47 protein-coding genes (2 of these 47 cut by a window edge) are annotated in these 57,671 nt (G+C 43.5%); 14 read left to right on the forward strand and 33 right to left on the reverse strand.

The annotated features are described in order from the left end of the window. On the forward strand, positions 1-398 hold the 3' portion of the coding sequence (lptB, locus tag AC5JPO_RS01395) for an LPS export ABC transporter ATP-binding protein (protein ID WP_443527162.1). Its footprint begins 382 nt before the window's first position; the window shows 398 of its 780 coding nt (coding positions 383-780); its start codon lies beyond the left edge, outside the window; the stop codon is at positions 396-398. A 267-nt stretch (positions 399-665) separates the two neighbouring features. After that, the gene (gene radA, locus AC5JPO_RS01400) at positions 666-2,102 is read left to right on the forward strand and encodes a DNA repair protein RadA (protein ID WP_493843047.1); all 1,437 of its coding nucleotides are present in this window, start codon (positions 666-668) and stop codon (positions 2,100-2,102) included. 143 nt (positions 2,103-2,245) lie between these two features. On the opposite strand, the gene AC5JPO_RS01405 is transcribed toward radA, so the two are convergent. Together AC5JPO_RS01405 and rodA are read right to left on the reverse strand one after the other, a co-directional pair. Further along, a complete protein-coding gene (locus AC5JPO_RS01405) occupies positions 2,246-2,860 on the reverse strand; it encodes a septal ring lytic transglycosylase RlpA family protein (protein WP_319051564.1) in 615 nt (204 codons plus the stop codon). Positions 2,861-3,753: 893 nt separating this feature from the next. After that, positions 3,754-4,896, reverse strand: coding sequence for a rod shape-determining protein RodA (gene rodA / locus AC5JPO_RS01410; RefSeq protein WP_493843048.1), 1,143 nt, complete (start codon positions 4,894-4,896; stop codon positions 3,754-3,756). A 265-nt stretch (positions 4,897-5,161) separates the two neighbouring features. Here rodA and AC5JPO_RS01415 point away from each other — a divergent pair, with 265 nt between their 5' ends. Next, positions 5,162-6,145 (forward strand): D-Ala-D-Ala carboxypeptidase family metallohydrolase, encoded by a 984-nt coding sequence (locus AC5JPO_RS01415; protein WP_493853097.1) that lies wholly within the window; start codon positions 5,162-5,164, stop codon positions 6,143-6,145. A 239-nt stretch (positions 6,146-6,384) separates the two neighbouring features. Continuing rightward, on the forward strand, positions 6,385-6,972 hold the full coding sequence (locus tag AC5JPO_RS01420; RefSeq protein ID WP_319051567.1) for a hypothetical protein: 588 nt from the start codon (positions 6,385-6,387) through the stop codon (positions 6,970-6,972). 122 nt (positions 6,973-7,094) lie between these two features. On the opposite strand, the gene AC5JPO_RS01425 is transcribed toward AC5JPO_RS01420, so the two are convergent. The 3 genes from AC5JPO_RS01425 to AC5JPO_RS01435 form a co-directional block, all read right to left on the reverse strand. Next, positions 7,095-8,633 (reverse strand): M16 family metallopeptidase, encoded by a 1,539-nt coding sequence (locus AC5JPO_RS01425; protein WP_319051568.1) that lies wholly within the window; start codon positions 8,631-8,633, stop codon positions 7,095-7,097. Between the two features lie 67 nt (positions 8,634-8,700). Then, entirely contained in the window at positions 8,701-10,191 is a 1,491-nt protein-coding gene (locus AC5JPO_RS01430; protein ID WP_319051569.1) for a M16 family metallopeptidase, read from the reverse strand. Positions 10,192-10,288: 97 nt separating this feature from the next. Next, the gene (locus AC5JPO_RS01435) at positions 10,289-10,441 is read right to left on the reverse strand and encodes a hypothetical protein (protein ID WP_319051570.1); all 153 of its coding nucleotides are present in this window, start codon (positions 10,439-10,441) and stop codon (positions 10,289-10,291) included. 760 nt (positions 10,442-11,201) lie between these two features. On the opposite strand from AC5JPO_RS01435, the gene ftsY reads away from it, so the two are divergent. Then, positions 11,202-12,113 (forward strand): signal recognition particle-docking protein FtsY, encoded by a 912-nt coding sequence (gene ftsY / locus AC5JPO_RS01440; RefSeq protein WP_319051979.1) that lies wholly within the window; start codon positions 11,202-11,204, stop codon positions 12,111-12,113. A 52-nt stretch (positions 12,114-12,165) separates the two neighbouring features. Continuing rightward, entirely contained in the window at positions 12,166-12,738 is a 573-nt protein-coding gene (locus AC5JPO_RS01445; protein ID WP_493843053.1) for a methylated-DNA--[protein]-cysteine S-methyltransferase, read from the forward strand. 75 nt (positions 12,739-12,813) lie between these two features. Here AC5JPO_RS01445 and AC5JPO_RS01450 read toward each other — a convergent pair whose 3' ends face one another. Continuing rightward, the gene (locus AC5JPO_RS01450) at positions 12,814-13,563 is read right to left on the reverse strand and encodes a YebC/PmpR family DNA-binding transcriptional regulator (RefSeq protein ID WP_493843054.1); all 750 of its coding nucleotides are present in this window, start codon (positions 13,561-13,563) and stop codon (positions 12,814-12,816) included. Between the two features lie 317 nt (positions 13,564-13,880). Between AC5JPO_RS01450 and AC5JPO_RS01455 the strand changes: the two genes are divergently transcribed. Beyond that, entirely contained in the window at positions 13,881-14,711 is an 831-nt protein-coding gene (locus tag AC5JPO_RS01455) for an ion transporter (RefSeq protein ID WP_319051928.1), read from the forward strand. 53 nt (positions 14,712-14,764) lie between these two features. Here AC5JPO_RS01455 and AC5JPO_RS01460 read toward each other — a convergent pair whose 3' ends face one another. Both AC5JPO_RS01460 and aroQ read right to left on the reverse strand, forming a co-directional pair. Continuing rightward, positions 14,765-16,066, reverse strand: coding sequence for an ABC1 kinase family protein (locus AC5JPO_RS01460; RefSeq protein WP_493843055.1), 1,302 nt, complete (start codon positions 16,064-16,066; stop codon positions 14,765-14,767). A 139-nt stretch (positions 16,067-16,205) separates the two neighbouring features. Next, entirely contained in the window at positions 16,206-16,742 is a 537-nt protein-coding gene (gene aroQ / locus AC5JPO_RS01465) for a type II 3-dehydroquinate dehydratase (RefSeq protein ID WP_493843056.1), read from the reverse strand. Positions 16,743-17,158: 416 nt separating this feature from the next. Here aroQ and AC5JPO_RS01470 point away from each other — a divergent pair, with 416 nt between their 5' ends. Beyond that, positions 17,159-17,374, forward strand: coding sequence for a cold-shock protein (locus AC5JPO_RS01470; RefSeq protein ID WP_319051931.1), 216 nt, complete (start codon positions 17,159-17,161; stop codon positions 17,372-17,374). Between the two features lie 277 nt (positions 17,375-17,651). Beyond that, on the forward strand, positions 17,652-18,806 hold the full coding sequence (locus AC5JPO_RS01475; protein WP_443527150.1) for a DEAD/DEAH box helicase: 1,155 nt from the start codon (positions 17,652-17,654) through the stop codon (positions 18,804-18,806). Between the two features lie 203 nt (positions 18,807-19,009). On the opposite strand, the gene AC5JPO_RS01480 is transcribed toward AC5JPO_RS01475, so the two are convergent. From AC5JPO_RS01480 to ilvA, 7 genes are all read right to left on the reverse strand, one after another. Continuing rightward, complete coding sequence (locus AC5JPO_RS01480; RefSeq protein WP_493843057.1) at positions 19,010-19,888, reverse strand: sulfite exporter TauE/SafE family protein; 879 nt, start codon at positions 19,886-19,888, stop codon at positions 19,010-19,012. 86 nt (positions 19,889-19,974) lie between these two features. Continuing rightward, positions 19,975-20,247, reverse strand: a complete 273-nt coding sequence (gene ccoS / locus AC5JPO_RS01485; protein WP_319051934.1) for a cbb3-type cytochrome oxidase assembly protein CcoS — start codon at positions 20,245-20,247, stop codon at positions 19,975-19,977. 125 nt (positions 20,248-20,372) lie between these two features. Further along, entirely contained in the window at positions 20,373-21,161 is a 789-nt protein-coding gene (locus AC5JPO_RS01490) for a YdcF family protein (RefSeq protein ID WP_493851923.1), read from the reverse strand. Further along, complete coding sequence (murB, locus tag AC5JPO_RS01495; RefSeq protein ID WP_493844420.1) at positions 21,151-22,191, reverse strand: UDP-N-acetylmuramate dehydrogenase; 1,041 nt, start codon at positions 22,189-22,191, stop codon at positions 21,151-21,153. The genes AC5JPO_RS01490 and murB overlap by 11 nt, the downstream gene beginning before the upstream one ends. Before the next feature lie 201 nt (positions 22,192-22,392). Then, positions 22,393-22,890, reverse strand: a complete 498-nt coding sequence (locus AC5JPO_RS01500) for a low molecular weight protein-tyrosine-phosphatase (protein WP_493843059.1) — start codon at positions 22,888-22,890, stop codon at positions 22,393-22,395. Between the two features lie 205 nt (positions 22,891-23,095). Continuing rightward, a complete protein-coding gene (locus AC5JPO_RS01505) occupies positions 23,096-23,524 on the reverse strand; it encodes an RNA-binding S4 domain-containing protein (protein ID WP_493843060.1) in 429 nt (142 codons plus the stop codon). A gap of 229 nt (positions 23,525-23,753) precedes the next feature. Next, positions 23,754-25,307, reverse strand: a complete 1,554-nt coding sequence (gene ilvA, locus AC5JPO_RS01510; RefSeq protein WP_493843061.1) for a threonine ammonia-lyase, biosynthetic — start codon at positions 25,305-25,307, stop codon at positions 23,754-23,756. Between the two features lie 285 nt (positions 25,308-25,592). Between ilvA and rpiA the strand changes: the two genes are divergently transcribed. After that, the gene (gene rpiA / locus AC5JPO_RS01515; protein ID WP_493843062.1) at positions 25,593-26,252 is read left to right on the forward strand and encodes a ribose-5-phosphate isomerase RpiA; all 660 of its coding nucleotides are present in this window, start codon (positions 25,593-25,595) and stop codon (positions 26,250-26,252) included. Between the two features lie 137 nt (positions 26,253-26,389). On the opposite strand, the gene argF is transcribed toward rpiA, so the two are convergent. The 3 genes from argF to dnaB all read right to left on the reverse strand — a co-directional run bounded on the left by argF (position 26,390) and on the right by dnaB (position 30,214). Then, the gene (argF, locus tag AC5JPO_RS01520; protein ID WP_493843063.1) at positions 26,390-27,313 is read right to left on the reverse strand and encodes an ornithine carbamoyltransferase; all 924 of its coding nucleotides are present in this window, start codon (positions 27,311-27,313) and stop codon (positions 26,390-26,392) included. Positions 27,314-27,526: 213 nt separating this feature from the next. Continuing rightward, positions 27,527-28,633 (reverse strand): alanine racemase, encoded by a 1,107-nt coding sequence (gene alr / locus AC5JPO_RS01525; protein ID WP_493851922.1) that lies wholly within the window; start codon positions 28,631-28,633, stop codon positions 27,527-27,529. A gap of 177 nt (positions 28,634-28,810) precedes the next feature. Beyond that, the gene (gene dnaB, locus AC5JPO_RS01530) at positions 28,811-30,214 is read right to left on the reverse strand and encodes a replicative DNA helicase (protein WP_319051943.1); all 1,404 of its coding nucleotides are present in this window, start codon (positions 30,212-30,214) and stop codon (positions 28,811-28,813) included. A gap of 297 nt (positions 30,215-30,511) precedes the next feature. Between dnaB and pdxA the strand changes: the two genes are divergently transcribed. Beyond that, complete coding sequence (gene pdxA / locus AC5JPO_RS01535; RefSeq protein ID WP_493843065.1) at positions 30,512-31,594, forward strand: 4-hydroxythreonine-4-phosphate dehydrogenase PdxA; 1,083 nt, start codon at positions 30,512-30,514, stop codon at positions 31,592-31,594. A 589-nt stretch (positions 31,595-32,183) separates the two neighbouring features. On the opposite strand, the gene AC5JPO_RS01540 is transcribed toward pdxA, so the two are convergent. Then, complete coding sequence (locus AC5JPO_RS01540; RefSeq protein WP_493843066.1) at positions 32,184-32,672, reverse strand: hypothetical protein; 489 nt, start codon at positions 32,670-32,672, stop codon at positions 32,184-32,186. Positions 32,673-33,311: 639 nt separating this feature from the next. Here AC5JPO_RS01540 and rsmA point away from each other — a divergent pair. Together rsmA and AC5JPO_RS01550 are read left to right on the forward strand one after the other, a co-directional pair. Beyond that, complete coding sequence (gene rsmA, locus AC5JPO_RS01545) at positions 33,312-34,175, forward strand: 16S rRNA (adenine(1518)-N(6)/adenine(1519)-N(6))-dimethyltransferase RsmA (protein WP_319051945.1); 864 nt, start codon at positions 33,312-33,314, stop codon at positions 34,173-34,175. A 76-nt stretch (positions 34,176-34,251) separates the two neighbouring features. Continuing rightward, positions 34,252-35,079 carry a symmetrical bis(5'-nucleosyl)-tetraphosphatase gene (locus AC5JPO_RS01550; protein WP_493843067.1) on the forward strand — a complete coding sequence of 276 codons (828 nt, stop codon included), beginning with the start codon at positions 34,252-34,254 and terminating at the stop codon, positions 35,077-35,079. A gap of 115 nt (positions 35,080-35,194) precedes the next feature. Here the strand turns inward: AC5JPO_RS01550 and AC5JPO_RS01555 are convergent, their stop codons facing one another. From AC5JPO_RS01555 to AC5JPO_RS01600, 10 genes are all read right to left on the reverse strand, one after another. Continuing rightward, positions 35,195-35,638 (reverse strand): hypothetical protein, encoded by a 444-nt coding sequence (locus AC5JPO_RS01555; protein ID WP_493851920.1) that lies wholly within the window; start codon positions 35,636-35,638, stop codon positions 35,195-35,197. Between the two features lie 293 nt (positions 35,639-35,931). Beyond that, positions 35,932-36,711, reverse strand: coding sequence for a transglutaminase-like domain-containing protein (locus tag AC5JPO_RS01560; protein ID WP_493843069.1), 780 nt, complete (start codon positions 36,709-36,711; stop codon positions 35,932-35,934). Between the two features lie 498 nt (positions 36,712-37,209). After that, on the reverse strand, positions 37,210-39,651 hold the full coding sequence (locus AC5JPO_RS01565) for a site-specific recombinase (RefSeq protein WP_493843070.1): 2,442 nt from the start codon (positions 39,649-39,651) through the stop codon (positions 37,210-37,212). Positions 39,652-39,910: 259 nt separating this feature from the next. Then, complete coding sequence (locus AC5JPO_RS01570) at positions 39,911-41,695, reverse strand: acyl-CoA dehydrogenase C-terminal domain-containing protein (protein ID WP_493843071.1); 1,785 nt, start codon at positions 41,693-41,695, stop codon at positions 39,911-39,913. Positions 41,696-42,070: 375 nt separating this feature from the next. Continuing rightward, positions 42,071-43,864, reverse strand: a complete 1,794-nt coding sequence (locus AC5JPO_RS01575) for an acyl-CoA dehydrogenase C-terminal domain-containing protein (RefSeq protein WP_493851910.1) — start codon at positions 43,862-43,864, stop codon at positions 42,071-42,073. 461 nt (positions 43,865-44,325) lie between these two features. After that, complete coding sequence (locus tag AC5JPO_RS01580) at positions 44,326-46,038, reverse strand: putative bifunctional diguanylate cyclase/phosphodiesterase (RefSeq protein WP_493843073.1); 1,713 nt, start codon at positions 46,036-46,038, stop codon at positions 44,326-44,328. Positions 46,039-46,193: 155 nt separating this feature from the next. Continuing rightward, entirely contained in the window at positions 46,194-47,063 is an 870-nt protein-coding gene (locus AC5JPO_RS01585; RefSeq protein ID WP_493843074.1) for a 16S rRNA (uracil(1498)-N(3))-methyltransferase, read from the reverse strand. A gap of 302 nt (positions 47,064-47,365) precedes the next feature. After that, positions 47,366-48,247 carry a methylenetetrahydrofolate reductase gene (locus tag AC5JPO_RS01590; protein WP_493843075.1) on the reverse strand — a complete coding sequence of 294 codons (882 nt, stop codon included), beginning with the start codon at positions 48,245-48,247 and terminating at the stop codon, positions 47,366-47,368. Beyond that, positions 48,231-49,655 (reverse strand): adenosylhomocysteinase, encoded by a 1,425-nt coding sequence (gene ahcY / locus AC5JPO_RS01595; protein ID WP_493843076.1) that lies wholly within the window; start codon positions 49,653-49,655, stop codon positions 48,231-48,233. Before ahcY ends, AC5JPO_RS01590 begins: the two co-directional genes overlap by 17 nt. 346 nt (positions 49,656-50,001) lie before the next feature. After that, the gene (locus tag AC5JPO_RS01600) at positions 50,002-51,921 is read right to left on the reverse strand and encodes a TonB-dependent receptor plug domain-containing protein (RefSeq protein ID WP_493851909.1); all 1,920 of its coding nucleotides are present in this window, start codon (positions 51,919-51,921) and stop codon (positions 50,002-50,004) included. 378 nt (positions 51,922-52,299) lie between these two features. On the opposite strand from AC5JPO_RS01600, the gene AC5JPO_RS01605 reads away from it, so the two are divergent. Next, positions 52,300-54,252 carry a mechanosensitive ion channel family protein gene (locus AC5JPO_RS01605; protein ID WP_493843078.1) on the forward strand — a complete coding sequence of 651 codons (1,953 nt, stop codon included), beginning with the start codon at positions 52,300-52,302 and terminating at the stop codon, positions 54,250-54,252. Between the two features lie 70 nt (positions 54,253-54,322). Here AC5JPO_RS01605 and AC5JPO_RS01610 read toward each other — a convergent pair whose 3' ends face one another. The 4 genes from AC5JPO_RS01610 to trpD all read right to left on the reverse strand — a co-directional run. Beyond that, positions 54,323-54,955 carry a DNA-3-methyladenine glycosylase family protein gene (locus AC5JPO_RS01610; RefSeq protein WP_493843079.1) on the reverse strand — a complete coding sequence of 211 codons (633 nt, stop codon included), beginning with the start codon at positions 54,953-54,955 and terminating at the stop codon, positions 54,323-54,325. Between the two features lie 205 nt (positions 54,956-55,160). Continuing rightward, positions 55,161-55,892 carry a Smr/MutS family protein gene (locus tag AC5JPO_RS01615; protein ID WP_319051959.1) on the reverse strand — a complete coding sequence of 244 codons (732 nt, stop codon included), beginning with the start codon at positions 55,890-55,892 and terminating at the stop codon, positions 55,161-55,163. Positions 55,893-55,995: 103 nt separating this feature from the next. After that, positions 55,996-56,877 (reverse strand): indole-3-glycerol phosphate synthase TrpC, encoded by an 882-nt coding sequence (trpC, locus tag AC5JPO_RS01620; RefSeq protein WP_493843080.1) that lies wholly within the window; start codon positions 56,875-56,877, stop codon positions 55,996-55,998. Positions 56,878-56,948: 71 nt separating this feature from the next. Beyond that, positions 56,949-57,671, reverse strand: partial view of an anthranilate phosphoribosyltransferase gene (trpD, locus tag AC5JPO_RS01625; RefSeq protein ID WP_493851908.1) — the 3' portion only. It continues 399 nt past the right edge of the window; only the last 723 of its 1,122 coding nucleotides appear in the window; its start codon lies off the right edge, out of view; its stop codon occupies positions 56,949-56,951.

The following is a 57,671-nucleotide window of genomic DNA, read 5'->3' on the forward strand; positions in this document are numbered from 1 at the left end:
GTAAAGCTGAGCAGCAGCAGGAGCTTGAAAAACTGATTGGTGAGTTCCATTTAGAACATGTACGTACATCGCTGGGGATGAGCGTATCAGGCGGTGAGCGTCGCCGCTGTGAGATTGCTCGTGCACTGGCAGCTGATCCTAAGTTTATCTTATTGGATGAGCCGTTTGCAGGTGTAGATCCTATTTCTGTCGGTGACATCAAAGACGTTATCTTAACACTGAAAAACCGTGGTATCGGTGTTTTGATCACTGACCATAATGTTCGTGATACATTAGCCATCTGTGAAAAAGCTTATATCGTTTCAGAGGGTGCGATCATCGCTGAAGGAACGTCGTCTGAAGTATTGGATAATGATTTGGTAAAATCCGTCTATTTGGGTAAGGACTTTCAAGTATAGTCTAAGAACCTAATATTTTTTTCTCATACCTATATCTCTACAGACTGCTGGATCTAGTATTGTGAATTGACCCATAAGACCAGCAGTAAGCACATTTCCTATAGCTATAATAGCAACCATAATACTTATACGTTGAATATTAACCCATCTATAACACACAGCCTATAACGTTAATGGCTGAGTATTCTATCTCTTTAACGCTTACAAAAACATATCGATACTTCATTCATTATTCTCGACTAACCACCTGAATAAGGCTCATTATTTATGGCAAAAAATAAAAGCAGTTATGTCTGTCAAGAGTGCGGTGCGCATTTTGGCAAATGGGCAGGGCAGTGTACAGATTGCGGCGAATGGAATAGCTTGGTTGAAGCACCAAATGTCAGCATGCCGCATCATAATAAGAGTAGTGCAAAGTCTACACCGAATCGCCCCACACCTCGTAATACGGGTGCAGCAGCTGGTAACTACTCAGGTACTCATAGTGCGGTCATGCCACTTAATGCAGTAAGCGTCACGTTAGATACCCGCTTGCCAACAGGCATCAGTGAGTTTGATCGAGTGCTGGGCGGCGGGTTAGTAGCTGGTTCTGTCGTGCTAATCGGTGGCGATCCTGGTATTGGTAAGTCAACTATATTGTTGCAAACAGCGACCAATATGGCACGTGCTGAATCACTAGCAGGGAGTGCGCTATACGTCACAGGTGAGGAGTCACTTGCTCAGGTGGCCATGCGTGCTAAGCGCCTAGACCTACCTGCTGATAGGCTTCGTGTATTGGCAGAGACCAATGTGGAAACTATTTGTGCCGCCTTGACCCAAGAGCAGCCAGCCATCGCTATCATTGACTCTATTCAGACCATATATACCGATGCCATCAATTCAGCACCAGGTGGTGTCAGCCAGATTAGAGAGTCTGCTGCTATCTTGACACGCTATGCAAAACAAACAGGCACTGCGCTATTTTTAGTCGGTCACGTGACCAAAGAAGGTACATTAGCAGGTCCACGTGTGCTTGAACATATGGTTGATACGGTACTGTACTTTGAAGGTCAGTCTGACTCACGCTTTCGAATGATTCGCGCGGTCAAAAACCGCTTTGGCGCTGTAAATGAGCTAGGGATTTTTGGTATGACTGATATGGGGTTAAAAGAAGTTGCCAATCCATCAGCCATATTTTTGAGTCGTTATGATAAGCCTGTTGCCGGATCTGTGGTCATGGTTAGCCGTGAAGGTACAAGGCCTTTACTGGTAGAAGTACAGGCATTGGTTGATGACTCTCAAGGCTCACCGAGACGGATGGCATTGGGACTAGACTTTCAGCGTTTGTCGATGCTGCTCGCGGTTATGCATCGTCATGGCGGTATTCATACCAGTGGGCAAGATGTCTATGTCAATGTTGTAGGCGGTGTCAAAGTTATAGAGACGGGGTCTGACTTAGCGGTGTTGTTGGCATGCGCCTCAAGTATTAAAGAAAAACCGTTACCCTCGTCATTAGCAGTGTTCGGTGAAGTCGGTCTCTCTGGTGAAATTCGCCCAGTACCTAATGGGCAGGAACGTCTGAAAGAAGCGATGAAACATGGATTTAAGCATGCGATCATTCCAAAGGCCAATGCACCTGCTAAAGGTGCGCCACAGTTTAAAGGAATTAATGTAATCGCAGTTGAACGTCTTGATGATGCTATCGAAAGCGCGTTTGAATTATAGTTAATGTTAAGACGTATGATTGACTTTGTACAAAATAACATCCCACCATAAAAAAGCGCCTAACTCATCATGAGCTAGGCGCTTTTATCTATCTGATTTGTATGGCTCTGATTCAGCTAAGTGGCTAAATGCTTGGCTCGAAACTAAGGACCTGAAACACGCTCAATCGCGACATTGCCCACACCTTTACTCGTAATACCGAGTTTTTTGGCAGCGCCGTAAGATAAGTCTAATACACGGTTGCCATGGAATGGACCACGATCATTAACTTTTACGACAACGCTTTTGCCATTGGTTTTGTTAGTAACTTTGACATAGCAGTTCAATGGTAGTGAACGATGTGCTGCTGTTAGGGCATTCATATCGAAGGTTTCACCACTGGCTGTTTTGCGACCATGAAACTTACGACCATACCAAGAAGCTAGACCTGTTTGCTTAAACTTGCTCACTGAATTAGAGGCGACAGCTGTCAGACGTTCTAATACGTCTTCATCATTGGTGACCTGTGTCGTATCGCTAGCCAATAGAGAGCTGCTAAGCGCTAATGAGGTGGGCTGACGTGCTGATTTGACCAAACTTGATGCACCATCATGTTGACGGCTAAGCTCACCAAGTACACGATCGATATGGGAGGCGTTATCTTGCGTAATCATTGCAAGGGAGGTTTTGGCTTCCACAGCATTTACATTTGTAGCAACTGCAGATCCAGCAAATAAAACTGCTGACATAGTAAGTAAACCAGATAAACGCTTATTCATAAATACCTCTATAGCTTATACATCAAAACCTAGCTCTAAATTTTTTAGATGGAGAATGATAATGTTAGAGTGAGCTAACTGTAATTTATTCTCTGAAGTCTTTATTAACGTGTCAGTCTATTGACGATTAATGATAAGACCTTTATAGGTTTTCATATATGGTAATGTTCATTTTATGATCATAAGTAACGGTAAAAGCTCTTAATGTTACTTAGGTCATGCTCAAATGATAGTTAGTGATATTTATTAGATAATTATATCTAGCTTTAGAAGTAAATATCACTATACGTCGTATCTACAAAATGTCCGATATGAAAACTTTCCGATAGCGCTAAATTAATGAGTGGTTTAAATATGATTACGTGATGCTTTGTTGTTAAACCGTTAATTAAGTAGTGTATTTGAAAGCCTCAAATCGACAAGATGACAACTATACGGCCGGGCTACAACTCAAATATAATTAAATGCAAAGTTTGTTAGTAGCTATGTACTGGTTATGTATCGAAGTACAGTAAATGAGGTTAACGCAATTTTTTATAAAAAACAAGGAATAAAATATTTTAGCCTTAGTTTATAATCAAATAATGTTGGAAAAATACCTGCTTGCTAACCTATCTTATAAGTAATTAAATAACAACAGCTTATATAGCATACGGAGTCGAATATAGAGTATTCTGAGCACAAATTATGTCCTATTTATTAAAAGTAACAAAATATTAACGACCGTGAAGCTATCAATATACTAGGGCTTTTTGTAGTAGAACACAAAGATGGAATGTACAGAATATAAATGGTTATATGGTAAGCCTGTATGGATATTTCAAGGGTTGAGTGCTGGTTTATACCATATAAGATATTGATTTATAAAGTATTAAATTGATAGCTACCACTGGTTAGCCAGACTTGTGCGTATGAATGGACATGAGCAAACCAAATCCTGCCATCAAAGTCACAATAGCAGTACCACCATAACTAATAAAAGGTAGAGGGACACCAACGACAGGCAAAATACCGCCAACCATACCGACATTAACGAATATGTATACGAAAAAAGACATGGCGATAGCACCTGCTAATAGCCTGCTGTAGACGTCAGGGTGAGTTAGCGCAATATAAAGGGCGCGTGTTAGTAGGCAAGAGTAAATAAACATGAGTAGCATGACGCCCATCAGACCGAACTCTTCAGAGAAGGCAGCGATAATAAAGTCAGTATGTCCCTCTGGTAAAAAATGCAAATGTGACTGTGTGCCTTCCAAGTAGCCTTTTCCCGTAAGACCACCTGAACCAATAGCGGTCTTTGACTGAATGATATTCCATCCGGCGCCTTGTACGTCAGCCTCAGGATTGAGTAGGGTCAATACTCGCGTACGCTGATAATCATGCAATAAAAAATTCCATGCAAACGCAATAAAGGGTATCGCCAAAACAACCGCAGCAGAAATAAGGCGCCAAGATAGCCCCGCTAAGAACAGCACAAAGATACCGCTTGCTGCTACCAATAGTGATGTGCCAAGGTCCGGTTCTTTTGCAATCAATAGTACAGGAACGATAATGAGCGCCAAGGTAATGGCAATACTGGATGCTGAGGGTGGCAGATCACGTTTTGATAAAAACCAAGCACACATCATAGGCATACCAAGTTTCATGAATTCTGAGGGTTGCACACTGCCAAATCCAGGTATTCTAATCCATCGCTGGGCACCCATACGCACCTCACCGATGACATCTACTAGCACCAATAGTATAAGTCCTAGTACATAAAATACAGGCGTGAAGGTGCGATAGAGACTGGGCGGTATCTGAGCCATAATAAACATGACTATGAAAGCCACACCGTAACTCACCATCTGGCGTATGACCATACCCACATCCTGACTGGCCGCGCTATACAAAATCGTCAAGCCAATACAACAAACCGTTAGCAATAACAAGGTCAGCCACGGATCGATATGAATACGCTGCCACAGCGTCGGTGCATGACCCTGACCTAGGTGATGGCTTTGACGTGAAAAACGGTATTGAGGATTAGAAGACATAGGCAGAGTTTGACTAGCAATTAGGTAAGAGGGAGACGTCGTCTAAAATGTCTGATAAGACTGTGGTTTATCTATTTTATTAAAAACTATAGAAAAAACAGTGAGTCGATTTTTAACATCTAGGCAATAAAGTCACATAATTATAAAGATTATGAGGATAAGTGTTAATTACGAATAGCATGCCTCAGATTAGAGGCGATAGTTTAGCCTGCTTGCTGAAAATTTGATAGTATCGATAAAACGTTTTTAGCGGTAGATTCCTGCAATGATAAAATCAAACAACCATAACCGTAGGCAGTTTAGCCAGTCTATTATGGCACTAATTGTCTTTGCAAGCAGTGTCAGTGTACATGCCGCTATTATAAGTGATAATAGTGAGCGCCGTATCGTAGTGCGTCAGAGTAATAGTGACAGTAGTAATGCCTATATCACGCCCTCTAATAATGTTGCCAACCAGCGTCCCGGCGTGACTATGTTGAATGGGACTAAGTCGAATGGGGGAAACTCATCAGGTGGCGATAGTATGCAAAGCTTGATTGCACAAAAGCAGCGTGATTTCAATATTGATGCCAGCATATCTATCGAAGAAAGCAAACGCGTCAGTATCAACCGCCGCCAGCCCATCTACAATACAACCTACAGTAATAATAGCTACAGCACAGCAAGCAATACTTATAATAGCGCTTATAACGACTTTACCAGCATGGATTTCAATGCATGGCTCAATAGTAACAGTTACCGTGCTAGGCAGGTGGCAGAGTACCAAAGCTATCTGAGCTCGCGCTTAGGGGCGCGAAATGTACCGCCATTGTCTCAGTTACTGACCACAGCGCGTAGCTGGCAGAAATGCGGTTATGAGCCCTATCAATTGCCACCGCAAGAGCTGTGGTCGAATATCGTACCGACACTACATCTATATAGCGAATTAAAAAACCAAGGGATATTGCCACCGAGCACTGAGATACGTTCGGTATACCGCAGTCCTGGTCTCAATGACTGTGCAGGCGGTGCAGATGGTAGTAAACATATGAATGCTAGTGCGATAGATGTTTGGGTGCCAGAGTATGAAGATAATCTATGGCGTCTTAGTACTATGCAAGATGGATTATGTCAATTTTGGCAATATCAAGGTCAAGCCTATAACTTCGGTCTAGGGTTGTATTCTACAGGTGCCATCCATCTCGACACAGATGGTTATCGTAAATGGGGCTTCAACCATGCAAGTAGCAGCTCTTCTTGCCGTTACTAGCAAATAATTAGCAGATAAAAACCTAGATTTACATGGTAAAAGTAGATAGAGACGTTATAATATAGCGCTGATAAGTTCTAGGATAAAAGTAGATATAGAACGATAAGCTAGACGCATAAGTTCACTGAAAATTTGTTTGGTATTTATGGTTTATGCTTTAATGATAGTACTTTTCTTACCTATCTTTGTATCCTTGTCGCTCTTCAAGGAAGAAGATTACGTTATCACAAGCAGGGTTTATGACAAAGCAGCGCGCGACACTTAAACAGTACAGTCAGTCAAATAATAAGAACCAAAGCTTTTTTCGTTCAAGATATATGTATGGCGCGTTAGTAGGTACGGCATTTTTATCCGCATTACTTGTTAGTGCCTGCAGCCCACAAACGCATTCTGACAGCCGCTCATCGGTCACAGATAAGAATACAATCAGCCGTAATAATATTGAAAAAAACTCTAAAAATATTGAAGACGGTATTAAAAACTCTTATGCACGTTTGGCATCAAAACGCTCTGATGTCTGTCCAAAGCTAATAGAAGAAGAGCATGGTAGTCAGGTCATTGAGCGTCTTGAAGAAGTGATGGTGAACGACTATTGCGACTATTTTCTATACCCGCGAGATGGTCAAAGTATTTCAGTAGCAACTAACAATCGTCAAATCGAAGCATTACTGATAGTTCCATCGGTACATAATTTCGCTAACGGAGGTTACCAAGTAACCTCTTATGACAAGCACATCATTCGATTGAGCTACAACGGTGCAACCCATAAGCCAAAAGACCTCAGTTATGATGTTGCAATGACCATTTCTGACAAAGCATATTTATAGTAACGTCTACCATGAGCTTTGTAGCACAGTGTTTTAAGTCTTAAAACGTAAGTTATGAGCGGTGTGTTTTGTGTTTCTCATCACTTACGTTATTAATTTGTCTTTATGTATTTTCAGAACAGCTACTTGTTCACTGGTTTATCTTTCCAAGGGTCATCTTGTCCCACAGTTACAATCAAAAAATCATCAGGCTTTAGCGTATCACGCATGGTTTTATTCACTTCTACAAGCGTGACCTGATCAATACGATTGGTATAATCAGCCAAGTAATTGTTCGGCAATTGATAAAAATTCATCATTCCTAACAAGCCGTTAATACCTGCGTTGCTTGCAAAGCCCATTGGAAAACTATTTTTTAAGTTGTCTGTTGTCAAGCGCATCTCATCCTGAGTGACACCTTTTTCTAGTGTCTTATTAATAACTCCTAAGCTTGCATCGATCGCTGCGCGCGCCTTATCGTTGCGCGTCGAAAACCCAATCTGATAAGGGCCTCGTGCTAGCATCGGACTCATTGAACCTGAAATACCATAGGTATAACCCAAGTTTTGTCTAACCTCAGTCATTAATCGCGCATTAAAATCACTACCTGCCATGATCTCATTACCAACTGCAAAATTGGTTTGCTGCTGCTGCGCCACAGCATCGGTTGCACGTTTACTACCCAGTTGACCCATTAGGACAGTGGTTTGGGTACTTGGGAATGGGATGTGTATATGCTGTGCTGTAGTAAGGGGTGTGGGTTCAGGTAATTCTGCTGCGGCCTGTCCTGTAGGCAGCTTCGTAGTGATCTCTTCAGCCAGACGTTTCGCTTGGACTAATGTCAAATTGCCCGTCATAGCGATAGAAGCATTTGCTGTCACTAAATACCGATTTTTGAAGTCTAATAACTGCTGCTTTTGGATGGTAGGCACGCTCTCGAGTGTACCGACCGAGGGGTGCGCATAAGGATGGTTGCCATACAATGCATTATTAAAAGCAATGCTTGCAAGGCTGTTAGGGTCTTGTTTTTGCTGCTGTAAACCAACCAGTAGTCGTGCCTTGTTGCGTGCTAGAACATCATCATTAAACGTAGGTTCACTCACCATCTGCGTCATTAAGTCAACAGCCGGTAGAAGGTGCTCGTCATCAGATAAGCTACGTAGTGAAACAATAAACATGTCTTTGTACGCGCTACTGCTCAAATTGATGCCTAAAGTTTCAACGGCTCGCGTGAATGCGTTTTCATCTAAACTCGTGGTACCTTGCTCAAGCATTGTCGCTGTCATGTTGGCGATGCCAAAACCATCTTTGTTGATGCTACCGTCACGCGCACTACCAGCGTTAAAGCGCAGGTCTATATCGACGATTGGCAAGGCGGTGGTTTTTACGAATTTTACAGGGACGCCAGCCTTAGTTTTAAATTGTTGGATTGTTGGCACGGTGACTTTTAGAGGTTCGGCGTTATCAATACTAGTCAGCTTAGACAGTGCCGCAATAGGCGCACTGGCATCGACGGCAGCAGGTGCGCGGTAATCTTCAGCACCTGTTGTCTCAGCTTGAGCGGTAGTAGTCAATATACCCAAAGCAAGTACGAGGCTGGTGCTAAGATATGACCATTTTTTCAATGAGCTAGCACTTGATATTTTCTGTCTTACTTGAGAGTCATACTTATTCTGAATCATGATGTTCTTCTTATTAAGAATACGTTTTTGTCGTCATTTTTATTAGACGCTTGATGATAGGCAGCCATTACTTTGCTTGGTTTTGCTTTTCTTTGGGTGGCACGATATGCATCACCGTAAGGTTGTTCTTAACCAAGTATTTTTTACTGGCAGCCTGAATGTCATCTACACTGATACTATCGAGTTTGGTTGGTAGCTTGGCAAGCAATCTATCATCTAAACCAATAGACTGTAGCGAGCCTATCATACGTGCCTGTCCCTCCATGCTATCTTGCGCATAAACCAAGCCTGTGACCGTATTGGTCTTAGCACGGCTGATTTCGTCGGCAGCAATGGGATCTGTTTTGAGCTTTTCTATTTCTGACGTTATGGCTTGCTGCGCTTGCTCTAAGCTGACACCTTCACGCGGTGTTGCCTGAATTAAGAATAGTCCATCGCCGCGATCAAGTAAGTCATAAGAAGTACCAACGGTAGTTAGCAGACCTTGCTCACGTATCAGTCGGCTCTCTAAGCGTGCAGATAGACCACCGTCGAGTACGTCTTGAGCAAGGGAGAGGGCATAGGCCTGTTTTTCGTCATTTGCGCCTGCCGTCACCAAACTAGGCACGTTGTAACCCATTAAGAGAACAGGCACTTGGACGGCCTGCTCAGACTCTACTTTTTGATACCCTCGAAAGCCCTTTTGAGTGACAGCATTGCGTTTAGGTACGTCGCTTGGTGCAAGCGTGCCAAAATAGCGTTTGACTTGCGCGAGCACATCTTGTGGTTGTACGTCACCAACGATGACCAAAGTGGCATTGTTGGGTGCATACCATGTCTTGTACCAGTCTGTTAAATCAGAGAGTTTGATTGACTCAAGCTCACTCATCGGTCCAATGACAGACTCACCCTTCGGACTGTCAGGTAGTGCTAGCAGGCGAAATGACTCGTAAGCTTTGGCAAGTGGATTGTCATCAGTACGTTGACGGCGCTCCTCCATAACGACTTGATGCTCTTTGGCAAACTCTTTATCATCGAAAGTCAGATTTTTCATGCGATCTGCTTCAAGCTCTAAAGCCAAAGGCATGCGGTTAGCAGGAAACAGCTCGTAGTACCCCGTATAGTCATAGCTGGTAAAGGCATTGTTGACACCGCCAAATTTGGCAATCAACCGTTCATAATTGTCACTTGATACATCAGTGGTTCCTTTGAACATCATATGCTCAAGCACGTGTGAGATACCTCCCTTATCAGTTGGCTCATCTGCCGAGCCTACTCGATACCAGATTTGTGTCATGGCGACTGGTGCACGGTGGTCTTCTTTTATAACTACTTTTAGACCGTTTTCTAACTGATACTCATGTCGACCTGACATGTCCATTGCCAGTGCAGATGGTGCTGACTCTCTACTTGCGTCTGAAGTAGGTTGCCCTGTACCGATTGCTGCGACTGAGTTAGTAGCAGTAGTTGTAGAGCTAGCAGATATCGTACTGGTCTGACAGGCGGTCAGTGACGCTGCTATCGCCAAGGCACAAGCAATACGTAATGGGCTGATCGGTAGTGGTAAAGGCAATGGCATGGTATGGTCTACTTATATAAAATGATGACTAAAGAGAATGACGACAGTTATAGTAATAATGGATCGTAGTGCTAAGGAGTCATAGTGATAATGGACGTCATAAAGAGGTTTGAGTGCCTACCATGACACTAGCTGTGGGTCTGAACTCTTGCGTGGTGCTGCAGCCTGCCACAGACAATACCGTTGTCGTTAACAAAATAGCCGCACTGATATTGATGATGCTTTTGTAGTGCTTAGATAGTAGAGACATGAGCATTTCCTAATAAAGAGTCGTTGATAGTCTTGGTAGAGTAGGCGAAGTCTATCAAGTTACAAGTCAGAATTTTGTGTCCAAACCTTAAGCAAAACTTTCTAAAATTTTTGAGTGACTTTTAGAGCAGATATATTTTAACGATAGTCTATTATGGTAAGGGCTGAGCACGACTTTAATTATGCTAAAATAGGCTGAAACTCATTGTCACGTCGCTCATAAGCGTATAAAGACATATAAATTTATCTACAATGAACAAATAACTGATAATGATAACTTTTAGGGCAAAATTATGAATAACCCAAACAATAACAACCGCGTAGTCATTAACTTAGATGATGGTCTTGATGACTTAGATGACGATGATATTACCTTACCCAGTCTACCGGTGCAATCGGTGCCCATCGTTGATGATTCTGAGCGCGCAGCTGTACTCGAGGACAGTACGACAATCCAAGACATCTCAAATAACGATGCAGAAGAAAATATTGCTTTGGCCACGCCAATCATTATGACTGAAGAGCATAACGTACCTAAAGGAGATTCTGAAAGCTTTTCGAGTGTCACAGAGACAGATGTTGCAAACAACTCTGATACCGTGTCAACCGTACCCACCATGCCATTGCAAGAGCAGTTGGGAGACACGCCAAGCGTGAGTCCAACTAACAGCAGCAGTATACAAACTGATAGTCCAAAAGAGCCAGTAGAAGAACCAGTAGAGCCGCAAGAGAATAAGAAAAAAGGCAGCTGGTTTAACCGTATGAAAACGGGACTCAGTAAGTCGCGTAAAAACTTGGCCGAAGGCATGGTCAGTATTCTTATCGGTGGTAAAGAGATCGATGATGAGCTGTTAGAAGAGGTCGAAGATCAGTTGCTAGTTGCTGATATTGGGGTCAACGCGACCAACCGTATCATTAAGAGCCTCACCGAGCAGACTGCTCGCGGTGATCTGATCTATGCACACTCGTTATATAAAGCCCTGCAAAGCGAACTGGTTGATATTTTGACGCCTAAAGTTGAGCCGTTGGTCATTGATACCAGCAAAAAACCATTTGTTATTTTAGTGGTTGGCGTTAATGGTGTGGGCAAGACAACAACCATTGGTAAACTTGCCAAGCGCTTACAGGGTGAAGGTAAGTCAGTCATGCTAGCAGCAGGTGATACGTTCCGTGCAGCAGCCACCGAGCAGCTGCAAATTTGGGGTGAGCGTAATGATATCCCAGTCGTAGCGCAAGGGCATGGCTCTGATAGTGCTTCTGTCATCTTTGATGCCATGCAATCTGCCAAAGCCAAAAATATCGATGTCCTTATAGCCGATACAGCTGGTCGTCTACAGAATAAGACACATTTGATGGCAGAATTAGAGAAGGTCGTACGCGTGATGCGTAAGGCTGATCCCAGCGCACCGCATGAAGGTATGATCGTACTCGATGCTGGTACAGGTCAGAACGCCATCAATCAAGTTGAGTTATTCAACAAGGTTGTACCTCTGACGGGTATCACCATTACCAAACTGGACGGCACTGCTAAAGGGGGCGTGGTATTCAATATCGCTGAGACGACAGATGTGCCTATCCGCTACATTGGTGTGGGTGAGTCTATTGATGATTTGCGCGCCTTTAGTCCAAAACAATTTGTCGCCGCTTTGTTTGAGACCGACGATAAAGAATAAGAGAGCCAGTTAATTGGTAAATTATTTTTAAAAGAATAGGGAAGTAGACGCCATGATCGTTACTACTGCAACTGTTGGGTTACATCGATTCACACTGATTGCTCGTGTCAATGAGAATGGTAAGCCTGTGCTCGTTGAAGCCAACTGGCTGCTGGCAGGTAACTCATGGCATAGCTCAAAATCTGTCCCTAAAATCAAAAAGTATTACGGTATGTCAGATGACGATTTCACCTTTATAGATAGTAATAGCCTAAGCATGAGTGAACCTGCTCAAGCGTTGTTAATAGAAACGATATCCCAACTCAAAGATTACGCTGCTGGTAAGCGTAAGACACTGGATTTACCTTTGGATTTTTCTATGGGTACTGAGTTTCAGCAAAGAGTATGGCAGGCACTGCAGGGTATTGAGTATGGCAAAACCATTAGCTATGCCACACTCGCCCAGCGTGTCAACAGTCCAAAGGGATTCCGTGCGGTCGCGCAGGCTAACGGTAAGAATCCTTTTAGTATCATCGTTCCTTGTCATCGTGTCATTGCGAGCGATGGCAAGCTTGGTGGCTATACAGGCGGGCTGGATAAAAAGGAATATTTGCTAGCGCTTGAAAATGCATGGTATAAAAAGTAGTTTTATTTATTTTTTCCATAGAAAAAAGGGCCAAACACATCAGTATTTGGCCCTTTTTTTAGACTGCTAATCAGATTATGCCTCAAGCTGCGCCATGACATCAGCAGAGAAATTCACGTTAGTATAAACTTCTTGCACATCATCGGCATCTTCTAACATATCAATCATTTTTATGATCTTTTCAGCATCATCGACATTATCGATCTCAGCCGTGGTAGATGGCGACATAGTCACCTCAGCATTATCAGAAACAAGACCAGCCGCATTTAGAGCATCTTGGACTTTACCGAAACTTTCCCATTCAGTAATGACAAGCAAACTCTCGCCATCGTTTTCGATATCAACGGCGCCAGCATCTAGTGCTACTAACATCACCTCATCCTCTAAGCTTACATCATTGAAAGTGATCTCACCGCGTTTGGTAAACAGGTAAGCCACTGAGCCTGATGTACCAAGATTGCCATCACATTTGGTAAAAGCGTGACGGACTTCACTTACCGTACGATTGAGGTTGTCAGTCATGGTCTCGACAAGTACCGCCACACCGCCAACACCGTAGCCTTCGTAGCTGACTTCTTCCATATTTTCGTTATCGCCGCCGCCTGTACCACGGTCGACAGCACGGTTGATCGTGTCACGAGTCATGTTGACCGATAGGGCTTTTTCGATAACGGCACGCAAGCGTGGGTTTTTATCAGGATCAGGATCACCTTGTTTGGCTGCTGAGACGATTTCACGGATAACTTTGGTAAATATCTTGCCTCTTACTGCATCCTGACGGGCTTTGCGGTGTTTAATATTTGCCCATTTTGAATGGCCTGCCATATAACATCCTTAGATTCTACGTATTATTTTTTGTGGGTAAAAAGAATTATAGTTGCACTCTTTAGTATGTGATTGTCTGATTCCATACTATCATTACTTTGTCTGCTTGAGGTAGTAGCGCTACTAGCACGTTAACGATTTGTATGTTGTTAAAGGTGCTTTTTTGCTACACTGTGGCAACTTATAGATTGTACTCACTATGATAAGTGAGCGATATTATAAACCAGTTTTAGCCGTCTTGACCAACTTGCCCTTATCCATCACATTTTAAATCATTGAGTGCTATCAAGCCATTGATTTTATAAAGTACTGATTCTATGAAGCAACCCACTGCCGAAGCTCTGACACACTTGCGTAACCGCATACACATCATCATCGAAGGGACAGATACCCGCTCGGGTAAGCTTTTTGATATTGTTTTGCTGATTGCGATTTTGGCCAGTGTTGCTGTTGTCATGCTTGATAGTGTGCTGTATATGCGCTTGCAATATGGCACCTTGTTTTTTTATGCGGAGTGGTTTTTTACTATTCTGTTTACCATTGAGTATGTGCTAAGACTGTTCTCAGCACCCAACCGCTTACGCTATGCGTTTAGTTTCTTTGGTATAGTGGATTTACTGTCTGTATTGCCGAGTTATTTGAGTTTGATGTTTGTGGGCGTACAGTATCTACTGGTGATACGAGTATTGCGTATTTTACGTATATTCCGTGTACTCAAGCTCAAAGCATACATGCAACAGGCTGGTTTTTTGGCCTCTGCACTAAGGACCAGTCAACAGAAAATTACGGTATTTTTCTTATCACTTGTACTGCTTGTGACTATCTTTGGTTCCATTATTTACGTGGTAGAAGGGCCTGAGAATGGGTTCACCAGTATCCCACTGTCTATCTACTGGGCAGTCGTCACGATGACGACAGTTGGGTATGGTGATATGTCGCCCAAGACACCGCTAGGGCAGGCAATCGCAACCATGGTCATGATCACAGGTTATTCGATTATTGCGGTACCGACAGGTATCTTTACCTCTGAGCTTGCTCGTAATATGCGTCCACAGCTCAATCCAGTGACTTGCCCCAACTGCGGTAAATTTGGACATGCCGTAGGCGCAGACTTTTGCGATCGCTGTGGTCATGCGTTACATATTTAGTGAGCAATTTTGTAGCCAGTAACCAGTGTGGTAGCGCCCGTTAAGCTGATTCATTAGGCTTCAATGTATTCGTCAACGAGTGGTGATAGGTCGATTTCGACATCTAGATTGACCAAGTTCCAATACTGTCCTGATATGGTACGATCCAACATCATCGTTGTGGCGGAAGGCTGAAACTGTCCAAAGTATTTCAATGACGTGCGCATTTGGGCAATAGCATCATGATGTATCTGACTGCTGCCAAAATCAAAGGCACCTTCTTGATAAGGGCTAATGGATAAAGGTTTTAGGCCAATCGATAGCCATTTTTCATAGAACTCACCGGGGATGTTTTTGTCATCTTCACGGCGAATATCTAGAGCGACAAGGTCTTGCTCGAGTGCGGTCACATCGCCTTTGATAGCATGTCTTGCGAAACGACGGAACAGTTGGACTTCGCTATCGCTATAGCTACGAATACCGCCAAAATCATAGGCAACTACGCTACCGTCATGACGAAAGGCGAAGTTACCTGGATGTGGGTCACAATGCATGCGGTACAAGCCAAATAGCTGTCCTGCGGTAAAGTGAAACAAACGCTCGGCTATTTTTTGTTTTATATCATTGTCCCACGTTGCGGCAACCGTCAGTGTTTCTCCCATCTCTTCTGTCAAAGTCAAAATCCGTCTGGAAGAATGGCTACTGATAACCTTAGGAATGATAAGTCCTTCATCGTCTGCATGAAAAGCACCAAACACACGTAAGTTATGTGCTTCCTTAACGTAGTCAAGCTCATCGTGTAGGCTTTGGCGAATCTCATTAAAAAGCTGCTCTTGTAATTGCTTGCTCATATTGAGTACGCCGGCAATTTTTAGCGCCATGCGAACTTGTTTGAGATCACTATCACAGTTTTCATCAACATCAGGATACTGGACTTTGACCACCACTCTTTGACCAGAGCTCAAAACGGCCTTATGCACTTGTCCGATAGATGCTGCGGCAAATGGCGTCTCGTCAAACTCACTGAATAACTCTGGCATAGGCGCGTTGAGTTCACGTTCGACTTGCGCACGTATCTGCGCATAGGGCATTGGCGGGGCATCTTTTTGGAGCTTTTCTAGAGCAGTGGCAACCTCAGGTGGAAACACATCTTTGTATTGTGAGGCAATCTGTCCTACTTTCATCACCGCACCTTTCATCTCACCTAAAGTTTCGGCAATCTGAACACCCACATCTTGCATCAAGTCTGAACGAGCTTGCAGTCGCTTTTCTTCATCGCTTGAGAGGTGCTTAAATGAGTTTTTAGCGGCTTTACCGGCGATGCTTGCTGTCATACCAGCGAGTTTCATAAAGCGCTTTCCGGACGTTTTTGCCATTCATATCACCATATAGTGGGTTGTGTGCTCAGCTGTAATTCTATTATTTTCATCAGACAATTACTGTTTGACTACTGTGTGAAAGATAAGAAGAGATTGACAGTATACATAAAGAGATCGATAAACAACGAGCAGCACATTAAGTGTTTATCTGATCTGCATAAATAGTGCGTAGCCAATAGTCGAGTGCCATCTCATAGCCCATATGACCCAAACCACAAATCACACCCACAGCAACATCACTCAGATAAGAATGATGCCTAAAAGGCTCACGCGCATGCACGTTTGACAAATGCACTTCTATAAATGGTTTTTGTGTGGCCAATAGCGCATCACGTATGGCTACAGAAGTGTGGGTAAATGCAGCAGGATTGATAATCACTGCATCGACTTGGTCAGTTTTGTCTGTGAGTAAGCCATGATGTTGGATCTGATCCACCAGATCGCCTTCATGATTTGACTGTATGCACACCAGCGTAACACCATATTTGGCTGCCCGCTCAACCAGGCGTTGCTCGATATCTGCTAATGTCATATAACCATAAATCTCAGGTTCACGCTTGCCCAGTAAGTTTAAATTGACACCATTAACCAATAGCAGTCTACGGGTAAGTGTCTGGTTAGTATCTTGGTAAGCCGTTTTTTGAGATTTAAGAGATGAAGAGGAGGACGTCATAATACTCTCTGTCGCTATTGAAAAATGTGAATGATCTATTGCAATGGGAAAGTTTCTACGTAATAAGCTTGTATAAGCTGATTGACGCTATCCATTTATCATAACAGCTTGCTGAACGGGTTATAAAAAAATTATATAAAAAATTAAATTAGGTATTAAAAAGCGTGTTAAAAGTCTTTATGTTGCTAAAAACCCGTGCTATGATATTTTTTATGCAATAAACATTGCAAGTTTGTTACAGTCGTGAGTACAAAGGATAGGTTGTTCAAAAAAACTGTTTTTTGTACAAGCAATACAAAGATGACTGTAGTGAGAGCAGTACTCTTAAGTTTTTGATTTCATAATCTTAGACCCCGTTTATATGCAATGTTGCAAAGGAATTTGGGGCTAAGCGGACTTTTTTAGGAAGTAATATTATGTCAGCTCGTGAGCAAGGTATCGTTAAGTGGTTTAATGACTCAAAAGGCTTTGGTTTCATTCAACGTGACAGCGGAGAAGATATTTTTGTCCATTTCCGCGCGATTCAGGGTGATGGTTATCGTTCTTTGAAGGATGGCGAAAAAGTTGAGTTCAGTGTGGTAGAAGGTGATAAAGGCCTTCAAGCTGAAGAAGTCAGAAAGTTAGAAGAGTAATCTATTCAGACATTTAAACGGTTTAGTTATAAGGTCTGTACGAACTACTGATATACTACTGAGTCAAGCCCATCTTGTCTTACCATGTTGAGTTAACGGCAGCATATTTGGTAGGTCAGGTGTCGGGCTTGGCTTTTTTTGTGCCTATATGTCTGACAGTTATTTATAGAGACAACGTGGCTATCATTACTGGTCACGCTTGTAGCAGCATAGAGATTTATCGTGAGCTGACTTGTGATTGGTGAGATACAATCAATAAATTTAAAAGGATATTTTTTTGAGTAATTTTACAACGTTCACTGATTTGCCGCTTTCAACCGCGACTTTGCGTGCAGTAAGTGATTTGGGTTTTACGGAACTAACCCCTATCCAAGCAAAAATCCTACCGCATACACTAGCAAATCAAGACGCTATCGGACAGGCGCAGACGGGTACAGGTAAGACAGCAACATTTCTGCTGACCATTATGGAGGCGTTACTCAAGCGTCCCTTTACTACCGATGAAGAGCGCTATTTGGGTGAGCCACGTGCAGTGGTTATGGCGCCGACACGTGAGCTTGCTCAGCAAATATTTGATGACTGTATAGCATTGACCAAGTACACGTCACTGCATAGTGTTTGTATTATGGGCGGTACGAACTACGAAACTCAGCAGCATGAGCTTGAGCGTCAATACGTTGATATTTTGGTAGCAACGCCAGGTCGTCTGATTGATCTTGCCAATAAAGGCATGGTCTATCTTGACCGAGTAGAGGTGTTGGTACTAGATGAAGCAGACCGTATGCTAGATATGGGTTTTATTCCTGATATCAAACGCCTAGTAGGCCGTATGCCGGCTAATACTGATCGTCAAAGCTTACTGTTTTCTGCCACTTTTAACCAAGATGTCATGAACTTAGCCTATCGCTGGTTACATGAGCCACAGTTCGTTGAAATCGAACCAGAGCACAAGACCAGCGAGTTGGTTGATCAGCATTTTTACTTATTGACAGAAGATCAGAAGTTAGAAGCCCTAAAGCGTATTATCAGCGATAAAACTGTTGAAAAAGTCATTGTGTTTGCCAATCGTAAAGACCAAGTTAAGCGTCTTTATCACAAACTGCGTCAAGACCATAAGATTGTTATGTTGTCAGGTGATGTGATTCAGCAAAAACGTGAGAAATATTTGCAGCGTTTTAAGGATGGTCATGCTTCCATTCTAGTAGCAACGGATGTTGCAGGGCGCGGTATACATGTTGATGATGTCAGTCACGTGGTCAACTATACCTTACCTGATCAGCCAGATGATTACGTGCATCGTATTGGTCGTACTGGCCGTGCTGGACAAACTGGTATTAGTATCAGCTTTGTTAGCGAAGATGATGCGTTTAACATACCAGCACTAGAGAAGCATTTAGAGACTAAATTTTCGCTTGAACAGTGGCAAGAATAGTTGCTATGAGTTGAAAACTACTTAGATCATTAAAAATAAGTAGCGTTAGAAATAAACCTAATGAAAAATAAGCCTAATGCAAAATAAAAGCCCTCGATATCACGCAGATATCGAGGGCTTTTTATGCGATTGCTTTTACATAACGACTAATAGCTATTTATGCAAATAATGCAATCAAATATCATTCTGATACAGATGTAAAATCAATGGGCATGATGCATAGACGCAGTGTCATCATCCGTATTATGCCCCATGTCTGGATCGTGCTCCATATCCATATCATGCATACTATGATCCATATTGGACATATCGTGATCCATTTGACTCATGTCATGGATGTCTGTCTCAGACATCATAGTAGAGTGGCTACCATGATCCATTTGTGCATGACCACCTCCGTGTCCGCCATGCATACTTGTCATAGCGATAGGGACGACAGCCACCGCCAACCCTGAGAGCACCATTATCGCGCCGTTTAGCTGTCTTAGACGAAAACGACCAATCTTGTCACGTAACCAGCCGACGGTTTCATGCGTTGCCACCAGCATCGGTATGGTCCCTAAGCCGAACACGAACATTAATGCCGCTCCGCTTAGTGGATTGTGAGCGACCACAGCAATCAGTAGAGCACCATACACTAAGCCACAAGGCAAAAATCCCCATAGCAGACCAGCAGTGAGTGCTCGCGGAAATGTATTGAGTGGAAATACCTTTTGACGAAGCGGGCTTAAGTACTGCCAAAAACGCATACCAAAACGTTCAAGCTTGGTCAAAAATGGTGCGCCTAGCATGGTCGCACCGACAAAAACGAGTATCATGCCCAGTAAGATACGCGGCATGCTATTGCCTTTCATTAGCGGCTCTAACAAGGTAATACCAATAAAGCCTGCGACCAAACCCAGCAAAGCGTAACTGGTCAGACGCCCAAGATGATAGGTGGCAACCAAAGCGCGGCGTTTGGTGGGGCTAACGTCTTTCATAGACAGACCGAATGCTGTCACAAGGCCGCCACACATACCCAAACAATGCGGCGAGCCAAAAAACCCCATCAGCAACGCTGCAACAAGTAAAGCTATAGTCATGGACACCTCTCCTAAAAGTTATACATGCTGTGTCTACAGGCACGGTTATGGTCTAACGAAAGATCATCATAATGTATGAATGAAGTTTAGTTTTTTGGGCTTGTATCTCTATTAGAATGAACCCCGTCTGTGTCAACATTGTCATCTAACGCTATTGGCTCCTCAGATGTTTGAGGCTGCGTTGAGTGATCATGAGCATGCATGGTTTGCCTGCGCTCTTGACGGTCATCTAATATGATACGCTGTGATGCATTGTCCAAATCTTCAAACTGATTTGATTTTACCGCATAACGCACTGCCCAAATAGCAACCACAAACAGCATAAGACTTAGCGGAATTAATAAAAATATACTGAGCATGGCGAATCTCTTAAATAGCAGTGTCTTTTATTATTATACACCCATCTCAGAGGTATGGGATGATCCGTAGTGATTGGTGCAAGCTCTTAGACAGTAGCAAGCCAGCAATATGACCGTGTCGAGACTTATTCATCAGGCTTCATTTCATCAGACTCTTTTGTCGGACGACCTCTTGGCGTCATCAACTGCTGCGAAGTCACATCATCGGCGAGGCGACAGTCCATCTGTGGCCGTATCACATCACGCAGGTAGGCGGCGACTTCATAGACTGCGCGCCGTGAGTGAGTAAGGTTTTGTGCAGGTTTCATCCAGTCGCGCTTAACTGGCAATGGCGCGCTTAGCGGTGTGCTGTTGATGCCATTCAAAGCGAATTGCCTGCGGGCACGTGCCATATGATAGCTATCGGTAATAAGATAAACGTGATGTAGCGGAATCCGTTTGGCCGTAAAGCGTGCATTTTCACAAGTATTCATACTGGCGTTTTCACTTATTAGCCCATCGATACCATGCTCAATCAGCCACTGTCCGAGCCAAGGCGCTTCAGCACCACTGAGTACTATAGGTAAAGGAAGATCGTGATAAGCGCCTGCAGCAGTGCGTGCACGATTCAGGCTATAGCGATTGAGAATGATTTGATTGTTATTGTCATTGGTTAGGCCACCACCTAGCACCACGTAAGCAGTAGGCGGGGAGCTTGTAGCGATAGGCGGTATCTTGGGTAGGGGTAGCAGTGCAAAGACGTAAACAACCGCTTGCGAAAATAGGGGGGTGAACAAACTAATCAATACTAAAATAATAGACGTCGAGCCTAGTATAAAAGTAATATTAATGATGCGAAACAGCTTGAGCATTCGTTCAGCTGAACGTAAATAGTTTCGCCACAAGCGTTTAGACCATGATTGTTTAAACCACATGCTCAGCGTGTCCAATCGAGCCATCAGCATTTACCCAAACTGGCTCACGTGATAGCTGAATAGCAAACTTTTCATATACAAGCTTAGCGATGTAGTGCTGGGCGGTTGCCACATCTGCTTGCGTTGCCTGGTAAGGGGCATGATTGGTCAGTACAAGTGCTTGCTGCTTATGCGTAAAAATAGGCGTGATACCGCCACCTTTTAGACCTGCTTGCTCGATGAGCCAACCTGCAGCAACTTTGACCATAGCATCGGGCATTGGGTAACCAACGATAGCAGGATAGGTTGCTTGCAGTGCTATAAATTGAGATTGATCAATGATAGGGTTTTGAAAAAAACTACCACAATTTGGCAGCTGTTTGGGGTCTGGCAGTTTCTGCTGACGAATCTCTATAATCGCTTGCATCACATCAATAGGAGTAGGATGCTTGCGATCTTGCTGCTCAGCATAGCGCTGCGCCACGGTTTGGACATCGCCATAGCTGGCTAGAGTATTGGTTGGGTCGGTATGTAGTCTAAACCCCACACGGCTAATTAGCCACGTATTTGGCGCACGCTTAAAAATACTGTCACGGTAGCCAAAATCGCAGTCGGTAGTCGATAGATTGTGCCACGTTTTGCTGGGTAAATGATACGCACGTACATACTGTAAGCGGTCTTCTAGCTGCACCCCATAAGCACCGATATTCTGTACTGGTGCTGCACCAGTCAGACCTGGTATCAGTGCAAGGTTTTCTAGCCCATACCAGCCTTGATTGACTGTATATACAACTAGATCATGCCAGTTTTCACCAGCCATTACCTCAATATCTACATAATGCTTGGTTTGAGCAGTCACATGAATACCGCGCATATTTGGCTGCAAGACCACCGCATTTAACGATGCTGGTAATAAGACATTACTACCGCCAGACAACACAAATAGTGAAAGATCATCTGCCGTAGCCTCGGTACTAGATGCCATAAAGTCATCAAGCTGCGCCTCATCTGTCAACGTCACTGCAAAATCAGCCGCGCATGCCAGTGCCATTGTATTGCTATGGGACAAATCAACTGAACGATTGGACAGTACGCTCACTGCGCAATCAGTTGTGGTTGTGGTTTGAGCGTCGAGATCAAGGCGTAGAGCTTGGGTCATAACATAGCCTATATGGCAAATAAATAACAAATGACAAACTGTTCATTATAAAGGATAGCGCATGCAAAAGTCGTAGAAATACAGACTTTATGACTAGCAGGCTTTCCAACTCTCGATCCAAGCTTGTGCGCTTGATTCGATGCGCTCGATTACTTCTTCGAAGTCATCACTTTCCCCTTTATAAGGATCTGGCACATCGCTGCCACAATAGGTAGGATCTTCTTCGCTGAATAGTGCTAATTTGCCCAAGTCGTCCGTTGTCTCTGTGATACCGTCTTTAATAGCTTGCAAGTCAGCCAAATTCTGTGAGTCCATTGCCAAAATTAACTCAAAATCTCGAAAGTCAGTGGCACTAACTTGGCGAGCCACTAATTTATTGATTTTATAGCCATGAGATTTGGCATGGCGCTGTGAACGTGCATCGGGCGTATCACCGACATGTGAGTCACTGGTGCCTGCTGAGTCTATTTTTATCGATAACCCAGCAATGGCCGCTTGCTGACGAAAAACTTCCTCAGCGGTGGGTGAACGACAAATATTTCCCAAACAAACCAGTAGTATGGAAGAGGGAGTACAGGCTTTCATCAGCATAATATGACCTTCTATAACAAAAAAACATGCTATAAGAGTCTAGCATTATTAATGCGACTTTTATTAGCATGTCATTGATTAAATCAGCTACTAGCGTAACGCTTAATACCTTGAATGGCAAGGGTAGAGACTAGACAATAGCGTCATTAAAGAATGGCTGTATGTCTATGTTTATGGAAGCAGCTAATATGGGTGTGACCGTATATCAATCCTGATTATTTTTAAAGCGTTGTAAATCACGGCGTTCTTTTTTATTGGGTTTGTTATCAGGGCGAGCGAGGTTGGCAAGTTTACGCTGCTCAGCATAATAGGCGCGCCGCGTCTCGCTCTCCTTGGTCTCCGAATAGAGTACCTCAGCTGCGCTAGCGTTACCGCGCTGTGCAGATAGCGCCTCGACGACGACGGTCTTTTCGGTCATAGCGGTCGCTGAACCTTGGCGAATGGTTAGCTCATCGCCCACCGAAATCTCCTTGCTGGTTTTTACGCGACTACCACCGTAGTGTACGCGTCCGCTTTCAATCGCTTGCTTGGCGAGCGTGCGGGTACGATAAAATCTTGCGGCCCACAGCCATTTATCTAGACGAATTTTGACCAGAGCTTGACTATTAGTATCGGTGTTTTTCTTCATAATCATCCTTTTGCATTTGTTTTTATATTAAATAATATTAGGGCAACTTTGATATTTGCAAATGGGCATTTATGACTTTGGTTTTATAAAATTGATTTTTATGGTTATGGTTATAACTATGATTACGATACTCAGGATTAAATATCACAATGCAAAAAGCGACCAATCATATGAAAGGTCGCTTTTTGTAAATCATTTGAGGAAAGTAATCTTAGAGGGTCACTTCATGAACGCATTATCTCAAGAATAGTTGATAGCCAATGTTGTCATTGACCGTCGTACAGTCGTAACCAATATCCAAGAGAGCATCTTGTAGCTGGCGTGAGTTACCCTCGGATGCTTGCAGTCCGACCAATACACGACCTTCAGCAGCACCATGATTGCGATAATGGAAAAGCGTGATATTGAAGTCATCACCCAGTTTTTCTAAGAAAGTAAGCAGTGCACCCGGTCGTTCTGGAAATATTACTTGTAGTAATTGTTCGTTTTCGACCTTGGCATGACCACCAATCAAGTGACGAATATGTGACTTGGCAATATCATCATCGGTCAGATCATGAGCGATATAACCATCGTCTGCCAGCTGGCCACTGATGGTTTGACGCTCTTTTTCGCCCTCTTTTAGCGCAATACCAACAAATATAGAGGCAGGTTCCATAGAGTCTGGTGATTTTTTGCTGTCAGCACGGTAGTTAAACTCAGTGATATTGCGACCATGTAGGCTGCGGCAGAAGTTTAAGAAAGCACCCGTTGTTTCAGGAATAGTGACCCCAAAGATAGCTTCCTTTTTCTCACCAATCTCAGTACGTTCAGCGATATAACGTAGACGGTCAAAATTCATATTGGCGCCGCAGATGATACCGACGCAGTTTTTGTCTTGGATGTTATTGGCTTCGATATATTTTTTCATACCAGCGACTGACAGTGCGCCAGCAGGTTCAACGATGCTGCGATTTTCTTCAAAGATGTCTTTGACAGCGGCGCAGACTTCATCATTGGTACAAGTGATGACTTCAGGTTCAACGATGGGACCTGAGTTATCGCTCTTTTGCGTACGCACAACGTCAAAAGGCAACTCACCAATCTGTGCGACTGCCACACCATCAACGAACAGTCCGACTTGCTCAAGTTTGACGCGCTCACCTGTTTCCAGTGCTGCTTTTAGGCACGCTGACTGTTCAGCCTCTACTGCGATGACTTTGACGTGTGGCGCCACTTCTCCCAAAAATGCGGCAACACCTGAGATCAGACCGCCGCCACCGACGGCAACAAATACATAATCCATATTGCGCCACTGCTGGGTCAGCTCAAGACCGATAGTGCCTTGTCCTGCGATTACCAACTCATCATCATAAGGCGGTATAAAGGTGAGTCCTTCACGCTCAGCGCGATCAATCGCATAACGGTTTGCCTGATCGAAGCTATCACCATGCAGGTCCACATTGCCGCCCAGTGCTCTGACGGCATCTACTTTGATATCAGGGGTAGTGGTTGGCATAACAATGATATTGTTTAGCGACAGTTTACGTGCAGAGTAAGCCACGCCTTGTGCATGGTTGCCTGCTGAAGCACAGATGACGCCGCGCGCTTTTTGCTCGTCGCTTAATTGACTAATACGGTTGTAAGCACCGCGTAATTTGAATGATTTAACGGGCTGCAAATCTTCACGTTTGAAACGAATGTCGTTGGTAAAACGTTGGGTCAGCTTGGGCGCCGTTTCAAGTGGTGTTTGAATAGCAACGTCATAGACGGTGGCTTGTAGTATGGCTCGTACCCAGTGTGACAGCATAGTAATCCCTAAACAGAATGAATATAAAAATGAAATAGATTAGCCTATGCTGATTTTGAGTATCTTGCAAGACTCAATTGCAGTTTTCTTAGGGTTTCATGCCCGAATAGGTATGACGTAGAGCTGTGTGATCAACACCTGTAAGCTATGATCAAACCACATGACTAAAATGCACGACAATACATTAGAATTAGGATTGCGCTAACATCCGTTAATAGCATCGGTTATAATAGCCGCGCATTTTACTTCTTTTAAGACCATACGTTTATTTTCCAAGGATTTATGATGAGTGATCAGCAAGCACAAAAGCAAGCCGCGGCCCGCGCTGCCCTAAGCTATATCGAAGACGATATGATACTTGGGGTAGGGACAGGGAGTACGGTCAACTGTTTGATTGAGTTATTGCCGCAACTAAAGCTTGCTGGCGCGGTTGCCAGCTCACAGGTAACAGAAGATAAGCTGCGTGCGCTTGGTATCGAAATCGTCGATTTAAATTTTTCTGGTACGTTAGACATTTATATCGATGGCGCTGATGAGGTTAATGAACATTTGCAACTTATCAAAGGCGGCGGCGGTGCGCTGACTCGCGAAAAGATCGTCGCGGCAGCTTCTAACAAGTTTGTGTGTATGGTCGATGAGAGCAAAAGCGTTGAGATCTTGGGTCGCGCGTTTCCAGTACCGATTGAAGTACTGCCACAAGCTCGCTCTTATGTCGCACGTCAATTAGCCAAATTGGGCGGTGAGCCTGTATACCGTGAAGACTTTGTCACCGATTATGGTAACGTTATCTTAGACACGTATGACTTGGATGTCAGTAATCCAATCGCGCTAGAAAAAGAGCTGAATAATATCGTAGGTGTGGTTTGTAATGGTATCTTTGCGGCCAATCAAGCGGATGTGCTATTAAAAGCTGGGGCAAATGGCGTGACGACACTTACACGCTAATACAGTCTTAAGAATATAATCTCAAGCTTTTATTCAAATAGAAAAGCCGTCCAAATCTGGACGGCTTTTTTATTTTTGAACGTATTAATAACTTATCTTATTATTTACCTTACTAGCTTTTTACAGGCTGGCCTAGGCTAGGCAGTTAGTTTGATTTTGTCTTTTAACAAGAATTCCATCAATGCTTTTTGCGCGTGTAGACGGTTTTCGGCCTCATCCCAGACGACAGAGCGCGGATCGTTTAGCATGTCATGTGAAATCTCTTCGCCGCGATGGGCGGGCAAGCAATGCATAAACACCACTTCAGGGTCGGCTTTGTCCAGTAGAGACGGCGTCACTTGATAAGGGGCGAAACGACGTGCACGGGTGTTTTGTTCTGACTCTTGCCCCATACTTGCCCATACATCGGTGACAATGAGGTTAGAGTCTTTTGCCGCATCTTGGACGTTTTCTACCAAGCTCACACAGTGTGAGAAACGCTCCATAAGCTTTGGATCAGGCTCAAATCCATAAGGCGCTGCCACGCGCAGCTCAAAACCAAACTGATTAGCCGCTTGCATGAATGATGAGCACATATTGTTGCCATCACCGACCCAAGTGACGATTTTGTTTTCGATACTGCCGCGATGTTCATAATACGTCTGCATATCAGCGAGCAATTGACAAGGATGGTAGTCATCGGTCAATGCATTGATAATAGGTACGCTTGAATATTCAGCAAAGGTTTCTACTTTTTCGTGACCAAAGGTACGAATCATAATGATATCAACCATGCTAGAAATCACGCGAGCGGAGTCTTCTAGTGGCTCGCCGCGACCGAGCTGAGTATCATTGGGTGACAAAAATATAGCGTTACCGCCAAATTGCCCCATACCCGTTTCAAAAGAAATACGGGTGCGGGTAGAAGATTTTTCAAAGATCATACCAAGCGTACGACCAACAAAAGGCTGATATATCTCGCCTGCATGTTGCATCTTACGCAATTCGCTTGCACGTTTGATCAGGTTTTCTAGTTCTTGTTTGGTTAAATCAGATAAAGTTAAAAAATGGCGCAAACTCATAGTAATCCTAGCAGTCGATCGCAGTCAGTGAAACGTCATCAGGGTTCAATAGTATCGCATCAGGGCGTATACTGGGTTGACAACAAACTTTTAGTATAGCGTATTTACTTTCAATGTAAACGTGCAATTTTACCAAGATTAAATAGCCTGCAAGCTAGACTAAAAATGATTCGGTAAGCCAAAAAATTATCAAACTCAAACATGTTCTGATCATTATGCCTGTATACGATTCGGGCGTATGCTCAGGCGGCATAGCAGCTCATAGCTAATCGTACCAGCATGTCCCGCGACCTCATCGACACGTGGCGTATCGCCCCAGAGGGTAACGATACTGTCCAGAGCCAGACTTTCTGGTGCTTTGCTGACGTCTACGACAATCATATCCATTGCTACACGCCCAACTACAGGACAGCGGTAGCTCTGATTGCTATTAGCATCGATGACTGTGACATAAGCGCCGTCATTGACCACACGTGGATAGCCGTCCCCGTAACCGACGCTAACGAGTGCCGTTCGGGTATCTTGCTGTGCTTGCCAGCGGCTGCCATAGCCGATAGCGTCATTGGCATAGACCGTCTGTAGTGCCATGATTTGCGCACTGAAATCCATTGCTGGCTGTAAATCTAAAGTCTGCGCACTCTTATCTGTCACAGGCGAGCTACCATATAGGATAATACCGGGACGGACCCAGTCATAGTGGTGCTCTGAGAAGTTAACGATGCCAGCAGAATTGCACAATGAGCCTTGGATTTCTGGACTAATGGTGTCTTTTAGAGTCGCCAGCATACTTGAGAAACGCTCGATTTGCATGGCATTTAATGGATGGTCATGGTCATCAGCATTGGCAAAATGCGTGGCCAGTATCAGCTGACATCCCGCCTCATGTAGACGCTTTGCTGCAGACAGTACGCCCTCGGCATTAAAACCTAGGCGATTCATACCCGTATTGTATTTGAGCCAAACCACGTTGGTTGCACTATTGGCTGGCGGGACATTTCGTAGTGCCCATTCTAACTGTGGTCCATGATGAATCACGCAGCTAATATCATGCTCAATCGCTTGCTGCCATTCATCAGCGCTAAAGGCACCTTCTACGAGACCGATTGTTTTGTTCCAGCCTAGCTGTCTGACTTCTAGTGCTTCAGTCAAAGTTGCAACCCCAACGCCATCCGCTTGCTGTAGTGCTGGTAAAACAGCCGCCACACCATGACCATACGCGTTGGATTTGACCATGGCCAATACTTTGGACTGCGGTGCTCGCTTTTTTACTTCGTTAAGGTTATGAGTGATGGCTTTTGGTTTTATCGTGATGGTGCGCATAATCGCCTTCTTTATGAGTAGAATTATGAAGTGATAAAGCCAGTGCTGCATCAATTGGGCTGATGCGGCACTGGCCATGTTGTTGAACACTAAATATTAAACACTATTTGTTAGACTGCAACTGAGCTTTAATCTTCACAAGGCTTAGTATTATCAATCCGATATTTGTAAGACTGGTTACTCGTCATTCTCAAAGCTAACGCCTTGATAGTACTCTGGCGTTAGATTAATAAAGCGCGTAAATTGCCCTTCAAAGCCCAAGCGAATAGTACCAATAGGGCCGTTACGCTGTTTACCAATGATGATTTCAGCCACACCTTTGTGGTCTGAATTTTCATTATAAACCTCATCACGGTAGATGAACATAATCAAATCGGCATCCTGCTCAATCGCCCCAGATTCACGTAGATCCGACATAATAGGGCGTTTATTCGGACGATTCTCTAGACTACGGTTGAGCTGCGATAGCGCAATCACTGGGCACTCAAGCTCACGTGCCAATGCTTTTAGACTACGAGAAATCTCAGAAATCTCGCCCACACGGTTGCCATCTAGACTAGGAACTTTCATGAGCTGGAGATAATCGACCACGATAGCACCCAAACGACCATCATGATTTTTGGCGATACGTCGGCAACGTGAGCGCATCTCAGATGGTGGTAGGGCGGTACTGTCATCGATGTATAAGTGCTTTGATTGCAAATGCTGAATGGCGTTCATCATTTTTGCCCATTCATCTTCATTCATTTGCCCAGAACGCAAGTGCGTCTGGTTGATCGCGCCCCATGAAGACAGCAGACGCATGACGATAGATTCTGCTGGCATTTCCATCGAAAACACCACAACGGGCAAGTCTTCATTAAACAAAATCCCTTCGGCTAAGTTCATCGCAAAAGTAGTTTTACCCATCGAAGGACGCGCAGCGACAATAATCAAATCGCCCGCTTGCAAACCTTGCGTTTTGTTATTCAGCTCGGCAAATGGCGTCTGCAAACCAATCATGCCGTCAGGGTTGGATTTTAATTCCTGAATCTTGTCAATGACATTAGTAAGTACAGACGTAATGCCGACAGGGCCACGTTGTTCAGCGCGCTTATTATGCTGCTCATTGATACTAAATATTTTACCTTCGACATTGTCCAAAATATCACTGACGCTCTGGTCTTTTGGATTATAGGCAAGGGTCAGCATGTCATTGCCCGTAGTAATCAGCTGACGCAGGGTTGATAGTTCACGCACACGCTGAGCGTAGGCAGTCAGGTTAAATAAGGTCGCCGGACTTTGGCTCAAGATATCTGCCAGATAGCTATCCCCACCTGCGCCTTTAAGCAGCTTTTGCGCCTCAAGCCAGTCGTGTACCATGACGGTATCGTAAGGCTCATTCACGGCTGCCAAATGAGCAACCGCATCAAAGATATATTGATGGCGTCCCGCATAAAAGTCATCTTTGGTGACGATATCGGCAATCTTGTCATATGCCTCTTCAATACTCATCAAAGACGCGAGCAATGCCTTTTCAATATCGATATTGTGCGGCGGTGTCTGATTCAGTAAGTCGTCGGTTTTATCGTTTTCTGCCATGAGTACCTAATGAGTCAAAATGGGTATAAGAAAAGTGTCGGTGATAGTGCAAAACAGATATGGCACACCTCTACGATAGACGTACCAAAACATAGTTTGAGATTTGCCTGCAAATGCTACAATCAGAAGCGAAAGTTTAACACATAATGTGATTTTTTAGGCTGGATAAGCAACTAAATCTACCGTGGTTGTTATGCATAAAATAAGAGATCGCATCCAGTGTCTAAACGTAAAAACTCAAAATATTGACGATAAATATAATAAAATCAAAAATTTAGATAAAATAAGGCGATTGCTATGACAAAAGAGAAACGTCCATTATTAATCACGACAGGTGAGCCTGCAGGTATTGGAATGGATGTCGTATTGAGTTTGGCGGCAGAAGGCAAGCTACAAGATTTTAATCGCCCTATTTGGGTGACCGCCGATGCAAGCGCGATGCAAGTACGAGCAGATGAGCTTATTGCTGCTGGCGTACTGATAAAAGCACCTACTTGGCAAACCATTGATGTCAATGCAAATGATGTTGATATGAACGCGCTCAAGCAAATACCACAGCTGAATATAGATGCTGATAGTGCTTTTATCATTCTTAATATTCCTTGTGCCGCATCAGTTGTGGGCGGACAAATCAATATTGCCAATTCAGCAATGGTGGCTAGGCAGTTAGATATTGCTCATCAGCTAGCAGTAAATGAAACAGTCGCCGCTATCATCACAGGTCCCTTGCAAAAATCAGCGCTCATAGATGCAGATATCAAGCTATTGGATGGCACTATGTTTAGCGGTCATACCGAGTTTTTTATGCAGCAAAGTGGTTGTGACAAAGTGGTCATGATGCTTGCCAATCAAGCCATGAAAGTGGCGCTTGTCACGACCCATCTGGCACTAAAAGATATACCCGCTGCCATCACGGCAGATAATGTGCGCCAAACGGTACAAATCGTCATCGATGATATGAGAGAGAAATTCGGTCTTGCGCAGCCTCGTATATTGGTATGCGGTCTTAATCCACATGCAGGCGAGGGTGGACATTTGGGAAGTGAAGAGATTGATATTATCAATCCAGTCTTGCAAGCGTTCATTGATGCGGGGGTGAATATTTCAGAGGCAATGCCCGCGGATACGCTATTCACGTCTAGGCATCTCGCCAATTGCGATGCGGTCATCGCTATGTATCATGACCAAGGACTACCTGTACTCAAATCGCACGGTTTTGGCGATACGGTCAATCTAACCTTGGGCTTGCCTTATATCCGCACCTCTGTCGATCATGGTACGGCGCTAGATTTGGCAGGACGGGGCGGGGCGAGTGCGACAAGTTTATACCAAGCATTAAATATGGCTAATGAGATGGCGGATAAGTCGCTTACTAGCTGATACCTTCTTTATGATGCATTGCCTTATAGGTATTGTTCACGTCGTACTTGATGATTTTGGTGCGAACAATGCCTATTTATGAATAATCAGATACAACCTAATATAAGTGGTTCCATTATGGCGGTTTATTTTGAGTGATCTATTAATGGGTTTACAAGGATAAATAGCTGGTTTCCTTTGGGATATACCCGATATCAGCAAGAGAGCATATCGTCACGGTTAGCTATCGAATAGGTGGACATTATGCTTTCTCTGCTAAGATAACCTTCGATGCTAAACCTGATAAAAACTATCAATTAAATTTCGTCACTGACGTTGGTACAGCATTTTCTAGCAAAATAGCTATATAGACTTTTGGGTAATGGATAAAGCAACGCACCAGCCTTTATCGGATGTAGTGAGATCACAACCACTTGCTGTGCCACGGACTATTTCTTATCCGATTATCATTAGTGATTGATCGAATCTATATAAATAACTCTGGCATATGACCAGAGTTATTGGAGATATGTTTGCGCTTTTAAACATATAGTTGCAGCCAACTTATTCTTTAAGAGTCCTAAACTCGATCTAACCTACTTGCTATAGATTATCTATTATATTTCAATGGAAAATAATCGCCAACTTTATCAGGGTAATTTATTTCCAAAAATAACTTAAATGTATTATCAATATCTTCCATCAAGGCTTTGCTTTCCATAGGTTTATAGGTATTCGTGATTAACTCGGTTTGAATCCATAATTCACCCCCTTGCCACATATGTTCCCTAATGTGAGGATCATAATCGATACCTATGTAGAGTTTAATAAACTCAATGACAATATCATCTTTAAAAAAGCTCGTACAAAGCTTAAAGTCCAATTGTTTTGATAAAAAATCAAAGCAATCTATTTCCTTATTTCTTACTTGCTTTATATTATCAATAAAAAGCTCATAAGTTTCTAACTCATCTGAGAGCAGCTTTCTTGAATAAGCCCACTCAATTAAGTAAAAAAAGTAAATTGCATAATATTCTACTTCAATACCAGAAATATCTGAGTGTATTTCAAAATCGTCAAGTTCCATAATTTTGCTCATGAGCTTATCCTAAGGTAAATAGTTAACTATCAATTTTGTTTTTAGTTTTGGAGATAATATAGGGGTAGGACTCCCAATTCTAGTACCAGACTTGTCGGTTCTGTTCGTAAATTTCCAAACAGACCAATATATTGTTTGAGAGCCTGGTTTAATTTTCTGACCAGTGCTATGGATAGTTGCACCATTCTCATTTAAATAGTAATCATTTATCGTCTGGTTAGATGCTTGTGTGATCCTGGAGGCTTCACTAACCACATCCCCTACCTTTTTTAGATGTTTTCGCTTGGGCTATCTTGACGAAAGAAATTAACCACCTAAAATTTGACCTATGCTGTCAAATCCGTACTAACAGAATGGGGTTAGTTTAATCATGCAGCTTGACAGCTTGACAGCTTGACAGCTTGACAGCTTGACAGCTTGACAGCTTGACGGTAATACCCCATTGTCCTCATAACAGGTCTTATGTTAGATAGTTCGAGAACAAAAAGATGCCATGTTAGTTGTGCTACATTTTAGATGGCTTATAGATAAAATATCTCAAAAACACGCCCTAATTATGAGCTGTGGTATAATTCGCCATTATAATACCAGCACATTGCTGCCATAGCCCATTTCTCTTTTATACACTAAGACTCTTTTATGTCCAACTCTACATTTGATGCGCAATCTATCTCTAACAGCTTAAAGGCTGCCAAACACCAACCGCGTAAGCGCTTTGGTCAAAACTTCTTGCATGATACCAGCGTGATTCGCGAAATCGTTGAAAGCATTCGTCTAGAGCGTGATGACAATTTGATCGAAATTGGACCAGGTATGGGCGCACTGACTGAGCCTTTGCTAGCAGAAGTGGATGCGATGACAGTGGTAGAGCTGGATCGCGACTTGGCAGACAGCTTGCGTATTCGGATTGGGGCTAACAGTCACCCAAACTTTGAGATCATCAAAGACAATGCCATGCATGTGGATTACCGTGAGCTGTACAGCGAGGTGCGCGGCAAGCTGCGCGTAGTAGGTAACTTGCCCTATAACATCTCGACACCTATCTTATTTCACTTACTCAGCTACGCCGATGTGATTCAAGACATGCATTTTATGCTACAAAAAGAAGTGGTCGAGCGTATCACAGCAGACGTGGGTAGCAAAACCTATGGTCGTTTGTCTGTCATCATGCAGTATCATTGTGATACCGATTATTTGTTAACAGTACCGCGTGGTGCCTTTAACCCACCGCCAAAAGTCACCAGTGCAGTATTTCGACTAACGCCGCATATTAACAAACCCGTAGTAGCAGAGGACGAAGAGCATTTTGCTATTGTGGTACGTGAGACCTTTAACCATCGCCGCAAAACCCTACGGGCTATATTTAAAAAATCAACCTTGCTGCCAACACTGAGTGAAGGCGATTTTGACGCTTGTGGTATTGATCCGCAGGCGCGTCCTGAGACCTTGAGCGTTACAGATTTTGTGAACCTAAGCAATCAGGCACGCAACTTAGAGGTTTAAGTGGTAGAGGGTTGAGTCTTAAAGATTTGAGTTAATAGACTGCTAATTATCATCACATAAAGATCATAGAGGTATTATGAGTTTTCGCCATCAGTATGTCATCGGTGATTTGCAAGGTTGCTATGCGGCTTATCTACAGTTGCTTGAGACGCTAGATTTTGATCCTGACCAAGATAAGCTTTGGTTTGCGGGTGATCTGGTGGCGCGAGGCGAGGACTCATTAAATACATTACGCGATGTCAAAGCGTTATGTGAGCAAGGCGCCGCAGCCACTGTGTTAGGCAATCACGATCTCAATTTGATTGCTGTTTGGCGCGGTGCGGCGAAGCTCAAAAGCAAGGACAAAACAGCACCGATCTTTGCCGCTGATGACTGTGATGAATTGCTTGAATGGTTACGTCGGCAGCCGCTGTTGGCTTATCCAGATAAGCATACTGTGCTCGTACATGCCGGTATTCCGCCGCATTGGACTATCGAGGCAGCGGCAGGATATGCCAAACAGCTAGAAGCACAACTACAAGGTAGCCTAAAGCAACTTGATCGACTACTACCCAATCTTTATAGCAAACAAGCAGATGAGTGGCATGCAGGTATTAATGGTTTTACCAAGATGCGTGCAATCGCCAATTACCTTACTCGTATGAGACTGTGTAAGCAAGGTGGGATGCTTGAGTTTGAGTTTAACGCTGGACTAGATGAGCCGATGCCAAAAGACTTTTTGCCGTGGTTTGAGTGGCAAGTGCCGCGCACGCGTAAAATACTGTTTGGTCATTGGGCGGCGCTAAAAGGTGAGATTGATTTGCCACATGCACGCGCGCTTGATGGCGGCTGCGTTTGGGGTAATTATCTATTAGCTTATAGACTGGGTGATGGACAGGTTCTTACTTCAGGTGCAGGGTGCTAAAGATCATACCGAGGGCTATAAACATCTTGATATATAGGGCTAGGCAAGTGATTTGTTTTAAGCGGTCCATTAATACGTTTAAAGGGCTAAATAACTGGCTCTTTTGGTGTGTGCCCTAAAGGCATTCATTTTGAAATTCGTGATATTTAGAAGAAAATTTATGCAACTCACTTTTGGATTCTTCGTTTAAAAAATCATACAAGTCATTATTCAAGACATCGTATGCGCACATAAAAGCACTTCTGTTTTTTTGAGTATAGTCTTGCATCATGTCTATACAAGAAAATGAATTGAGTACATTAAATAGAATACTAGTGTTGTGAGGGGCATATTCCAAAGCTTTTTGGAAATAAATAAGTCCAGAGTAGTTTTCTTTATCTTCAGAAAGATATGGAGCAAGCTCTATGGTTATTCCTTTGAGGTTTAAAGCCTCAGCTATTTCGCTATCTGTTGAATTACTATCAGTAATTACTTCATTTAAGATCTCAAGAGCCAGCTCTGGTTCATCGTTTTGGTAAAAAATATCTGCTTGGGTCAGTCTTTTTTCTATACTAGTCATTAGTTTTTTATCCATTCATCTTTGGTTATACGGTCAGCAACTCAACACCTATATCCACACTGATTAGATACCGATAGCTCTTTGAATAAATATACGACTTTGAAAATGGGTTTAGAGAAAGAATAGGGATGAGTCCCAAAAAGACAGCAGCCTAAGATACTTTAGTGAAGTCTCTATCGTACATGAGTAATGGCATTGGTCTTGAAACAAACAATACACCGATGCCATTACTCGCTTATAGCAGATTTTACTTATTCTTGAACACGCCACATGGCATGCCTAGGGTCAGGCCCCTAAGCTTGTCTGGTCACAGATACTGATTGGTTGACAAAATCCATGGATCCGAACGCCGTTAGGAACGCGACGCTAGACGCGTCGGAACCAACACCGATGCGGGCCATCGTGTCGGCTTCTGCCATACCAGTCGAATCAATAAGATGCCAGCTCCCTCCGAGATAGACCTCCGCCACGGCATGAAAGTCCTGTGGCGTCACATCGGGCGCATAAACGCTCGCGAACCTAGCTGGTATCGACGACGCGCGCGCTAGTGTCACAAGAACATGCGCAAAGTCACGGCACACGCCCTGACGCTGAACAAAGCTGTCAAGTGCGGTGGTCTGAGCGTGGCTTGATCCTGGCACATAGCTAAACGCCGACTCGATCCAATCGCGCATCGCCGCAATCCGTGCACCGCCAGCGAGATTGCCAAACTCAGCATCCACAAAGGCTTGGAACTGATCTGATGGGCAATATCGAGATGGCATCAAATGTCTGATCGTCTCTCCGGGCAAAAGATGGAGAGGCACTTGGGGCAGTACCGATATGTCCAAGGCAGGACGGTCAACTGCAATTTCTGCGAGGTAAGTACAGCTAAAATCTCCTTCTGCGCGAATCCAGATCCGCTCTCCTATGCCATCATCGGCGGAGACCCGTGAAAAATGAGCAACGTCTGATGTCCAAATCTCAGTCGAACGAACCTGTTGATCGACAAGATCGGCAGCTTCGATCTGAAGTAAAAGGTCCATCGGCTCGGATAGACGATAATGAAGTTTGACGTCAAGTTTCAGGATCATGTTTGAACTCACTAAGGATGTTGGTTTGGTGGACTAAGGACAGTGTGGGATTTCTAATAGATACGAGGCGAGGCCTAAGCTGCGCAGGTCTATTGAAACCAAAATATTTTGAGATGAACTGTTTTGTATATCAGAGATTGGCGTACTTAAGTTATGCAGCAATGCCTCACAGAGTTGAATTATCATAGTACCGTTTTTCAATCTCAAAAGGTAAGATATGACTATAGCACTATGCAGACGGGCTTTATTAAACCTGAAACGCATCAAAAATTGATTAGTTATGGACTTAGCGTTGCAAAGCGAGCGCTATGCTCGAAGTATCAACCGTACAAGGGTTGCCAGGTCAATATCCTACATCCTATGCACTGCTATTTTTTGGCTTGTTTGTGTCTACTAGTGCTTGACTCAATACTGCCATAGTGCTCATAACGAACGTTATGAACACTATGGCTTTAAAACCAGTTATTTACCAAGTATCTAGCCATCGAAACTGCCACTCTAATTGGGTAGTTTCGGTGGTTTTTTCGGTTTTGGCAAAGGGGTTTTGGCATCGCCAGTCGGCTTATCATCAGGATCAGCATGATATTCTTCATCGAGGTTATCGCTATCGATGGCGCTTATTGTTTTAGTCGTCTTATCATACTGAATATCATCGGTATAAGGAGCATTGTTCAGCTCTTCATCAGTCAAACCATCATCTAGATCCACGACTTTTTTTGGAGAGTTGTGAGGCTGAGTATGATCACCTTCTGGTTGGCTTTCATAATATATGTCTGTACTTGTCTTTGAGTTTTGAGCTTCATTTTGCTTAGACTCAGGTAGTATTCTGACATCAGATAATCGGCGAACCACATAATTGCTTGGTATTGCCTTTCCGTTCTTTTGTGCTGAGGTATCGTCAAATATCATGTGCCCTTGGCTATCGATACGTGCATAGTCCATCGGCTTATCACGAGGCCAAAAGAAGTCAGAAGGGTGGCTAATGATGTGACCGAACACCAGTTTTGTGAGGCGACTCCACTCAAAAAACCGCACTTCTTTAGAGCGTAGGGCAACAAACAGAGCCAGTGAAAAGCTGACTATGAGGTTGACCATACCGATAAGTGCTACGCCAAGTATAGAAATTAGAATGAGGCTCCAGTTTATTTCATCAGCAGATATATTGAAAAGTCCATGTGCCAAGTTGGCCGAGGCAAAAGCAATATGGCGAATATCAATAGGTAAGCCGAAGATATAGCCAATAGTTGCCGTACTACCCAAGAACACCCCGAATAAAAAGTTGCCCATAATAGCGCCCAGATTGGCTTCTATAAAGCCGCCCAAACGTTTAAGCCATGATTGAGGCAATATATATTTTAAGAACCTATGACGCTGTATACGTGCACCTACATGGTTATACACTGCTAGATTGTCATAGTAGCCTGCAATGAGACCAGATAAGAACAGATATACACCAGCGATGGCAGCGTGGGGGAGCGCTAGCGAGCGAAACGGGTCTAGATCGTGTAGTAAGTGACCAGCTTTTTCTGAATCAATCATTGGCGCGCCTGTGTACTGTAACCAGGCGAAGGAAATAATAAGTGCCACAGGCACAGCCAACATCACGTTACCCATGATAGCAACAAACTGAGTCCGCAAAATATCAACAACCAATTCTGATAGCTTGGTTAGCTGATGAGATTTTTTTCCAGAGCCTTCAGATATCGTAGAGGCGATAGCAGCAGCCGTCATAGCGGGCTGTTTTGTCGCTACTGTGCCACGAATGATATGAATAAATACAAAACCCAAACCATAAATCATACTGTTGATAAACGCCCGTCCCATAGGGGCGAGTGCCAAATGGTAAGCCAATATCTTGATGGTGGCCATAAATGCAATGAAAAAGCCACCAATAGAGGCTTTTTTGAACATTTTTTGATAACCAGATTTATCGGTACTGATGTAATGCTCACCCACGCGGCTGGCGTTCTCGGTGACCTTGCGTGAGAGTAGCTTGGTATTATTATCAATCAAATAGCCAATACTATAGCGCTGTCTGGCAGTAGTAATTAGCGTCTGTATCAACTCGATGACGGCGCGATCTCGTCTTTGGTGATCGTCTGTGACGAGCTCTGTCAAAATACGCATGCGCTGTAAGCTTTGGTCCAAACGCAGCATCATATTGGTCAGGCGAATGGAGATACCTGTCTTGTAGATACGTTTGCGGATAGTGGCAACAATATCTTCACATTGCTCAATCATGACTAACAATGGCGCCGGATCAACTGCATGTTCAGGGGTTATGTCGGTTAAAGTGTCGAGCTCATGTGCTTGTCTGTATTGATTGACAAAGAGTACGGCTTCTTGGTTTTGAGCCACAAAAGAAGCAGAGTAGTTGAGCATTTGCGGGTAGGAGTCCATCAAATCAGGATGCAAGCCAAGTCCACTAATACGATAAGACAAAATAATGATCGCGTTTAAAATACTGTTTTTTGCCGTGGCGACCAAATCTAAGTGCTTTTCTTCTACTCTGATAAGCTCTACCAGTTCATCCCATTTATCTGCCTCAATATTGGCAAGCCAGCGCTCATCAGTACGCTTGTCGAATAGATAACCAATCAATTCGACGACAGAGTCATCTTGAGGTAGTATTGGCAAAAAACGATGACCAACCAATCGTCTTAAGCTATTAAAGAATCCTTGATCTGACATGATGCCAGTATCGGTATACAGTGCGATTTGACGGTATTGGATAATCAGTTTTAGCACAAAGCTAGAGAGACCATCGCCGTATTCTGGATGCTGATGCAAGATATCAATAAGGGCTTGGATATTTTCGTTCGCTAAAGCCGGTTCTTTATCACTGACTCGCAGTTCATCGATTAAGCGTTTGAGCACCGTAGCATCAGGTACATCACTTAGGGCAGTAATCTGTTGTAAAATGCGTTTTAATTCTGACACGTCGCACCCTTTATTGTAGTTGTTTCTATCACTTTTATTATTTAATACTTTGACACTATGCATCACATAATGAGTAGCAATGACTTTATTAGATTTAGGAGATTTTAATTTTGCGTAGCGACACCTTGTCTTGCGTTATTTTAATCGTAACGGCGCATCGATAGTGAATTATTTTGTTAGGATTTATTTTGACAAAAAAAAGGACAGTAACGAGACTGTCCTTTTTATCAAAGAATTATAAAGTATTCAAGGTGACTATTTAGCTCGCAGGAACATCAAAATAGCCAAGATCAAAGTTCATCATTGGATCACTGCCAGCTTTGACCATCTGTGCGTGAGCACTGATACGTGGTAGGACACGACCAACGAAATAGTCAGCAAGCTTAGCTTTGTTGGTATAGAACTCGCCTTCTTGACCATTGGCAGCTTCGACCATCAGTGCAAACATGTAAGAGTAGGCTAGGTAGCCAAAAGCATGCATGTAGTCAACAGCACAGCCGTTGATTTCATTTTTGCGTTCGCCAATATTGCTAAGAACCGTTTTGGTTAGCTCTTCAATAGTATCTGCTGCATCTAGAGTGGCTTGCTTGATAGCGTGATCTGCTTGCATGTTATTCACAAAGTCACGAATTTCTTCTAAGAAGTTTGTGACGTACTTACCATTGTTACGAGCAACTTTACGACCCAATAGGTCAAGTGCCTGAATACCGTTAGTCCCTTCATAAATCTGAGCAATACGCGTATCACGAACGATCTGCTCCATACCCCATTCGCGAATATAGCCATGACCACCAAAGACTTGCTGACAATCAACGGTTGCTTCTAACGCCTTATCAGTTAAGAACGCTTTGGCAACAGGGGTTAATAGAGCGACACGAGCAGAAGCCGCTTTTGCTGATTCAGGGTCAGTACTAAATTTCTCTTCATCAAGATTTTTGGCAACGTACATAGCAAAACAACGTGAAGCTTCATTGTTTACTTTGGCATTCAAGAGCATGCGGCGCACGTCTGCATGATGGATAATAGCATCGGCTGGTTTTTCTGGGCTTTGTAGCTGCGTATCACTACGGCCTTGACCGCGATCGTTAGCATATAAAGCAGCATTCTGATAAGCAAGCTCAGAACCACCAAGGCCTTGTAGGCCCATCGTGACGCGCTCGTAGTTCATCATGATAAACATAGAAGACAGACCAGTGTTTTCTGCACCAACCATCCAGCCTTTAGCATTATCAAAGTTCATAACACAAGTCGCAGAAGCCTTGATACCCATTTTGTGCTCGATAGAACCTACAGCTAGCGTGTTGCGCTCGCCCAAGCTACCATCGGTATTAACCAAAAACTTTGGTACGACAAATAGTGAGATACCTTTTGAGCCTTCTGGCGCATTTGGTGTCTTTGCTAATACTAGGTGAATAATGTTATCAGTAAGATCATGCTCACCACCAGTGATGAAGATTTTGGTACCAGAGATGCCAAAGCTACCATCATCGTTAGGAACGGCTTTGGTCTTGATAATACCCAAATCTGTACCGGCATGTGGCTCAGTCAAGCACATAGTACCTGACCACTCACCGTTGTACATTTTTTCTAGATAAGTCTGTTTTTGTTCTTCAGAACCAGCAGCGTTCAAGCAAAGCGTCGCACCAACGGTCAGATTTGGATACAGTGCAAACGATTGGTTTGCCGTGAAAACCATTTCTTCAGTAAGCATGGTTACCATTTTTGGGAAGCCTTGACCGCCGTATTCAGCGTTACCACTTAACCCAACCCAACCTGACTCAGCATACTGTTTATAGGCATCTTTGAAACCTGTTGGGGTCGTAACAACGCCGTCACCCTCAAAGGTTGCGCCTTCTTCATCACCGCTACGGTTGATAGGCAGTAGAATATTCTTTGACAGTTTTCCCATTTCTTCTAAAATCATATCGACAGTTTCCATATCGACATGAGCTAGGTTTTCGTTATTTTGCCAAAATTGTGGCGCTTTAAATACATCATTTAAAATAAAACGCATGTCATTAAGAGGGGCATTATAAACAGCCATAAACATTCCTTTGGTTCAAATGAATAAAATTGGAGGTGTTAAGATTATCAACTGTTCTCTTGATATAACCTTAGCGATTCATACTCAAAGTTTAACAAATAAGCTTGTATGCTAGTGTATTTCTTCGTGAATAGTGCGTGCACCAAAAGTTAGTGGCAGCTATTGTAGTGTTTAAATAAGCCTTAAAAACCATCAGTACGTATCAAGAGTATCTAATTAACAAGTATAGATTATAGTCATAATTATAATTACGCTGACTACCATTTTTTTGATGGCTATCTTTTATATAGTTATAAGCATATGCACAAAATAAATCGGCAACATACCGTGGTATGTTGCCGATAAAATACAGTGTCAGTAGTGCTTAATGTCTAATTAAAAAGCAAACTGTTCAACATCCATGCTCATGAACGGCTCAACACCAGTACCGATACGTTGTACATGGGTCGTAGTACGCGGTAATAATTTAGCGAAGTAGAACTGAGCTGTTTTGATCTTCGCGTCATAGAACGCTTTTTCGCCAGTGCCATTTGCAATAGCGGTTTGAGCAACCAGTGCCATACGCGCCCATAGGTAAGCTAGGGTCACATAACCACTAAAGTACATATAATCAACAGCCGCGCCGCCGACAGCATCTGGGTTTTCAGTAGCTTGCATACCAACACGTGCTGTCAAATCACCCCATTCTTTAATGTGCTTGGCAAGAGGGCGGATGAACTGACCCATCTCGTCATTTTCTTTGTTGTCTTCACAGAATGTTTGAATGACTTTTACAAAGTTTGCAAGTAGCTTGCCTTGTGAGCCTAGAACTTTACGGCCAATCAAATCAAGTGACTGGATCTGAGTTGTCCCTTCATAAATACAAGCAATCGTCGTATCACGTACGTTTTGCTCTAGACCATATTCGGTACAGAAGCCACTACCACCCATGACCTGTACACCATGACCTGCTGCTTCTAGACCTGTTTCAGTCAAGAACGCTTTACCGATAGGCGTTAGGAAAGATAGCATCTGATTGGCATACTTTTGCTCATCGCCATTACCTTTGGCAACGATATCAGCAAACTGAGACATATAACCGATAAGTGCACGGCCACCTTCAGCAAATGCTTTGGTAGTCAATAACATATCGCGAACTGCAGGATGAACAATAATAGGATCTGCTGGCTTTTCAGGAGCCTTAGCACCCTTCAAAGAGCGAAACGCCAAACGATCATTGGCAAACGCAAGGCCACCTTGGAAAGCGAACTGAGCTGCGGTAACCCCCTGAATGGCAGTACCGATACGCGCCACATTCATAAACGTGAACATCGCGTTCAAACCACGGTTTTCTTCACCAATTAAGTAACCAGTTGCACCATCATAGTTCATGACACAAGTCGCAGAGGCTTTGATACCCATCTTGTGCTCGATAGAACCACATGATACTTCGTTACGCTCACCTAAGCTCTCATCATCATTAACGTGGAATTTTGAGACCACAAACAAAGACAAGCCTTTAGTGCCTTCTGGTGCATTTGGCAGACGAGCTAGAACGATATGAATGATATTCTCAGACATGTCGTGCTCACCAGCTGAGATCCAGATCTTGCTACCTTTGATGTTATAAGCACCATCATCGTTAGGCTCAGCTTTTGTACGTACTTGGTTCAAATCTGAACCACACTGAGGCTCAGTCAAGCACATGACGCCAGTCCATTCGCCTGAGATTAACTTTGGTAAGTATTTTTGCTTTTGCTCATCAGTACCATGATGCTCTAGAGTCGCCATACAGCCTTCAGACAGACCAGGATACATGCCAAAAGACCAGTTAGCAGTACCCATAAACTCAGAGATTGCTGAGTTTAGTGACATTGGCATATTTTGCCCACCAAACTCTTCTTCAGCTGTCAATGAGGTAAAGCCAAGCTCACAATACTGCTTATAAGCTTCTTTGAAGCCTTTTGGTGTGGTCACGACGCCATTTTCGAAATGACAGCCTTCAGCATCGCCGCTTTGGTTCAATGGCGATAGCTCGTTTTCAGCAAAGCTTGCAGCTGTTTCTAGATAGCTATCTACAATGTCTGCTTCAATATGAGCATAATCATCAATATTTTGATAATGAGTTGTACTATCTAGAAGCTCATGCATGACAAATTTCATATCACGAATAGGGGCTTTATATTGCATGGTATCCTGTCCTTTTTGTAATGTAGTCGATGATCATTCATAGCAAGCATACGGTTGTGCTATTTTCTAGCACGTTGTTCTTACCTAGCCAATCTGAAAATCTAAATAAGTGACAGACAGCAAAGCAGGTCAATCAGGCTGTCGATCACATAAAATAGTGTTGAAAAGAGTAGTGATTGTTAGGGGCAATAAGAGATTAAATGCGCTCCAACAAATTCACTATAAAAGATAGGCTTTCATAGATGATTATACAAGTTTGGTCACAGCACTGATAAGTCATGAACCCGCCTTGCATCAGTTATGCAATCGACGTTAGGTACCAATGCTCATCAATAACAACCGTATAGGAGTCTAATGTTACTGACAGGATTAACACCATGATAATAGGGCATAAAATAAAAAAGCAGTGTTTAATAAACACTGCTAATTAAAAGGGTCTTAAGACACGAACATTTATATGATTATTCGGTAGTATATTGTTTGAGCAGCATCTCAGTGGCAACATCAGCAGGGATGGGTTTGCTGAACCAATAACCTTGCCCCTGTTTGCAGCCCATGTCTAGGAGCACATCGCGTTGCTGCTCAGTTTCGATACCTTCCGCCACTACTTGCATATCTAAAGCAACGGCTAGATCTAGAATAGCTTTTACAATCGCATGCTGGGTACGATCCGTTTCGATATTGGATATAAAGCTCTTATCGACTTTGATAAAATCAAATGGATACTCTTGTAAATAACTCAAAGACGCATAGCCCGTGCCAAAGTCATCTAGAGCAAGACACACTCCCAGCTCTTTAAGTGAGTTGAGCTGCTGCCTGACGTTATCATGGCGCTGAATTAGGGAGGATTCGGTCACTTCAATATGCAGCTGACAGGCATCAATGTTGTGCTGTACCAGTAGACCACTGACCATATCAAAAAAGTCAGGATGGCTAAATTCAGCCGCGTCGGCATTGATACAGATATGTTGGCAAAAACCTTGCTGCTGCCACTCAGATAACTGTTTGGCGATTTGATTTGCCATCTGTGAAAACAGCTCAAATGATAGCTTGTGCGTGAGAATAGCGTCAATAAAATGTATGGGCTTTAGCAGACCACGTGTAGGATGTTGCCAGCGTACCAAGGCTTCAAAACCCGTAATGGCACCCGTATCTAACGAGAATTTTGGCTGATAGTAGGGAACGAACTGACCGTCAGTAGTCGCCACTCTAAGCTCGGCCTCTAACTGCAGACTGCCTGCCGTTGCCTCTTCAATGCTCTTGTCATACCAGCGAATATCGTCACCGCCATGCTGTTTGACGTATTGTAAGGCTTTTTCTGCCTTCGTCAGTAATCCTGTTACTTGACCATCGTTTTTAGGAAAATAACTGACGCCCACTGAAACATGGCAATAAATATTTGCGTCCGTTGTGGCGCTGTCATTCATAGGGAAAGGGAGTTCGCACATTTGCATCAGTGTATCTAGCTGATGGCGTACCATATTGCCGTCTTTGCATTCGAACAATAATGCAAAATCATCACCACCAAAGTGAGATAAACACCGTAAATGTGCCAATTCGAGTTGCTTAATGCGTTCTACAAAGCTGGTTGTTAAGGAGTTGATACCATCAGGTCCTAATAAGTTTGCCAGATTGCGATAACGGTCGATATTGAGACGTACGATGACCACTTCTTGATAAGTATCTAATAAAATATCGCTGGTCTGACTCAAAAACACCTTACGGTTAGGTAATCCGGTAAGTTGATCGTAGTTGAGCAAGTGCGCAACTTGTTTTTGATCTTTAACAACCGAAGACATGTCGCGTAGCATGCCAACATGATATACCACACCCTCGACAGAGATTTTTCGATAGGTCACATGACAGTCAATCATCTGTCCATAGCGATTAGCCATTGAAAAATCAAGCTCATGAAATCCTGTCTCGCTTAGATTGCTTTTGATGTCTTTTAAAATAAGCTGCTCTTCTTCTGACAAAAATTCAGCAGCGTAAATACCAAGTGGACGACCAACCAAAAATGATTCTTTGTAACCAATCAGGAGCTCATAACTAGCATTAACCGTGAGATAACGCAAATTGCCATCCAATATAAATATGGCATCGTCTATCTGCTCACACAGTTCGGTCATTAATTGCTGTTTAATCGATACTGGGATAGGGTCAAAATTGCTCATAATAATGTCTCACAAAAGATAATGACTCATAGAAACAAATAAAGACTGTGATTCAACTGACTAAAATTGAGCTAAGATCACTTTTAATTCTACACAATATAAAACAAAAGTTGTACTTTAATCATGAATTAAAAGATAATGACTATCATTATTGATTATTTATTATAACTATACAAGGCGAGTAAGGTCGTCAAAGCGACGACAGGTACGGTCTCGGTACGCAACACTCGAGTACCGATTTGCCAAGGGGCAAAACCTACTGACTCCGCTTTTTGGCACTCATCATCGCTAAGCCCACCTTCAGGACCAATCAATAGTTCAATATAGGGTGTCTCTTGTTTAAGTACAGTTTCCAGTATCTCTGGTTTGGCAGGTTGACCTGCTGCCGGTACACTCATTTGCAACCGTAAATCTGCTGTGCTCTCAAGTACTTGATAGTACTTGTCTTTACTGAGTGTAGAGACAATAGGGCTGACTGCTGTCTTGTTGTTTGAGGATTCAGTAGGGGCTAGCCAGTCACGAATAGACAATGGAGCCAGGATAAGTGGCGGGCGGTTGAGACCGCACTGCTCACAGGCTGCTATGGCCACTTGTTGCCAATGTGCCAGCTTTTTTTCAACTTGTGCAGGCTTTAAATTAACTTCACCATGATGGCTGCTGAGCAGTTGTATGGCAGTTACACCAAGCTCTGTTGCTTTTTGAATGGCGTAATCCATACGTTCGCCGCGACTCATCACCAACCCAATCTTGCTGATGATAGGTGCCGTGCGATCTTCGTTAAAGTGAGAGAGTAAGGTAGCAGTTGCTTTCTTCTTACTGATTGTCTGTAGCTGTACCTGATACTCACCACCAAATCCGTCAAACAAGATGCCCTGATCACCGACATTGGCACGCAGAACTCGGCACCAGTGATGAATGATACTGTCTGGTAATTCAATATCGCTACCCTGAGACAGTTCACTCAGTTTAGGCAGTAGCGGGGCATCGGCGTTGTCACTATCAATGGTATAAAAAAAACGTCGCACGAGGTCTTATTCCTATTGTTTGATTGGGAGCGTTTATTATCGGGTCCATAGAATATCACTTGAGACACCTAAAGGCATGGCTTTTATGATAATTATTGTTTAATGCAGCCACTCGGTATATAGACAATACTATCGCACAGTGAAGGAAAAATAAAAAAATAATTAAGATAAAGTGTATCCTATAAAATATAAAAGGTAATAGTCCAAAATTTTTCCAATAAAAAACTGGCACTCCTAAGAGCGCCAGTTAACGATCAATCAATTAGATTTGTACTTAAATATCAACAACTAAGCAGTTGATTTTACTCAGCAGTTAGGCCTAGTGCTTCAACCAAGCGTTTGTTTGGCTCAACTTTGTTCATGCTATAAAAATGCATGGCTGGCACACCCTCGCTAATCAAGCGCTCACATAAGCGATATACCACATCAAACCCAAACTCACGGATGGCTTTGTTGTCGTCGCCGAAGTCAGCCAAGCGTTTACGTACATAGCGTGGAATATCAGCACCACAGCTATCAGCAAAGCGTATCAGATTGCTAGAGTTGGTGATTGGCATAATACCAGCCACCAATGGCTGTGCGTTGGTATTGATACCACGTTTCTCTAGTGTGTCACGCAGATATAAATAGCTGTCTGCATTATAAAAGAACTGCGTAATCGACGCATTGGCACCAGCTTGGTATTTATTTACCAGATTATCGATATCAAACTCAAAGCTACGCGCTTGTGGGTGCATCTCAGGGTAGGAAGCCACTTCGATATGGAAGTGATCCCCTGAATGCTCACGAATGTACTTTACCAAATCTACCGCAAATGGTAGCTCACCCATGCCCACCTGACCTGATGGCAAGTCGCCACGCAATGCGACAAGACGTCTGATCCCTAAGCTTTTGTAAAACTCAAGCAATTCAGCGATCTCAGACTTGTCGTCACCGATACAAGACATGTGCGGCGCAATTTCGGTATCTCCGCGTGCGCTTAGTGCTTTTACGATATCTAAGGTACGGTTGCGGGTCGAACCACCAGCACCGTAGGTCACTGAAAAATACGCTGGTGACAGCGTATTCAACTCATCATAAGTTCTGAGAAGCTTTTCGTGACCCAGCTCGGTTTTTGCAGGAAAGAACTCAAAGGAGAAAGCAGGCTTACTCACAGTCAGGCTCCTTTTAGTATTTATAAGCATCAGGCTTGAACGGGCCTTCAACGGGCACACCCAAATACTCAGCTTGCTTTTCGGTCAGCTTAGTTAGGGTACCGTTAAAACCTGCAACCATAGCAGCGGCTACTTCTTCGTCCAGCTTCTTAGGCAATACTTTGACATATAAATTGTCAAAACGCTCATCAGTGGGCAGATCAGCGAACTTTTCTTCGAACAAGTACATTTGAGCCAATACTTGGTTGGCAAATGAGCCGTCCATTACGCGTGATGGGTGACCAGTAGCATTACCTAAGTTTACTAGGCGACCTTCAGCAAGCAAGATCAAATAATCGTTTTCGTCATCTGAGCGGAAGATTTGATGCACTTGTGGTTTGATCTCAACCCAGCGCCAGTTGTCACGCATAAACTGAGTGTCGATTTCGGTATCGAAATGACCGATGTTACATACAACAGCACCAGGTTTTAGGGCTGCTAGCATATGACGATCACAAACATGGTAGTTACCAGTGGTTGTGACGATCATGTCAGTGTCTTCAAGCAAGCGTTTGTTGATGTTGTCTGCGCCGCCAGTGTTGTCACCGTCGATGTATGGTGATAATACTTCAAAGCCGTCCATACATGCCTGCATGGCACAGATAGGATCAACTTCTGAGACACGTACGATCATGCCTTCTTGGCGTAAGCTCTGCGTAGAGCCTTTACCTACATCGCCGTAACCGATAACCAAAGCGCGGCGACCAGCAAGGAACATGTCGGTAGCGCGTTTAATAGCATCGTTTAAGCTATGGCGGCAGCCGTATTTGTTATCATTTTTAGACTTGGTAACTGCATCGTTGACGTTGATGGCAGGTACTTTGAGTGTGCCGTTGCCAAGCATTTCAACCAGACGATGTACACCAGTGGTGGTCTCTTCTGAGATACCATGGATGTTATCAAGAAGCTCAGCATAATCATCATGGATAAGAGCGGTCAAATCACCACCATCATCCAAGATTAAGTTGGCGTCCCAAAGCTGACCTGACGCTTCGCCGCCAACATGTACTTGCTGACGTAGGCACCATTCATACTCTTCTTCTGTTTCGCCTTTCCAAGCATAGACAGAGATACCAGCAGCAGCGATAGCCGCAGCAGCATGGTCTTGAGTTGAGAAGATGTTACATGATGTCCAGCGTACTTCAGCACCTAGCGCGACTAGTGTCTCGATAAGGACAGCCGTTTGGATGGTCATGTGGATACAGCCAGCGATTTTCGCGCCTTTAAGCGGCTGGTCTGCTTCGTAGCGACGACGCAAACCCATTAGGGCAGGCATTTCGGCTTCGGCTAGCGTGATTTCACGGCGGCCGTAATCAGCAAGGCTAATGTCAGCGACTTTATAGTCAGTGAAAGAGGGATCGATCGTATGGGCAGATGGTGTAGTAGACACTGCGTCCATAATATGCTCCTATCAGTGGTTAACGAATGATAAAAAGAATAAAAACGCAGGTGCCGTTGTTTGCGCTGTGAGCGACTAAAAATATGGTCTCTCGACAGTTAACCGAGCCTAACATAACCTGTGATTGCATAACTTTAGAATATTAATGCAGTAAATCACTATTATGGCGCAACACCTCTCGGAGGTCGTTATTGTAATAGATGAGTGGTTAATTGTCACCTATTGACTGAGATAAATGATAGGCAGTCATGGCATAAGCCTCCGTATACTTTTCATAGGTATAAAAAAAGGCCACCTGTAGATGACCTTTTATATTTAGATGTTTTTTGATACTACTCAGCCAAAATTAGTACCAGTTGTAGGTTAGAGAGGTAAAGTAGTTAATACCGTCAGTATTATAGCCAATATCTGTTATATAATCTTCGTTAGTAATATTATTTAGACGTGCAGTCATAGACAAGTTATCAGTAAGTTTGTAGTTACCACTGATATTCAACAGTCCATAATTGTCCACAAATTGAGCGTCAGTATTGGTAATTCTGCTGTAATAGTTTCCCACATACTGATATTCAGCGCGTATATCTAAACTTGGTAGACGGTATCCGACATATACCAATCCCTGATGCTTAGGGCGATAGGGAAGATAGTTGCCATCATCACTTCCACCACTATTGTCTTTTGCCTTCTGGTAATCATAGCTGCCGCCAAACAGATAGTCGTTCATTTCCCAGTCAGAAGTTAATGAGATACCTTTGATTTTAGCTTCATTGATATTTTGACTAGCTCCTGCATAAGGATTGCTAGGCGTAGGGCTTGCGACGTAACTGATTAAATTTTCAACATCATTATAATAGCCAGTGAGACGTGTAGACTGTAGCAGAGTGTTGTATTCAGCAAAAGCTTCGTAGTTGTCGCTAGTTTCAGGCTTTAGATCGGGGTTACCACTATATACAGGGCTTAAATCATTAAAAACAGGTGCGCGGAAGCCTTTAGCATAGCTCGCACCAACGCGGAAATCAGGACTAAGATGCATTGCACCGCCCAAATTATAGGTGGTTTCATCACCATAGCGTGAGTCATCATCGTAGCGTAGGTTGGCTTGTGCATCAAAGCGGTCATTGGCGATGACATAGCCAGCAAAGGCACTTTTGACATTACGGTCATCAATACTGTAAGCCGTGCTGTCTAAGTCTTGAGTGAGGTATTCGAGACCATAAACACCTTCACCAGCTAGCAGCTTGTTTTTACCAACTAAGCTAATCTGGTCTTGAGTACCATCGAATACATTTGGATACTTAGCATAAGACTCGCTTTTATCAATAGAGTGACCATATTGGAGCTTAACAGAGGCATCAGGCATATATTGCCAGTCGACATAAGCTTGTGCTGCGCCGTTTTCTTGATCAGCATGAGCGTCTTCAAAAGTACCATCGTCATATTCAGTAGTGGATTTACTGTACAAGATGCTAGCACCTGTCAGTAACGTGTCGCTAAAACGCTGATTGACTGCTAAGCTTACACTGTCGCTCTCAAAACCATCATCGTCTTTATTATAAGGGTCATTTTGATTACTGGGATCTGGACGGGTCGCATTGATACCATCTGTTTCGTTGTGACTGGCTGAAAGGCTTAATGTAGTACCATTAGTATTGGCAAGTTGTGCGCTTGCACCGTATACATAATGATCGTTTGAGCCGATACCTGCGGTAACTGACATACTGCTTCGATCTATATTGCCGCCTTTAGTGAATACTTGAATGACACCGCCCATCGCATCCGCACCGTAGATGCTAGAACCTGATGCTCCATAGAGAACTTCAATTCGATCAATTTGATCAGCAGGTAGCAAGTTTAACGCGGCGCCTCCAGCGCTGACTGAGCTATAACGTATACCATCAATTAACACGAGAATTTGTTTGCTGTCGTAGCCGCGCATGTAAAAATTTGAAGTAGTACCAAGACCACCGTTTTGTTTAAAAGCGACGCCTGGTTGACGTTTGAGTACGTCCAAAACAGTCTGACCTTGATAACGTTGTAGCTCTTCCTTATCGATCACCCGTGTCTGCGCAATTACATTACTTGTCTTAGTAGGTGTGCGAGTGGCTGTCACGACAATTTCATCAAGCTCAACTTGTGGTAGGTTACTATCATTGATGGAAGCGTTTTCAGAAATGGCTGCCATTGCGGTATTTACTGCAAGTAAGCCAAGCGCACTTAAGATACTTAGACGAAGATAGGTATTCGATGACGAACGTGAAAAAAACATAATCAATTCCAGAGTAATCCCATAAAGGATGGCAAAAATAAAAGGTAACTATTGTGATGTGATGGGCATTAAAAGTTACAAAAAAAAGCATATAAGTAAGGCTGCGCTCATTATCTATAAAAGTTAGCACTTTATAAACCACTTTAACTTAATATTTATTCAGGGTAGCGTGAGTGGAATTCATGATGAGATGTTGATCCTTTGATCAAAGGTAACTTCCTCTTGATTATGGAGAGAGATGAATAATTAGGATCGCTCATTCACATAGATGACAACAAAAACGCATAATCAAAAGCACTGCTGTTATAAATAATTGTTATCATAGTACAGATATTATATGTTCTTCATCGTGCCACCTATAAAGTTAAGAGGTTTGCCTTGTCTACTAAGCATAATCTGCCGTCTACTACTGCGTTTTTTTCACTAAACGCCATTACTAAAATACCGTTAGCAGTTATTTTGCTTTTGTTGGTCACGATAGTGGGTATTGCGGTGCCCAATAAGGCTTTTGCTCTTGAGGCAGGCGCGCTTGGGGTAGGTGGCGACAGTAGTGAAGAGATGGTAAGTGGACCATTACCTGATTCATTTGGGCGCGATACGCCGCGTGATACCGTGCAAGGATTTATCAGTGCGCTGGGCGAAAACGATTATTTGCTGGCGAGTAACTACCTAAACCTATCTAAGTCTGATAATCCAACGACCGTTGTGCGTCAGTTCAAACAAGCATTGGATGCAGGAGGGCGGTTCCAACCTGATTTGCAGATTAGTAATCTGCCTGGTGGTAATCTCACCGACCAGTTACCACCTAACCAAGAAAATGTGGGTGTGATCAGTATTGGTGAAAAAAACGTGTCATTGTTACTAGAAAGAGTAGTATCCGAAGATAACGAGCAGTACTGGCAGTTCTCAAGTGAAACGCTCGCTTCCGTACCAGAAGTCATAGAAAATACTGAGCCGACGTTGGTATCGCGTTATACCTTTGACTCACTTGACGGCAAAAAACTCTTTGGCTATCAGTTGGCTGACTTGGTCGCTGCGCTAACGATGATTGTGAGTAGTTTTGTGCTCACGTATATTGCTGTGTGGCTACTGTATCATTTACTAAGAATCACTTATCCTCGTGTGCGTGGTACGCCATTACCATTACCGAACAAAGTAATATTACCACTTGCTGTCGTTATTATGGCGCTGATATTGTCAGAGGTTATGGTCTATGCTGGCGTGTCAGTCACGCTGCGTGAGCCTGTCAATCGCTTTACTGATATTGCTTCATGGGTAGCAACCACTTGGCTGTTGCTGCGGGTTATCGATGCTATATTTACGCGCGCGGTCAATCTAAGCTATAAGAAAAACTACACTGAGCGTGTCTCGATACTGGGACTGATGCGAAAAGTGGTCAAAGCGTTGCTATTGATATTTGCGGTCATCGTGATTTTTGGCAATTTGGGTTTTGACTTGACGACTGGTATTGCTGCATTGGGTGTGGGTGGTTTAGCCTTAGCACTTGGTGCGCAAAAGACTATTGAAAACCTCGTTGGTAGTGTCGTGGTGGTGGCAGATTCGCCCGTACGTATCGGTGATTATTGTAAGTTTGGTACTTACGAAGGCACCGTTATCGATATTGGTATTCGCTCCTCGCGCGTACGCACCTTATCACGAACGATTGTCACCGTACCGAATGGTGATTTTTCGTCGATGCAAATTGAAAACTTTACCTCTCGTGATATGTTTCAGTTTTACCATAAGCTATATCTCAAACGTACCGCTGATATCGATGTGGTATTCAAAATGGTCACAGATTTGGATAATTTCCTAAAAGAACATGACATGACCAACCAAGAGTGGAACCAAGTCAATATTTCAGAGCTGCGTCAAGACTGTTACGTGATTCAGCTACAGGCGTATCTTAACGCCAATAACGTCGTTGATTTCTATGACAAGCAAAATGTATTGTTCGTTGAGGTATTGAACCAAGTGGCAAAATACAAGGTCGAACATGCATTGCCCACCCAGCAGCTGATCGTCAATCAGGCTGAGCTTGAACATCATATAGACAGTACGGCAGATGAAACAATAGAAGAAGATACGTCAAATGATAGCAGCGGTAATGGTGATGAGACAACGGTAAGCACAGACAGCAGTGACAATCATGCTAGTACTGGCCTTAACGACAATATCAAAAACGATACCAGTAAACCCAATTCATCTATGGCAACCGTTACCAGAAAAGGGGCGCTTAAAGCATTAAAACATAAAAGCCATATGCTTAGAAAAAGTAAATTTAAGCACACAAAAAACAAATTCAATCTCTCTATATGGAATCAACCATAAGCGCTATGCCGACAGGTGTGAAGTTCAACAGAGTTGTGTTCAATAGCATCATGTTTCATGACAGTAGTTGTTACAACGGCACAGCGGTTTTATTACGTAGTGAGCCGTAGTATGACCAAAGCAGTAGGCTGGCAGCGCTGCGATAGGGTGACCAATGCTGAGTAAGGTTTTTGAGTTGCTTAGGTGTTGGTCGTTCTGCTAATCCTAGTAAATGCATGGCGCCAACTTTGATGGCTAGATCATCAACAGCAAACACATCTGCACGCTTTAAAGAAAATAATAAGTACATCTCAGCAGTCCAGCGGCCAATGCCTATCACAGCTGTCAAGGTTGTTATAACCTCTTCATTTGGTAAGGTTTCCAATGCTGCAAAGTCGATATCATGATCGACTAATGAGCGGACGTAGCGGGTTTTTTGTTTAGATAGTCCTTGAGCTTTCAGGTCTTCGTCCGTCGCTTGATGTATTGCCTGCGGCGTTATTAACTCTGCATTAACCAAACGTTGCCATATACTAGCCGCCGCCGCTACAGATAATTGCTGACCGACCATCGCTCTCATCAACTGCTCAAACCCACCTGCATTGTGTCTTAGACTAGGTGTGCCTACCTGTTCATAGACGGAGGCAAATTTTGGCTCAATAGCAATCAACGCAGTGATGTTCTCCTGTAGCTCTTGACTGTTTTCAATAGTTTGTATGCTCATAATAAGATCGCTTTTCTAATGAGTAGATATTTTGATGGATATCATAGCAAAGAGTGGTGGGTTTATATCAGTAGGCAAGTGGCTAAACGTTAGTAGGCAGAGGGCTAAACGTTAAACAATTAGAAAAATGTATAAGCTACAGACAAAAAAAGGACTACTTGGTTGTAGTCCTTTTTTTAATACCGCTCAATTGTTAGCGAGTAATCTATTCGCCGTCTGCCTTTGGCTTCTTGAGCAATACGAGTACAGCGCCATTACCGCCGTCTTTTGGCGGTGCAGAGCAAAAGGCCAGTACTTCTGGTAATTGACGCAACCACCCGTTGATACAGGTTTTTAGAATTGCTTCACTACCTTTGCCATGTACGATTTTTACCATGGTCTCGTTACTTTGTTTTGCTTGGCTCAGCAGCTTAGTCATGGCATCGCGCGCTTCTTCTATCGTACAGCCATGAATATCTACTGCATCGTACCAGCGCAACTTACCTTTTTTAAGCTGATCGAAAATTTTGTTTTGGAGCGTTGGCTGCTTATAGGACAAATAAGCTTCAGCTGCAACAGGATTCAGTAGGGCTTGCATATCTGACAATCCTGCACCTAAATCACTGGCTTCGCTACCCTGAGCTGCTGCACGTTTTGAAAGTGTCGCTGCATCAGGTTTGCCTGCTTTAGTTGTGCTAGCAGGTGAGCGGACGTTCTTGTCTTCTAACTGATTCACCCCGTGCATGGCTTGCATGAACAGCACCTTATCATCATCGATATGTTCGCTATCGAGCTGTTTGACGGTTTTTTTGACTTGTTTTTGAGTCAATAGTGATACAGGCTCAGTTGGTTTTTGGTTCTCACCTTCAGGTGAATTGGTATCACGACCTTTACTCAATTGGCCTTTTAGTTCTTTGAGCTGGTCTTGCATTTCTTTTGAAAACAGAGAGTTTGACATAAAAGTTAACGTATCGTTGATTAATGAATGTTGGGTTAGCTGATAGCACGCCTGCTTTGTAGAAACTATTTGGTGCTATCGCCGCTTGAATATGTGAGTTACTTTACTCGTCTACTGTAACGCCCGCAAGTAAGGATTGTAACGCTTGTCCAGGATGGTCGGTTTTCATAAACTGTTCACCGATCAAAAAGTGCTGAATTTCATTGTTGAGCATCAGACGAATATCATCGCTACTATGAATACCACTTTCGGTCACGATCAGCGGTTTTTTATCAGCGTTATCTGCATCACTATCAGTAGCGAGTGCTTCGATCAACCTGCTTTTTAGATCAAGCGTGGTTTGTAGATCCACATCGAACGTATTCAAATCACGGTTATTGATACCATAGATATTATGCTCTGAACGTGGCAATTGTAGGGCTCGCTCAAGTTCGGACTGGGTATGTACTTCTATCAATACATCCATACCAAGCTCGATACTTAGCGCGTGCAGCTCTTGTACTTGTGCATCGTCTAAGCAGGCCATGATGAGCAGAATACAGTCAGCACCCATCAAGTAAGATTGATATATTTGATACGCATCAATCATAAAGTCTTTGCGCAGTATTGGCAGGCTTGAGGTGTTGGCTGCTTGAATCAGGTAGATGTCATCGCCCTGAAAGTAGTCACGATCTGTCAGCACGGACAGACAGGTGGCGCCTGCTTGCTCGTACTGCTGAGCAAACAGAGTAGGGGTAAAGTTATGATTGATGACCCCTTTAGATGGTGAAGCTTTTTTGATCTCAGCGATGATACCAACGCCATTGCTCGTAGAGCTGACGGCACGTAAGGCAGCTGCAAATCCACGACGGGATTTATGATCCGCTGCGACCTGTGCTTGCAAATCCTCAAGGGGTAGTGCTGCACGAGCTGCTTTTACTTCTTCTACTTTGGTGGCGACGATGCGTTGTAGTACCGAAGGTATGTCTGAGTGAGTTGTGGTCATACGAGTGTCCGAATATCGTTAAATTGAGTAGAAACTAATGAACAAGTTTATGTTTTATGAATGGCAGTAAACTAATCCTGAGCCACGAGCTGTTGTGTATAAGCAGCCAAAGATTCAAGTTTAAGTAAAGCATCACCATTTTGTATGACTTTTTGTGCTCGGCTGACACCATTAGGGTAGTTACTGGCAAGGCCTGCAGTATATATCGCCGCACCTGCATTCAACGCAATCATGTCACGTGCTTTGAGGACGGCGCGATCATGAGTATCATTACCAGACAGAGCGGCGCGAATAAGCTCAAGGCTTTGCGCTGGAGAATCAACATCGAGACCGATCAGGGTTTGGGATTCGATACCTGCGTCTTCTGGCATCATCTCATAAACAGAGATTTCTCCATCTTTCAGTTCAGCGACTGTGGTCGACGTTGCCAGACTGATCTCATCTAGACCATCTTTTGCACCGACAACCATGACATGACGTGCACCTAGGTTTTTCATTACTTTTGCGATCGGCTCACACAACTGCGCGGTAAACACACCGATGACTAGGTTAGGCGTACCTGCTGGATTGGTCAATGGTCCCAAAATATTAAAGATCGTGCGCGCTTTTAGTTCACGGCGCACAGGATTGGCATAGCGCATGGCGCTGTGATGATTGGGAGCGAACAAAAAGCCAATACCTTCGTTCTCAATACAGTCTTTTGCTTGTGCTGGACTAAGCGCTAGACTGATACTTGCCTGCTCAAGCAAGTCTGAGCTACCAGACTTGGTCGAGACGCCGCGATTACCGTGTTT

It is taken from the genome of Psychrobacter sp. H25, assembly GCF_059076335.1.

Excerpts from the sequence above, each read along its gene's own strand:
- AC5JPO_RS01615 (WP_319051959.1), bottom strand. The coding sequence starts at position 55,892 with ATGTCAAACTCTCTGTTTTCAAAAGAAATGCAAGACCAGCTCAAAGAA.
- AC5JPO_RS01590 (WP_493843075.1), bottom strand. The coding sequence starts at position 48,247 with ATGCTTATAAATACTAAAAGGAGCCTGACTGTGAGTAAGCCTGCTTTC.
- AC5JPO_RS01540 (WP_493843066.1), bottom strand. The coding sequence starts at position 32,672 with ATGAGCAAAATTATGGAACTTGACGATTTTGAAATACACTCAGATATT.
- trpC (WP_493843080.1), bottom strand. The coding sequence starts at position 56,877 with ATGACCACAACTCACTCAGACATACCTTCGGTACTACAACGCATCGTC.
- AC5JPO_RS01505 (WP_493843060.1), bottom strand. The coding sequence starts at position 23,524 with ATGATTATGAAGAAAAACACCGATACTAATAGTCAAGCTCTGGTCAAA.
- pdxA (WP_493843065.1), top strand. The coding sequence starts at position 30,512 with ATGACAAAAGAGAAACGTCCATTATTAATCACGACAGGTGAGCCTGCA.
- ilvA (WP_493843061.1), bottom strand. The coding sequence starts at position 25,307 with ATGCTGTCACACTGGGTACGAGCCATACTACAAGCCACCGTCTATGAC.
- aroQ (WP_493843056.1), bottom strand. The coding sequence starts at position 16,742 with ATGACGTCCTCCTCTTCATCTCTTAAATCTCAAAAAACGGCTTACCAA.
- alr (WP_493851922.1), bottom strand. The coding sequence starts at position 28,633 with ATGCGCACCATCACGATAAAACCAAAAGCCATCACTCATAACCTTAAC.
- AC5JPO_RS01455 (WP_319051928.1), top strand. The coding sequence starts at position 13,881 with ATGAAGCAACCCACTGCCGAAGCTCTGACACACTTGCGTAACCGCATA.
- ccoS (WP_319051934.1), bottom strand. The coding sequence starts at position 20,247 with ATGCTCAGTATATTTTTATTAATTCCGCTAAGTCTTATGCTGTTTGTG.
- ahcY (WP_493843076.1), bottom strand. The coding sequence starts at position 49,655 with ATGGACGCAGTGTCTACTACACCATCTGCCCATACGATCGATCCCTCT.
- rpiA (WP_493843062.1), top strand. The coding sequence starts at position 25,593 with ATGAGTGATCAGCAAGCACAAAAGCAAGCCGCGGCCCGCGCTGCCCTA.
- AC5JPO_RS01480 (WP_493843057.1), bottom strand. The coding sequence starts at position 19,888 with ATGACTATAGCTTTACTTGTTGCAGCGTTGCTGATGGGGTTTTTTGGC.
- dnaB (WP_319051943.1), bottom strand. The coding sequence starts at position 30,214 with ATGGCAGAAAACGATAAAACCGACGACTTACTGAATCAGACACCGCCG.
- argF (WP_493843063.1), bottom strand. The coding sequence starts at position 27,313 with ATGAGTTTGCGCCATTTTTTAACTTTATCTGATTTAACCAAACAAGAA.
- AC5JPO_RS01550 (WP_493843067.1), top strand. The coding sequence starts at position 34,252 with ATGAGTTTTCGCCATCAGTATGTCATCGGTGATTTGCAAGGTTGCTAT.
- AC5JPO_RS01610 (WP_493843079.1), bottom strand. The coding sequence starts at position 54,955 with ATGAGCATACAAACTATTGAAAACAGTCAAGAGCTACAGGAGAACATC.
- ftsY (WP_319051979.1), top strand. The coding sequence starts at position 11,202 with ATGAAAACGGGACTCAGTAAGTCGCGTAAAAACTTGGCCGAAGGCATG.
- murB (WP_493844420.1), bottom strand. The coding sequence starts at position 22,191 with ATGGCACTGGCATGCGCGGCTGATTTTGCAGTGACGTTGACAGATGAG.
- AC5JPO_RS01405 (WP_319051564.1), bottom strand. The coding sequence starts at position 2,860 with ATGAATAAGCGTTTATCTGGTTTACTTACTATGTCAGCAGTTTTATTT.
- AC5JPO_RS01445 (WP_493843053.1), top strand. The coding sequence starts at position 12,166 with ATGATCGTTACTACTGCAACTGTTGGGTTACATCGATTCACACTGATT.
- rsmA (WP_319051945.1), top strand. The coding sequence starts at position 33,312 with ATGTCCAACTCTACATTTGATGCGCAATCTATCTCTAACAGCTTAAAG.
- AC5JPO_RS01415 (WP_493853097.1), top strand. The coding sequence starts at position 5,162 with ATGATAAAATCAAACAACCATAACCGTAGGCAGTTTAGCCAGTCTATT.
- AC5JPO_RS01460 (WP_493843055.1), bottom strand. The coding sequence starts at position 16,066 with ATGGCAAAAACGTCCGGAAAGCGCTTTATGAAACTCGCTGGTATGACA.
- AC5JPO_RS01570 (WP_493843071.1), bottom strand. The coding sequence starts at position 41,695 with ATGGCTGTTTATAATGCCCCTCTTAATGACATGCGTTTTATTTTAAAT.
- AC5JPO_RS01555 (WP_493851920.1), bottom strand. The coding sequence starts at position 35,638 with ATGACTAGTATAGAAAAAAGACTGACCCAAGCAGATATTTTTTACCAA.
- AC5JPO_RS01425 (WP_319051568.1), bottom strand. The coding sequence starts at position 8,633 with ATGATTCAGAATAAGTATGACTCTCAAGTAAGACAGAAAATATCAAGT.
- radA (WP_493843047.1), top strand. The coding sequence starts at position 666 with ATGGCAAAAAATAAAAGCAGTTATGTCTGTCAAGAGTGCGGTGCGCAT.
- rodA (WP_493843048.1), bottom strand. The coding sequence starts at position 4,896 with ATGTCTTCTAATCCTCAATACCGTTTTTCACGTCAAAGCCATCACCTA.
- AC5JPO_RS01600 (WP_493851909.1), bottom strand. The coding sequence starts at position 51,921 with ATGTTTTTTTCACGTTCGTCATCGAATACCTATCTTCGTCTAAGTATC.
- AC5JPO_RS01575 (WP_493851910.1), bottom strand. The coding sequence starts at position 43,864 with ATGCAATATAAAGCCCCTATTCGTGATATGAAATTTGTCATGCATGAG.
- AC5JPO_RS01450 (WP_493843054.1), bottom strand. The coding sequence starts at position 13,563 with ATGGCAGGCCATTCAAAATGGGCAAATATTAAACACCGCAAAGCCCGT.
- AC5JPO_RS01560 (WP_493843069.1), bottom strand. The coding sequence starts at position 36,711 with ATGATCCTGAAACTTGACGTCAAACTTCATTATCGTCTATCCGAGCCG.
- AC5JPO_RS01430 (WP_319051569.1), bottom strand. The coding sequence starts at position 10,191 with ATGCCATTGCCTTTACCACTACCGATCAGCCCATTACGTATTGCTTGT.
- AC5JPO_RS01470 (WP_319051931.1), top strand. The coding sequence starts at position 17,159 with ATGTCAGCTCGTGAGCAAGGTATCGTTAAGTGGTTTAATGACTCAAAA.
- AC5JPO_RS01490 (WP_493851923.1), bottom strand. The coding sequence starts at position 21,161 with ATGTGGTTTAAACAATCATGGTCTAAACGCTTGTGGCGAAACTATTTA.
- AC5JPO_RS01580 (WP_493843073.1), bottom strand. The coding sequence starts at position 46,038 with ATGAGCAATTTTGACCCTATCCCAGTATCGATTAAACAGCAATTAATG.
- AC5JPO_RS01435 (WP_319051570.1), bottom strand. The coding sequence starts at position 10,441 with ATGTCTCTACTATCTAAGCACTACAAAAGCATCATCAATATCAGTGCG.
- AC5JPO_RS01420 (WP_319051567.1), top strand. The coding sequence starts at position 6,385 with ATGACAAAGCAGCGCGCGACACTTAAACAGTACAGTCAGTCAAATAAT.
- AC5JPO_RS01500 (WP_493843059.1), bottom strand. The coding sequence starts at position 22,890 with ATGCTGATGAAAGCCTGTACTCCCTCTTCCATACTACTGGTTTGTTTG.